The sequence below is a fragment of the Sinorhizobium sp. KGO-5 genome (assembly GCF_036245905.1).
GTDB lineage: Bacteria > Pseudomonadota > Alphaproteobacteria > Rhizobiales > Rhizobiaceae > Sinorhizobium > Sinorhizobium meliloti_A.
Window position 1 is genome coordinate 55,436 of sequence record NZ_BDIZ01000009.1, and the last position, 54,461, is coordinate 109,896.

63 protein-coding genes (1 of these 63 cut by a window edge) are annotated in these 54,461 nt (G+C 60.9%); 32 read left to right on the forward strand and 31 right to left on the reverse strand.

Translation table 11 applies throughout. The annotated features are described in order from the left end of the window. Positions 1-194 precede the first annotated feature (194 nt). Together BHD07_RS26535 and BHD07_RS26540 are read right to left on the reverse strand one after the other, a co-directional pair. A complete protein-coding gene (locus BHD07_RS26535; protein WP_338283818.1) occupies positions 195-878 on the reverse strand; it encodes a B3/B4 domain-containing protein in 684 nt (227 codons plus the stop codon). A gap of 44 nt (positions 879-922) precedes the next feature. Continuing rightward, a complete protein-coding gene (locus tag BHD07_RS26540; RefSeq protein WP_128204205.1) occupies positions 923-1,546 on the reverse strand; it encodes an FMN-binding negative transcriptional regulator in 624 nt (207 codons plus the stop codon). Positions 1,547-1,621: 75 nt separating this feature from the next. Between BHD07_RS26540 and pdxR the strand changes: the two genes are divergently transcribed. After that, positions 1,622-3,079, forward strand: a complete 1,458-nt coding sequence (pdxR, locus tag BHD07_RS26545; protein WP_153313701.1) for a MocR-like pyridoxine biosynthesis transcription factor PdxR — start codon at positions 1,622-1,624, stop codon at positions 3,077-3,079. Between the two features lie 82 nt (positions 3,080-3,161). Here pdxR and BHD07_RS26550 read toward each other — a convergent pair whose 3' ends face one another. From BHD07_RS26550 to BHD07_RS26560, 3 genes are all read right to left on the reverse strand, one after another. Then, complete coding sequence (locus BHD07_RS26550; protein WP_088200936.1) at positions 3,162-3,458, reverse strand: hypothetical protein; 297 nt, start codon at positions 3,456-3,458, stop codon at positions 3,162-3,164. Positions 3,459-3,507: 49 nt separating this feature from the next. Beyond that, positions 3,508-3,732, reverse strand: coding sequence for a hypothetical protein (locus tag BHD07_RS26555; protein ID WP_088201232.1), 225 nt, complete (start codon positions 3,730-3,732; stop codon positions 3,508-3,510). 128 nt (positions 3,733-3,860) lie between these two features. Then, positions 3,861-4,070: a cold-shock protein gene (locus tag BHD07_RS26560; RefSeq protein WP_127632508.1), complete on the reverse strand. Its 210-nt coding sequence runs from the start codon at positions 4,068-4,070 to the stop codon at positions 3,861-3,863. A gap of 793 nt (positions 4,071-4,863) precedes the next feature. On the opposite strand from BHD07_RS26560, the gene BHD07_RS26565 reads away from it, so the two are divergent. Both BHD07_RS26565 and BHD07_RS26570 read left to right on the forward strand, forming a co-directional pair. After that, a complete protein-coding gene (locus BHD07_RS26565; protein ID WP_127670324.1) occupies positions 4,864-5,622 on the forward strand; it encodes an abortive infection family protein in 759 nt (252 codons plus the stop codon). Continuing rightward, complete coding sequence (locus BHD07_RS26570) at positions 5,619-6,092, forward strand: hypothetical protein (protein WP_153313236.1); 474 nt, start codon at positions 5,619-5,621, stop codon at positions 6,090-6,092. Before BHD07_RS26565 ends, BHD07_RS26570 begins: the two co-directional genes overlap by 4 nt. A 208-nt stretch (positions 6,093-6,300) precedes the next feature. On the opposite strand, the gene BHD07_RS26575 is transcribed toward BHD07_RS26570, so the two are convergent. Next, positions 6,301-6,663 carry an SOS response-associated peptidase family protein gene (locus BHD07_RS26575; RefSeq protein ID WP_318851708.1) on the reverse strand — a complete coding sequence of 121 codons (363 nt, stop codon included), beginning with the start codon at positions 6,661-6,663 and terminating at the stop codon, positions 6,301-6,303. A 33-nt stretch (positions 6,664-6,696) separates the two neighbouring features. Here BHD07_RS26575 and BHD07_RS26580 point away from each other — a divergent pair, with 33 nt between their 5' ends. Next, on the forward strand, positions 6,697-7,107 hold the full coding sequence (locus BHD07_RS26580) for a hypothetical protein (protein ID WP_338283824.1): 411 nt from the start codon (positions 6,697-6,699) through the stop codon (positions 7,105-7,107). A gap of 38 nt (positions 7,108-7,145) precedes the next feature. Here the strand turns inward: BHD07_RS26580 and BHD07_RS26585 are convergent, their stop codons facing one another. The 4 genes from BHD07_RS26585 to BHD07_RS26600 all read right to left on the reverse strand — a co-directional run bounded on the left by BHD07_RS26585 (position 7,146) and on the right by BHD07_RS26600 (position 9,514). After that, positions 7,146-7,871 (reverse strand): hypothetical protein, encoded by a 726-nt coding sequence (locus BHD07_RS26585; RefSeq protein WP_153313234.1) that lies wholly within the window; start codon positions 7,869-7,871, stop codon positions 7,146-7,148. A gap of 97 nt (positions 7,872-7,968) precedes the next feature. After that, positions 7,969-8,403: a hypothetical protein gene (locus tag BHD07_RS26590; RefSeq protein WP_153313233.1), complete on the reverse strand. Its 435-nt coding sequence runs from the start codon at positions 8,401-8,403 to the stop codon at positions 7,969-7,971. Positions 8,404-8,680: 277 nt separating this feature from the next. Then, positions 8,681-8,971, reverse strand: coding sequence for a hypothetical protein (locus BHD07_RS26595; protein WP_127670336.1), 291 nt, complete (start codon positions 8,969-8,971; stop codon positions 8,681-8,683). Positions 8,972-8,986: 15 nt separating this feature from the next. Next, complete coding sequence (locus tag BHD07_RS26600) at positions 8,987-9,514, reverse strand: helix-turn-helix domain-containing protein (protein ID WP_318851707.1); 528 nt, start codon at positions 9,512-9,514, stop codon at positions 8,987-8,989. A gap of 702 nt (positions 9,515-10,216) precedes the next feature. Here BHD07_RS26600 and BHD07_RS26605 point away from each other — a divergent pair. The 7 genes from BHD07_RS26605 to BHD07_RS26635 all read left to right on the forward strand — a co-directional run bounded on the left by BHD07_RS26605 (position 10,217) and on the right by BHD07_RS26635 (position 14,127). Then, positions 10,217-10,672 carry a DUF3846 domain-containing protein gene (locus tag BHD07_RS26605; RefSeq protein ID WP_153313040.1) on the forward strand — a complete coding sequence of 152 codons (456 nt, stop codon included), beginning with the start codon at positions 10,217-10,219 and terminating at the stop codon, positions 10,670-10,672. Next, positions 10,672-11,670 carry a hypothetical protein gene (locus BHD07_RS26610; RefSeq protein ID WP_234889440.1) on the forward strand — a complete coding sequence of 333 codons (999 nt, stop codon included), beginning with the start codon at positions 10,672-10,674 and terminating at the stop codon, positions 11,668-11,670. Before BHD07_RS26605 ends, BHD07_RS26610 begins: the two co-directional genes overlap by 1 nt. Positions 11,671-11,707: 37 nt before the next feature. Continuing rightward, a complete protein-coding gene (locus BHD07_RS26615) occupies positions 11,708-12,079 on the forward strand; it encodes a hypothetical protein (RefSeq protein WP_234889439.1) in 372 nt (123 codons plus the stop codon). 197 nt (positions 12,080-12,276) lie between these two features. Further along, positions 12,277-12,549 carry a hypothetical protein gene (locus tag BHD07_RS26620; RefSeq protein ID WP_153313045.1) on the forward strand — a complete coding sequence of 91 codons (273 nt, stop codon included), beginning with the start codon at positions 12,277-12,279 and terminating at the stop codon, positions 12,547-12,549. Between the two features lie 672 nt (positions 12,550-13,221). Next, positions 13,222-13,476, forward strand: coding sequence for a hypothetical protein (locus tag BHD07_RS26625; protein WP_127670346.1), 255 nt, complete (start codon positions 13,222-13,224; stop codon positions 13,474-13,476). A 171-nt stretch (positions 13,477-13,647) separates the two neighbouring features. Continuing rightward, complete coding sequence (locus tag BHD07_RS26630; RefSeq protein ID WP_127670348.1) at positions 13,648-13,890, forward strand: hypothetical protein; 243 nt, start codon at positions 13,648-13,650, stop codon at positions 13,888-13,890. A gap of 21 nt (positions 13,891-13,911) precedes the next feature. Beyond that, complete coding sequence (locus BHD07_RS26635) at positions 13,912-14,127, forward strand: hypothetical protein (RefSeq protein WP_088195306.1); 216 nt, start codon at positions 13,912-13,914, stop codon at positions 14,125-14,127. 247 nt (positions 14,128-14,374) lie between these two features. On the opposite strand, the gene BHD07_RS26640 is transcribed toward BHD07_RS26635, so the two are convergent. Continuing rightward, positions 14,375-14,848, reverse strand: coding sequence for a c-type cytochrome (locus tag BHD07_RS26640; protein ID WP_015241498.1), 474 nt, complete (start codon positions 14,846-14,848; stop codon positions 14,375-14,377). 303 nt (positions 14,849-15,151) lie between these two features. Between BHD07_RS26640 and BHD07_RS26645 the strand changes: the two genes are divergently transcribed. Then, positions 15,152-15,646, forward strand: a complete 495-nt coding sequence (locus tag BHD07_RS26645; RefSeq protein WP_153313038.1) for a DUF305 domain-containing protein — start codon at positions 15,152-15,154, stop codon at positions 15,644-15,646. A gap of 134 nt (positions 15,647-15,780) precedes the next feature. On the opposite strand, the gene BHD07_RS31995 is transcribed toward BHD07_RS26645, so the two are convergent. The 11 genes from BHD07_RS31995 to BHD07_RS26695 form a co-directional block, all read right to left on the reverse strand. Next, on the reverse strand, positions 15,781-16,083 hold the full coding sequence (locus BHD07_RS31995) for a hypothetical protein (protein ID WP_192923657.1): 303 nt from the start codon (positions 16,081-16,083) through the stop codon (positions 15,781-15,783). 318 nt (positions 16,084-16,401) lie between these two features. After that, complete coding sequence (locus BHD07_RS26650; RefSeq protein WP_127510357.1) at positions 16,402-16,983, reverse strand: hypothetical protein; 582 nt, start codon at positions 16,981-16,983, stop codon at positions 16,402-16,404. Between the two features lie 14 nt (positions 16,984-16,997). Further along, complete coding sequence (locus BHD07_RS26655; RefSeq protein ID WP_127510359.1) at positions 16,998-17,732, reverse strand: cytochrome c biogenesis CcdA family protein; 735 nt, start codon at positions 17,730-17,732, stop codon at positions 16,998-17,000. A 7-nt stretch (positions 17,733-17,739) separates the two neighbouring features. Further along, a complete protein-coding gene (locus BHD07_RS26660) occupies positions 17,740-18,570 on the reverse strand; it encodes a DsbA family protein (RefSeq protein WP_153313037.1) in 831 nt (276 codons plus the stop codon). After that, complete coding sequence (locus BHD07_RS26665) at positions 18,567-19,343, reverse strand: SCO family protein (protein ID WP_338283825.1); 777 nt, start codon at positions 19,341-19,343, stop codon at positions 18,567-18,569. The genes BHD07_RS26660 and BHD07_RS26665 overlap by 4 nt, the downstream gene beginning before the upstream one ends. Positions 19,344-19,367: 24 nt before the next feature. After that, positions 19,368-19,808, reverse strand: a complete 441-nt coding sequence (locus BHD07_RS26670; RefSeq protein ID WP_127670353.1) for a DUF411 domain-containing protein — start codon at positions 19,806-19,808, stop codon at positions 19,368-19,370. Positions 19,809-19,838: 30 nt separating this feature from the next. Beyond that, positions 19,839-21,284 carry a multicopper oxidase family protein gene (locus BHD07_RS26675; RefSeq protein ID WP_338283826.1) on the reverse strand — a complete coding sequence of 482 codons (1,446 nt, stop codon included), beginning with the start codon at positions 21,282-21,284 and terminating at the stop codon, positions 19,839-19,841. A 93-nt stretch (positions 21,285-21,377) separates the two neighbouring features. Further along, positions 21,378-21,776, reverse strand: a complete 399-nt coding sequence (locus BHD07_RS26680; RefSeq protein WP_234834190.1) for a hypothetical protein — start codon at positions 21,774-21,776, stop codon at positions 21,378-21,380. Positions 21,777-21,973: 197 nt separating this feature from the next. After that, a complete protein-coding gene (locus BHD07_RS26685; protein WP_338283827.1) occupies positions 21,974-25,150 on the reverse strand; it encodes an efflux RND transporter permease subunit in 3,177 nt (1,058 codons plus the stop codon). After that, complete coding sequence (locus BHD07_RS26690) at positions 25,147-26,577, reverse strand: efflux RND transporter periplasmic adaptor subunit (protein ID WP_318851704.1); 1,431 nt, start codon at positions 26,575-26,577, stop codon at positions 25,147-25,149. Before BHD07_RS26690 ends, BHD07_RS26685 begins: the two co-directional genes overlap by 4 nt. Further along, entirely contained in the window at positions 26,574-26,978 is a 405-nt protein-coding gene (locus BHD07_RS26695; RefSeq protein WP_015241511.1) for a FixH family protein, read from the reverse strand. The genes BHD07_RS26690 and BHD07_RS26695 overlap by 4 nt, the downstream gene beginning before the upstream one ends. Positions 26,979-27,305: 327 nt before the next feature. Here BHD07_RS26695 and BHD07_RS26700 point away from each other — a divergent pair, with 327 nt between their 5' ends. Together BHD07_RS26700 and BHD07_RS26705 are read left to right on the forward strand one after the other, a co-directional pair. Next, positions 27,306-27,482: a hypothetical protein gene (locus BHD07_RS26700; RefSeq protein WP_164780962.1), complete on the forward strand. Its 177-nt coding sequence runs from the start codon at positions 27,306-27,308 to the stop codon at positions 27,480-27,482. Between the two features lie 159 nt (positions 27,483-27,641). Next, positions 27,642-27,863: a heavy-metal-associated domain-containing protein gene (locus BHD07_RS26705; protein WP_015241513.1), complete on the forward strand. Its 222-nt coding sequence runs from the start codon at positions 27,642-27,644 to the stop codon at positions 27,861-27,863. 139 nt (positions 27,864-28,002) lie between these two features. Here BHD07_RS26705 and BHD07_RS26710 read toward each other — a convergent pair whose 3' ends face one another. Continuing rightward, positions 28,003-28,521 carry a hypothetical protein gene (locus tag BHD07_RS26710; RefSeq protein WP_127670368.1) on the reverse strand — a complete coding sequence of 173 codons (519 nt, stop codon included), beginning with the start codon at positions 28,519-28,521 and terminating at the stop codon, positions 28,003-28,005. 70 nt (positions 28,522-28,591) lie between these two features. On the opposite strand from BHD07_RS26710, the gene BHD07_RS26715 reads away from it, so the two are divergent. From BHD07_RS26715 to cueR, 4 genes are all read left to right on the forward strand, one after another. Continuing rightward, positions 28,592-29,137 carry a Crp/Fnr family transcriptional regulator gene (locus tag BHD07_RS26715; protein ID WP_234889437.1) on the forward strand — a complete coding sequence of 182 codons (546 nt, stop codon included), beginning with the start codon at positions 28,592-28,594 and terminating at the stop codon, positions 29,135-29,137. Positions 29,138-29,191: 54 nt separating this feature from the next. Further along, positions 29,192-30,358 (forward strand): FAD-dependent monooxygenase, encoded by a 1,167-nt coding sequence (locus tag BHD07_RS26720; RefSeq protein ID WP_153313033.1) that lies wholly within the window; start codon positions 29,192-29,194, stop codon positions 30,356-30,358. Positions 30,359-30,482: 124 nt separating this feature from the next. Then, positions 30,483-32,966: a heavy metal translocating P-type ATPase gene (locus BHD07_RS26725; protein ID WP_127670370.1), complete on the forward strand. Its 2,484-nt coding sequence runs from the start codon at positions 30,483-30,485 to the stop codon at positions 32,964-32,966. Between the two features lie 56 nt (positions 32,967-33,022). Beyond that, a complete protein-coding gene (cueR, locus tag BHD07_RS26730; RefSeq protein ID WP_088195288.1) occupies positions 33,023-33,466 on the forward strand; it encodes a Cu(I)-responsive transcriptional regulator in 444 nt (147 codons plus the stop codon). Between the two features lie 20 nt (positions 33,467-33,486). Here the strand turns inward: cueR and BHD07_RS26735 are convergent, their stop codons facing one another. Next, the gene (locus BHD07_RS26735; protein ID WP_338283828.1) at positions 33,487-33,810 is read right to left on the reverse strand and encodes a TetR-like C-terminal domain-containing protein; all 324 of its coding nucleotides are present in this window, start codon (positions 33,808-33,810) and stop codon (positions 33,487-33,489) included. Positions 33,811-34,235: 425 nt separating this feature from the next. Here BHD07_RS26735 and BHD07_RS26740 point away from each other — a divergent pair, with 425 nt between their 5' ends. After that, positions 34,236-34,424, forward strand: coding sequence for a hypothetical protein (locus BHD07_RS26740; RefSeq protein ID WP_088217901.1), 189 nt, complete (start codon positions 34,236-34,238; stop codon positions 34,422-34,424). 62 nt (positions 34,425-34,486) lie between these two features. On the opposite strand, the gene BHD07_RS26745 is transcribed toward BHD07_RS26740, so the two are convergent. Further along, a complete protein-coding gene (locus BHD07_RS26745) occupies positions 34,487-35,566 on the reverse strand; it encodes an IS630 family transposase (RefSeq protein WP_338283829.1) in 1,080 nt (359 codons plus the stop codon). Between BHD07_RS26745 and BHD07_RS26750 the strand changes: the two genes are divergently transcribed. Then, complete coding sequence (locus tag BHD07_RS26750; protein ID WP_338283830.1) at positions 35,565-36,077, forward strand: hypothetical protein; 513 nt, start codon at positions 35,565-35,567, stop codon at positions 36,075-36,077. The genes BHD07_RS26745 and BHD07_RS26750 overlap by 2 nt on opposite strands. Before the next feature lie 4 nt (positions 36,078-36,081). Here the strand turns inward: BHD07_RS26750 and BHD07_RS26755 are convergent, their stop codons facing one another. Then, positions 36,082-37,302, reverse strand: a complete 1,221-nt coding sequence (locus tag BHD07_RS26755) for an acyltransferase family protein (protein WP_088202823.1) — start codon at positions 37,300-37,302, stop codon at positions 36,082-36,084. Between the two features lie 279 nt (positions 37,303-37,581). Beyond that, a complete protein-coding gene (locus tag BHD07_RS26760; RefSeq protein WP_015241522.1) occupies positions 37,582-38,154 on the reverse strand; it encodes a cytochrome c in 573 nt (190 codons plus the stop codon). Between the two features lie 673 nt (positions 38,155-38,827). Here BHD07_RS26760 and BHD07_RS26765 point away from each other — a divergent pair. After that, a complete protein-coding gene (locus BHD07_RS26765; protein WP_153313029.1) occupies positions 38,828-41,050 on the forward strand; it encodes a copper-transporting P-type ATPase in 2,223 nt (740 codons plus the stop codon). A gap of 512 nt (positions 41,051-41,562) precedes the next feature. On the opposite strand, the gene BHD07_RS26770 is transcribed toward BHD07_RS26765, so the two are convergent. Further along, positions 41,563-41,985 carry a DUF305 domain-containing protein gene (locus tag BHD07_RS26770; RefSeq protein WP_015241525.1) on the reverse strand — a complete coding sequence of 141 codons (423 nt, stop codon included), beginning with the start codon at positions 41,983-41,985 and terminating at the stop codon, positions 41,563-41,565. 208 nt (positions 41,986-42,193) lie between these two features. Here BHD07_RS26770 and BHD07_RS26775 point away from each other — a divergent pair, with 208 nt between their 5' ends. Continuing rightward, positions 42,194-42,370 carry a hypothetical protein gene (locus BHD07_RS26775; protein ID WP_153313028.1) on the forward strand — a complete coding sequence of 59 codons (177 nt, stop codon included), beginning with the start codon at positions 42,194-42,196 and terminating at the stop codon, positions 42,368-42,370. 63 nt (positions 42,371-42,433) lie between these two features. On the opposite strand, the gene BHD07_RS26780 is transcribed toward BHD07_RS26775, so the two are convergent. Beyond that, the gene (locus BHD07_RS26780) at positions 42,434-42,886 is read right to left on the reverse strand and encodes a YqaA family protein (RefSeq protein WP_153313027.1); all 453 of its coding nucleotides are present in this window, start codon (positions 42,884-42,886) and stop codon (positions 42,434-42,436) included. A 269-nt stretch (positions 42,887-43,155) separates the two neighbouring features. Between BHD07_RS26780 and BHD07_RS26785 the strand changes: the two genes are divergently transcribed. The 7 genes from BHD07_RS26785 to BHD07_RS26815 all read left to right on the forward strand — a co-directional run bounded on the left by BHD07_RS26785 (position 43,156) and on the right by BHD07_RS26815 (position 48,952). Next, a complete protein-coding gene (locus tag BHD07_RS26785) occupies positions 43,156-43,536 on the forward strand; it encodes a hypothetical protein (RefSeq protein ID WP_127670383.1) in 381 nt (126 codons plus the stop codon). Positions 43,537-43,630: 94 nt separating this feature from the next. Continuing rightward, positions 43,631-43,858: a hypothetical protein gene (locus tag BHD07_RS26790; protein WP_086024517.1), complete on the forward strand. Its 228-nt coding sequence runs from the start codon at positions 43,631-43,633 to the stop codon at positions 43,856-43,858. Further along, entirely contained in the window at positions 43,855-45,318 is a 1,464-nt protein-coding gene (locus BHD07_RS26795; protein ID WP_015241530.1) for a TolC family protein, read from the forward strand. The genes BHD07_RS26790 and BHD07_RS26795 overlap by 4 nt, the downstream gene beginning before the upstream one ends. A gap of 14 nt (positions 45,319-45,332) precedes the next feature. After that, positions 45,333-46,682 carry a multicopper oxidase family protein gene (locus tag BHD07_RS26800; RefSeq protein ID WP_015241531.1) on the forward strand — a complete coding sequence of 450 codons (1,350 nt, stop codon included), beginning with the start codon at positions 45,333-45,335 and terminating at the stop codon, positions 46,680-46,682. 39 nt (positions 46,683-46,721) lie between these two features. Continuing rightward, entirely contained in the window at positions 46,722-47,201 is a 480-nt protein-coding gene (locus BHD07_RS26805) for a cupredoxin domain-containing protein (RefSeq protein WP_127510402.1), read from the forward strand. Between the two features lie 19 nt (positions 47,202-47,220). Further along, positions 47,221-47,505 (forward strand): copper-binding protein, encoded by a 285-nt coding sequence (locus BHD07_RS26810; RefSeq protein WP_015241533.1) that lies wholly within the window; start codon positions 47,221-47,223, stop codon positions 47,503-47,505. 94 nt (positions 47,506-47,599) lie between these two features. Continuing rightward, positions 47,600-48,952, forward strand: coding sequence for an adenylate/guanylate cyclase domain-containing protein (locus BHD07_RS26815; RefSeq protein WP_127670391.1), 1,353 nt, complete (start codon positions 47,600-47,602; stop codon positions 48,950-48,952). Here BHD07_RS26815 and BHD07_RS26820 read toward each other — a convergent pair. Next, positions 48,871-49,233, reverse strand: a complete 363-nt coding sequence (locus tag BHD07_RS26820; RefSeq protein WP_153314794.1) for a hypothetical protein — start codon at positions 49,231-49,233, stop codon at positions 48,871-48,873. The two genes, BHD07_RS26815 and BHD07_RS26820, sit on opposite strands and share 82 nt — an antisense overlap. A 187-nt stretch (positions 49,234-49,420) precedes the next feature. On the opposite strand from BHD07_RS26820, the gene BHD07_RS26825 reads away from it, so the two are divergent. Then, entirely contained in the window at positions 49,421-50,134 is a 714-nt protein-coding gene (locus BHD07_RS26825) for a L,D-transpeptidase (protein WP_015241536.1), read from the forward strand. Between the two features lie 12 nt (positions 50,135-50,146). On the opposite strand, the gene petA is transcribed toward BHD07_RS26825, so the two are convergent. Next, positions 50,147-50,710 (reverse strand): ubiquinol-cytochrome c reductase iron-sulfur subunit, encoded by a 564-nt coding sequence (gene petA, locus BHD07_RS26830; protein WP_015241537.1) that lies wholly within the window; start codon positions 50,708-50,710, stop codon positions 50,147-50,149. 940 nt (positions 50,711-51,650) lie between these two features. On the opposite strand from petA, the gene BHD07_RS26835 reads away from it, so the two are divergent. Both BHD07_RS26835 and repC read left to right on the forward strand, forming a co-directional pair. Further along, positions 51,651-53,579 carry a ParB/RepB/Spo0J family partition protein gene (locus tag BHD07_RS26835; RefSeq protein WP_153313792.1) on the forward strand — a complete coding sequence of 643 codons (1,929 nt, stop codon included), beginning with the start codon at positions 51,651-51,653 and terminating at the stop codon, positions 53,577-53,579. Positions 53,580-54,152: 573 nt separating this feature from the next. Then, a protein-coding gene (gene repC, locus BHD07_RS26840) for a plasmid replication protein RepC (protein WP_153313800.1) crosses the window boundary here: on the forward strand, positions 54,153-54,461 show its 5' end (the start). It continues 969 nt past the right edge of the window; 309 of the gene's 1,278 nt are visible here — the first part of the coding sequence; it begins with the start codon at positions 54,153-54,155; its stop codon lies off the right edge, out of view.

The window sequence follows — 54,461 nt, forward strand, 5'->3', positions numbered from 1 at the left end:
TCGACCATTGCGTCGAACACGAGTCGTCACGCATTGCGGTGTGACTTCTAATGTAAATGCAACAAGGGCTTAAAGGCTGCCACAGGGCAGGAGATCAGTCCCTGGTCAGGCGTGCTGGTCGGGGTTGCTAAGCCTGTCCGGGCGGATGGCGACGCTGTAAAGAAGGTCTGCTCCGCGCCATCAGCGGGCCATCCTCAGACGGCGATTCTCTGCGCGAACACCAAACAATCGGGCATCAGCGTATTTAGCCCTTCAACCAGCATGTCCGACGCTTCTGCTAGCGCGCCTACCGGCATTGTCTCAAGGCTTTCTAACACAAACCACATGCGACGATCGGTTGCGTCCAGTCGGGTGCGCGTGCCCTGCCGCCAGTTCCAACGCCGGCATGTGACGCCCGCATCGTCTCGCCAGATGACCTCTCCAGGAAGGGGATTCTCGATCACTACTTCGCCGTTCATGACTGTTTCGAATCGTTCGCATCCGTCGGCCACGGTAAGAAGCGGACGCCCGGCATAGGCATCGTAGTTCTCGCCGCCAACGGGAATGGCATATTTGAGACTGACGGCGTTATAGAGATCGACGATAGGATTGATCGAAGGAATCATTCCGTCCTTCAACACCCGCTTTCTCAGTGCTTGCGCCGAACAGGGTGTCCGATTGGGCTTGGCTCCAAACCGGGTATAGGCGTCGGCCCAACTGGTCAAATGGGCGTCCGCCCATGCTGGGCCGCCGCGCAAGACGTAATCGCAGGCATCCGTCAGAAGCCCCGTGTGAAGGCTTCGTTCTCCGGCATTTGTTGCGTCGACATGAATGCTTATCGCTCTGAAACCGGGTGCGATTTCCTCGATCCGTTCGTCGATCACGGGCGATTCAAACATCTATTGCTAACTCCAGAATTCCATTCAAGGGCCAATTGCTCGTCTCAGACCGGGATCATGTCAGAAACGATCTGATCGGTAGGGCTGCGGCTATCGGCAAGTCCGTGTTTCACCCCTTTGCGATCGGCCCCAGGGCGATTTTGGCTCATCTTGCGCTTCCCCTGCAGCGAAACGACGGGCATGCGAATACCGACAATGCCGCGAAGCTGAGCCTTGATGTAGGCTTCGGGAGCGTCAGTGACTGCCCAAGGTAGCGAGCGTGACGCCTCGTGAATGCCCGTGAGGCGCGACACCACCTCGAATAGTCGTTCGGCTTCTTCGAAAAACTCAACCGGCCCGGTCGCATGAACGGCTGTGTAGTTCCATGTTGGGACTACCTTCCCATGCTCGGCTTTTGAGGCGTACCAGGACGGCGTCACATAAGCGTCCGGTCCCATAAAGACCGCAAGTCCATGTCCGACGACAGGAGCCTGCCACTGCGGGTTCGGTCGCGCCAGATGCGCATAGAGGACGCCCCTTTCTCCCTCCGCCTCATCGAGGAACATAGGTAAGGGGGTGGCCATCGGACCACCGGGTGTAGCCGTCACGAAATTGGCAAGACGACATTGCCGCATCATTCCGTAGAGCTCGGTCGTGTCTTCCACGGCGAAGGCTGGCGGGGTGTACATAAGCATCTCCTTGACGTGAGCTCATTATTCACATCAAGGTGGCACAAGATACACCGCCACTTTTGGAATATCTCATTGGTCCAGTTAGTGAAGGGTTCACGAAAGAGCGGCGCGACCCGCCGCATTTACCTGTCTTTGCGCGACCAGATTACGTCTGGCGTCTACGATGCGGGTGAGAGATTGCCCTCGAGCCGCGCGCTTGCGGGCGAACTCGGCGTTTCCAGGACCACGGTGACGGCCGCCTACGACCAGCTGATCTCTGAGGGGTATATTACGGTGCGGCAGGGCGCCAAGCCCAGGGTCACGTCCGAGGGACGACATCCGTACACCAGACCCGCATCGCAAGCACAGGAACCCACGGCCCGGGTGTCCGCCTATGCCTCACGTGCAATGGCATTGCCGAAGAACATCAGCGCGGAACAGGCAGTGCTTCAATACGACTTCCGGTACGGCGACATTGCTTCGTCGGACTTTCCCAAGCTGGCTTGGCGGCGCGCCCTGAACGCGGCAGTTCTGGCGTACCGAGAACGGCTTGGCTATGAGCATCCAGCCGGTAACCTGGCACTTCGTCGTGCGCTGCAAGGCTATCTCTGGCGAGCCCGTGGCATTGAATGCGATATCACCCAGATCATCGTTGTCAGCGGTTCCCAGCAGGCGTTGGACCTGTGTGCGCGGGTGTTTGTCGATCCGGGAGGCCAGGTTGTCCTCGAGGAGCCCTGCTACGCGATGGCCCGCAACGTGATGCTTGCAACAGGAGCAATGCCTGTCGCCATCCCCTGCGACAAGGATGGAATGGACACCTCTCGGCTTCCCGTTCCTAAGGACGTAGCCCTGGCATTTGTAACGCCCAGCCATCAGTTTCCGCTGGGCGGCGTTCTACCGTCCGGACGTCGCAAGGCCCTGATCGAATGGGCGATCTCCGGTAACACCTACATCATCGAGGACGACTACGACGGGGAGTATCGATATGACGTACGTCCGATTCCGCCGCTGTGGATGATCGGTCAAGGTCGGGTCATCTATGTCGGCACCGTATCCAAGACGCTGTCGCCAACGCTCCGCCTTGGTTACATGGTGCTGCCTGGCACGCTTGCGGAGCCCTTTGTCCGATGCAAGCAGATCACCGATCGACACAGCTCGAGCTTCGAGCAAGAGGCTCTCGCTTCGATGATCGAAACGGGCGCATATGAAAGCCACGTTCGAAAGATGAGGCGACTGAACGCCGAAAGGCGTACGGCATTCCTGAATGCAATGGCCGAAGCGTTTGGCGACGAGATCGACATCGTTGGGACGTCGGCGGGCCTCCATGTCGTCGTGTGGTTCAACCACCTCACTGGCAGCGATGAAGAGCGTTTCGCCGCCTCCGCGAGGCAAGAAGGTGTTGGCATCTACCCAATCTCGCGTCTGTATGCGGCCCCAACAGATCAACGTGCGGGGTTCATATTCGGATACGCCGGCTTGCCCGTTGAGCAGATTGGAAAGGGTGTGAATGACCTAGTACAGGTCTACCGATCCAAATTCCGATCGGCATGACCGATTTGGGCCGTCACCCGTCATGTCGCGCGTGAGGGTGATTCCATCCTGTTGAAGGTGGTCGTGGCACATCGACAGATATTTATGTCGTCCGGGGCCGAGGGTCAGATTGCTCGAAGGTGAAGGAGGTCAGGAGGTTTGTGACAATATTGGTCGCCTTCTCCTTCACCAGCGTTTCGGTCCATTCATTCGTTCCTCTCAGCCTGAGGTCGCTGTAGATGCTGTCTACCGCACCCTCTTCGAGACGCTTTATATGTGCCGTGAAGGCGACTTCACCATGAGATTGATAGAGGTCACGGACGACCATGCGGAGGATTTCCTGCATTGCGATCTGCCATGCCGTCGTGCTTGCCTGAAGTTCGAGCGTATCGTCAGCCACGGGATTTCCTGCATTGGGGGATTACCTGGGTGCGTGGTGAAGCCGGCGATCACGCCGGTTTTGCCCGCCTCGTGATGAGAGCCGAGGTTGCTCTCGCACGGTCATCCGACTCTTTTGCCAGCCGGGCCTCCCGCAACCGAGCCGTTTTCGCATCGCGAGCCTGGGTTACGAAATCTTGCTCTTCCACTGCCTGGTCTCTGGCAAAGAATTGGCTTTGTACCTTGTTGAAAGCGCTTTCCGCCCGTTGACGAGTCTTACTGAACGTCTGTGCCATAGGTTTCCCTTTCTCGGGGTCGGCCGTTCCATCGGCCAAAAAAAAGCCGGGCATCACGCCCGGCCTTGGTTGGTTCATGCCCTCGACAGTGCCAGTACATCCGTGGTCAAGGAGAGCAGGTACCGATATTAGGCAGCCTGGAGATTGCAGGCCGACATCTTGCCCGACTTATTGTCGCGCTCCAGCTCGTAGCTGAGCTTCTGGCCTTCGACGATTTCGCGCATGCCTGCACGCTCGACAGCCGAGATGTGGACAAACGCGTCAGCGCCGCCGTTATCAGGCTCGATGAAGCCGAAGCCCTTGGTAGCATTAAACCATTTAACTGTGCCAGTGGTCATGATGAACCCTTTCGTAGCATTAGTGATCGACCGCGATGTTGGTGACATCGTGGATGGTGATAGCGATATTTTTAAAGGAAAGGTTCGTTCAGGCGCGGTGCCAGTCGCGCGGTAACCAAAGCTCAGCAAGAAAAAGATCGATAAACGTTAGATAGTGGCTCGAAGTCAGAATGTCAACCAGTAGTTTTGATGACGTAGCACTAAAGGCGGTCACAGGTGCGGCGAAGCTAAGCGCAAACCTTCGTTCGCTCACATGCAGGAGCGACACGTTCGCCATCACTCCTGCGCCGGCTCCCAGGCGGTCCGAGTTAGAACGCGCTATGTTATGTTATAACATATCGCATAACATACCTTATGGAACTCAGCCCGACTCGAGTGGACTGCAAGAAGGCGCATAGACGATCGCCTGTTGCCCCAAGCCACTAGGTCGCGACGGTGTTTCTTCCTATTTGGAATAAGCGCCGTGCACTTCGACGCATTCTACAAAAGCGGCCATCTGTCCGCATGAGTTCAGAAACCAACCACCTCCGAAGAAATTTGCACTGTTCGACTGGACGGATTCGAGTCGAAACGGGATATGCTTTTCTGTAACAACCGCGAGGTCCCGCATGGAAATTCGAGTTGACTATAAGAGCTTTAAGGTGCGCATGACGATCTCCGCCGCAACTGCGGTAGCGATCATTTCATTGTCGGTTAAGTTGCTTAGCTGATTAATTGGGGCGGGATCCGGAGATCCCGCCCACTCCCATGTTAAGCGTCGGTTCTTCAGCCGGTTTATTTTGAGCCAGGTCCCATGATTTACGAAGACGAACTGCCCAAATCGCTGCTTGAGCGCGTCACTATGCTGGCGAGCATCATGACGGCTGCGGCGACCGATGGCGCACCAGACAACCGAACATACGAGCATCTTCGTCGCGAGTTTATGTTCAATGATGAGCTGCAGGACCTCTTACCGCCCTTCGTCCGCGCGCACCGGGATCTCGGTTCGTTTCGCACCTGGACACAAGGGCAGTCGCCGCACTGGAGACACCGGCGAGCACTGATTTCAGAAGGCTTCACGCCACTGTTGGATTATCTCGAGGGAAAGGTGCGCGCTCCTGGAGATATGGTTGTTTCGGATACGCTGGAAACCTTCGATGCGGAGGCGGTCCACTCGGTGTGGAATAAGGCTCTCGCTCGACGGACTGTCGATCCAGAGGGGGCTATCACTGTTGCCAGGACCCTGCTTGAGACAGTGTGCAAGCGTATTCTGGACGAACGCCAAATACCTTACACGGACACCGAGGATCTTCCGAAGCTATACGGCATGGCCGCCAAGGCTCTAAATCTGGCACCCAGTCAACACACGGAAGAACCGATCAAGGCTATCCTGGGCGGCGCGATGAGCCTTGTGAACGGTCTCGGTACGCTCCGAAATCGCTTGTCCGACTCGCATGGCCGAGGGGGGATGCCTGTGCGACCGTCGCCGCGCCATGCCAGTTTGGCGGTGAACACTGCCGGTGCAGTCGCAACATTCCTCGTCGAAACCCATCTCGAAAGAAAGCCGGCATGACAGTAGTGGATCTATCTGCTGCGAACAATTTGCCGCCGCGGAACGATGAGCTGTTTCGTATTTATGCCCGCTTTGAGTTCGCGCTGAAGATGGCGGGATATTGCGCTCTGAACGGAAAGGCAGTTGAGACAAACTGGGATGCCTTCGCAAACAGCTCCGATATCGGAAAGCTATTTTTCAAGCATGTCCGCGACGCGGGAATGTGCCCGAAGTTGATGAATGATCCTCCCAAGGCCGAAGCTATCACTAACGGGCAATGGGGATTCGCGACCACGGCAACACCGCCGGAGTCGGCGCAAGCGCTGTTCGGGATGGTACGCCGTGTTCGCAACAATCTTTTCCACGGTGGCAAATATTTTGACGACGATAAACAGCGAAATCAGGCTCTGGTGGATGAGTCGATAGCAATTCTGCTGCTCGCAGTGGCATGGCACAAGGATGTCAATTTTTACTTCGAGGGCCGAGCATGAGGAGCGGCATTATCCTGCTTCTCTTGTGTGCGCTGGCCTGGTTCGGATGGCGGCTGGCCGACGTTGAGCGACAGAGATACGCCCTTGCGACTGGCCTTTGTCAGATCAACGCATCGAACCCACGCTCAATAGAGTGCCTTAGAGGTGCCGAGCCGCGGGAAAGCTGGTTGTGGAATCTCTATCATGGTTTGGTCGAATAATGGAGTGCTCAGATAAACGTCGGTTCCTCGGCGCGCTCGAGCGGCGGTAACATCATCGCGTCGGAGGAGTATGGCCGCTGCAATTGCTTGGCGTCCTTCCACTCCGCTGTGAGCCATAATTCGATCTTAGCCGGCTCCGTCAGGATGACCGGCATGGCCTTCGGATGGATCGGCTTGACAATCTCATTGGCGTCGCAGGTCAGGAAGCCGAATAGCCCATGATCGCCGGCGCGCGGGTTCTTCATGGATTCGCGCTCTCCCTTCCAGGGTGTCCAGATCCCGGCGAAGAAGGCGAGCGGTTCGCTCTTATCGAGCGCACACCACGGTTGATTGCGAAGGCGGCTACTGAAAATATGCGTCCGACAACCCACAGTAACAGCGATGGCGTAATTTAGATGTCAAAGATGGAATACCACTATCAGACCATGGGCCGGATACTCTCCTTCCTCGTCCAGAAAGGATTTAGCCGTGTCGATTTCGATGAATCCGACGCCATGGAAATCTTGACGGAACGCTGGGGTTCTGAAGAAGAAGTGCTCCAAACCTTTGCCGACGTCCTGCGCTGGATGAACAATGAAGGCTTGATCCGCGTCAGCAATATCCAGGAATACGAGGGTGGATACGCTTTCTCCGGCGTGCAGCTTACATCCAAAGGGGTCGCCATTATTCAAGTCAAGCCGAACGATCCTGAGCTCGGCGAGAGCATTGAGAAGAAAATAAGCGAATCCGGCTCCCTCGAAGCATCGGTCTACACCAAAATTGGCTCATTCGTCGGCGGAGTGATCGGTGGTGTGACGCAGGCGCTGTCGGGCTAATGCGCGCGCAAGCCTCGGAGGTCCAAGGGCGACCGTGACTAGCTGCTGCGCAATAACACATCGAGCCCGAGCATCGGTGCGGGACAATACCCCTGGCAACGGATTTGATTGCTTAGATCCTTCATTTCGAGGAAGGTCTGCTCGTCGCCGACATGGATGACGAACCGGCCGCGCTGATACTCGGGATCAATCGTCGGTGTGATGTCGAATAGGTTTCCGTCTGACCCACGCACCACAGAGTGCGCCGTATAACCGAAATCATCGGATCCATAGGAGGCGTAAGCTAGCCAGCCACGCACCGCCGTACATCCAGGATGGTGTTTTACCCAATGATCGACGTTTTCGTGGCACTCGGCGACCTTGGGCTTCCAAGCACCAATTGACGCCTCGATAAACGACACGCGGACGCCTGCTTCAGCTCTAGTGCATACGTCGCGCTCGTATTCGCCCCGCATCATGCCCGCTCCTGTTCCAAGGCCGTATCCATGTAGAAATCCCAACCGGCGCTGGAGACAGCCTCGTGAAAACAGGCGCGGAGCTTGGCCCGCGCCTGCACGGGGTGACCTCAAGCCAAGGCCGGAGGATTGCTCGTTTTCCGGCTCTATCCGGTCAATGATCTTCTCGAAGACCGTGTTGGCGGCCTCGATAAGCACGGCGCGCGCCGCGCCTCCAACCGGCACGGACGTAATGGCGGCATGGGAATCCATGACAAGCATTCCTCTTAGGGATTGGCGCAATTTCTCATCAGCATTATCGGTCGCCATCCGACGCTGGTTCTTAGTTTGGTGGCCTATCAAGACGCCAGGCGCCACCTTATATTAGCTCGGTGCAGTCATCGCAGCGACCGCCGGATTGGAGTGATCAGTGCGCTGGAAAAATGCGCGTCATGCGCTCGCGCAAGGCCTCCAAGATCCGCTCGGCCATGGCTTCAAAGGCCCGCGTGTCATCCTTGGACAGCCGTCGGTGCGGCCACCTCTCGATAATCGTGGCAAAGTCTTCCGACTGCCATGGCTGAAAGGAATAGGATGTACCGTCAGAATGGGCGTAGACCTCGTTCCGCAGGGTCATGATCTTGTCGTGCAGTGCCTTTTCCTCCTCAGTCCATTTGATGAGTCGTGAAGGGAGGCCGGGCAGGCTACGCGCCGGCGTGAACGGCCGGGCGTAGGAAACGATCAGCGATGTCGTGAAGGCTGATTGCTGCAGGTAGATGCTGCCGCGGCGTTCCCACTCAAACGAGTGCCAGCCCTTCTTGATCAGGAACCGCGCGCATTGCAGCGCATGCGCGAGTCCATGCACGAGATTCGCAGCTTGTCATACTGGCGCTTCTGGTGCGGCTCGTGGTCAATGAGCATTCGACAGCCTAGCGCTGGCAGGCGCTGCGGCTTGGCGCAGTGGCAAGGGGTGAACCTCATGCGTCACCAGTCGTGCTACGCCAATTGCTGAGCCGAGGGCAACCTGAGTCATGTCCAGCCAGACTCGCCGCATACGAATTCGAGGTCCGACATGAGCGTCCGCATCGTTGGATTGCCCCTTCTGCTTCTTTTCGGGGTTAAGACTTAGCACTGGCAACTCCTCAGTGCGCTTTTCCATTCTCCGTCCAATGCCCTGGTGATGGGCCTGGCTCAATGGATCGGCCGAGGGAGCGAAGATATGCGACAATTTCCAGCAGGAGGAAATCCCGGTCCCCGAACACTTCACCGATGCGATCCAGCTCGTCAGCCGCGGCGTCCATTTCCTCGAGGTCGCCGAGAACGTAGCAGTCGTGGCCGATCGCGCATATGTCGCAGCCGGCCTCGATCACCGCGTCGACAAAGGCGGGGATCTCGCTTTCCAACATAAGCCGCCCAGATTCACGTTTCGCCATGTCCGTTCATCCTCTTCAAACGTTCGGCGGCCTGGAGAGAAATGGCGCGGCTGACGCCGCGCCATTGCCGCCGTAGCCGCTCGTTCCGGTCTTCCCTAGCCTGTTGAGCAAGCTGAAAACGTCCTGCAAGGTTTCTTCGTCGAAGCCGCGCAGCTTGTCGATGCAGGCCAGGAGCAGATCCACTTTGCTTTGGTTTTCGCCCCACAAATGATGAGCTGCCGGCGCTAAAAGCTCTTCCGGACTTGCCCCGAGCACCTCGCAGAGATGGATCAGACGGCCGACCGTCAGGCGGGAAACGCTTGTTTCGTAGCGTGCGTAAACCGCTTCGCTGAGACCAAGCAGGGGCGCCAGTTTCGACCCTGAGAGGTTTCGCCTCTCGCGGGCTTCCCGGATGCTGGTGCAGATGTTTTCTTCCAGCGCGGCGCTGAGCGTAATTCGACCGTCGGGAGGTGGTAACCGATACACTGCTTTGTCAACGTCCGGATCATTGACTGGTTGCAAGTCGAGATCCGAAATCCATTGCTCCAGCGACGGTCCTGCCATTCATCCTACCGGTGGTTGTTCATGGTGCAGGCCACTTTAATGGAAGTGGTTGTGTTCTTGGAACCCTCAAAACGTCTTGGGCGGTATCAATTTGGCGCATCGCTGACGCGACCCCGCTCTATGCCTTCGGCACGAAGACCGCAAAAAAGCGTCCTTCGCCCAATAGGGGTAACGATCGGTTGCGCAAGAGCCGCCTCGCGGCATTCACGTCATGACTGCATCAAATTGCCTATGAAAGCCGTTTACAGCTTGCGGTGAAATCAGCATATTGCCAACCGGCAACGACAATCGAGAGTTGGTCGTGGCAAGTCGCTAGCCCTTCTTGTCATGCACCACGGGGCCGTCCTGATCTACGAGCTAGGGCGGCCCTTCTCGTATCTGAAATGGCGGCCGCCAGGCGGCCGGCTTTGCCTTCCTCAAGGAGGGAAAGAAGACGCTGCCCTCTCTCCCTCACAAGGGAAAAAACGGTCTCCCCGTCCTTCCTCCCCTCGCCTCCGGCTCGCTCCGTGCAGGATCGACGAATCCGCATGCGCGGATGTTGCGTCGCCCCTTCGGCTTTGGCCTCGGGCGGGCGAACCCCCTCCGTTTTGTTCCCTTGCCTCCCTCTCTCCCGCTGCTCCGCGCGAGCTCGGGGAGCAGGAGCGGGGCTCCTGCCCCTCGGGCAAGAGCTAGACCGCTTCGCGGAAAGGAAAGGGCTAGAAAATGGTAAGAGCAAACACCGCTTATGTGCTGGACCCGGAAACCACGATTTTCAAGCCGGTAGAGCTTCAGGTCGATCTGGGCATCCGGCCGCTTTACGCGATTATCGGCTGCTGCCTGCTGGAGGTCGTGCGGTTCGATGAGCGGCACACGCTTTTCGTCGATGAAGAAGGTCTGCAGGACGGGTTGACAGCCTTCACGATCTTCGAAGGCTTCCCGCAGCCGATCGCAGGCAAGATCGTGCTTGTCGGAGGCGATGGCAGCACGCCCTACACGTCCCCCCTCATCAGCCTTGAGGATGCGGCCAAGCATTTCAAATGCTGCCGCCCGGTCCTGGACCCGGTTTTTGCAAAGGCAGACGAGATTTCATCGGGCGGTATCATCATCGCCGGTGCGCTCGCAGGGTTGCAATGCCGCATCGAGCGCCGCGCTCCTTCCCTTGTCGAGGGAGAGGCATGATGAAAATCGCGGCCCTCGAAAACAACATCCTCGCCATCGTCGCAGGAACCTTCGCCGCATCCATTGCGGCGGAGGACATCGAGCCGCAGTTTCACGCGCTCACCCACTTTCCGGACCGGCGCGCGAAAGCGGAGCTTGCAGACTTGGCCGAGCGGCTGAATCAGTTCGGCGCCAATGTCGTGGAGCTTTGGAACAAGGCATGCGAGCCGATTCCAGAGGCTGAAATCGAAGCCTTCGCGCGGCGGCATGTCGATTTGACGCGCCGCTATTGGGCGGCGGAAGGCCGTTGCATGAATTGGTTTATTACCGGCCCTGCCCGTTTCCCCGTGGCGCGCAATGAAAAGCGCATGAGGATTTCGGACGCCCGCCGCGCCGATCTGAAGGCGCACGAGGCAATGGCCCGCAAGTCCGCCAAGCGGAAGGCCGTCCCGCACGGCACGGACGATGAGCCGATCCGATCTGGCGATCCGGTGGCGATGCAGCGCATCGTTACCCGCATCGAGGAGACGGCGCTTTCCATCGACCGGATGAAGGCCGCCAACGCGATCATTCGGCGCATGGAGAAGGACCTTGCCACGGAAGAGGACATGATTGCCGCCGTCGCGGCGAACACCGGCCTTTCCCCCGAAGCCGCAGCTAGAGGCATCAAGCTAGCGCCGTGGCAGTCCCGACGCGGGTTCAGCACGACCAATAGCCGCGCCGAACTCCGCCGCCTGCAGCAGCGCCTTGCGGCGCTGGCAAGGATGAAGGAGCGGGGCAACCAAAGCCAGGAGGTTGAGACGAGCGCCGGAGCCGTCGAGATCAAGGAGAACGCCGACATCGCGCGAATCCAATTGCTCTTTCCGGGCAAGCCCGACGGCCCGACCCGGCGCGTGTTGAAGGCCAACGGCTTCCGCTGGTCGCCGTCGCAAGGGGCATGGCAACGGCACCTGAACGAGGCGGGACGCTACGCCGCGCAGCGCGTGTTGAAGACGATCAGCGGCGCCAGCGCCGCCTGATTACTCGCCCAAAAATCCCGAGAAAAGGACACTTCCAATGGTCGACACGATCTATTCCGCAATCGAGTTTTATGGAAAGGGCGACCCCTATTTCGGCGGCACTGCCGCTGATTGGGCGCTGTATAAGACCGAGGACGGCAGGCACGCTTTCATCAGCGCCGCCGAGGCGCAGCGATGCAAGCTGGTTATGGCCTATTTCCCAACCGCCGCCGAGGCGGAGAAGGCCGGAGCCGCAGCGAGAACCCGGAAGGGCTCGATTTCTGCCGTTCCCATCAAACCCCGACTCGAAGTCCCGACCGCACAGATTTCATGGATTGTCGGCAACAAGCATGTCGGCGAGGAGGACGGCGAGCTCGCCGAGGACTTCGCCGACAGGCCGAAAAGGCGGGCGCGGCCGATCCGGACTTGATCGCGCAAATCGTCGCCTTCGCGCTTGCTTGCCACCGCGCCAATCAGGCGTTGGTCGCGCATTTCCGGCTTTAGAAAACGTGCAAGCGCCATTAAAACCTGCAACCAAAGGTGGGCCGCGCCAAGGACGGCGCGGTTCGGGAGAAGACCATCAGGAGCGGAGACGTGAGCCGATACACCGTGCTAATCACGAACGGGATGACGACGGACGAGGAAGGAACGATCGGTTATGATCCGCCGTTGCGGACCTTCTTTCTACAGGCGTTTCCAGACCCGGAAACCGACGAATGCGCTCTTTGGTTAGGCGCATTTCTTGAGGAATACCCGACATTGGAATCCATCATCGAGGCCGCCCGGGCGCAAGGTTACGAGGTACGCGGCCTTACGAAGGAAATGATAATGGCGATGCTCAAGGAAGCCGGACCGCTGCACCCGCCGAGCCTTGGTGAACGACTCGGCATAGTGCGGTAACGTAGATTCGTTTCGAGGGCGGAAGCAGCAGCGCCGGGCCAGCGGCGCACTCGGGGAGGATGGGCCACCCCGACCGAGGCGACGGCCTCGCCCTCGAACCGGAGGTGAATGCATGTGGTTCATACCACTTAGCATCACCCTAGACGTGAAAAGGACCCGGACCACCTGGCTAGTGCGAATCCGAGTCCAATTCTGGCTCTAGGAAAAGGGGGCGGGCCGCAAGGCTCGTCCCCACTCCGGAGGCAAGTATAGCGCTATTCCCCGGGATTTCAAAGCGCCCGGCCGCCGTTCCAGACCCGCATCGAGCGGGCCAGGAACGGGACGAGGGGCGCCCTTGACACCCCGCCCCTCCCTCCCCATCCACGGCGGCCGCCCCGCGAAAGCGGGCCGGCTCACCTCGGCTTGTTGTCGGCGGTTGAAGACCTGGTGCGCGCCTGACCCGCTTCAGCGAAACCGCGACCGAGATCCGGCCCGGCGGCCGGTTGGCGACTTGCCGATTGACGGCGAAGGCGGCGGCAGGGGCTACGAAGGCGGCGCTTTGCCGGCATCTCCTTAGTGGCAGTTCGCAATCTAATGCTGCGCACGATACGTCATGCACCGCCTTGGCGTGCAACCCTAAAGGGTTCTCTCTCCGCTTGGCTCCGTTGCGACCGCTCCGCGGTGCACTCGGCCATGCCTGCCGTGTTCGAGCTTCGCGATTACGCACAACCACTAAGGGCGATCATCCTCATGAAAGCGCTCGTAACCTTCTGCCAGAAGACCGGCCGCCGCCTTCGCCTCTACATCAATCGGCAAGTCGCCAAACTGTCCCACAAGGGACGGTTGAAGATCTCGGTCGCGGTCTCGCTTCCGCTCATCGCCAAAGTCGAGGTCAGCTATCAGTGCAATATCAGCGCCAAAGCCGATAACGGCAACAAGCCGAAGTGAGGACTGCCGCGCCCTGCCTGGCAGGGCGCGATTTTCCGCCGTGACCGCGTGCCGCCGCATATCTCCTCCGGAGATATTGCGTTCTCACCCTTGAAATCTCAGATTGAATGGGTGAGCATGAGACATCAACCACCAAGGGAAAACTTCGTGACAACGCAGGAGGCGCAGAGGATGACAACATTTTCCGAGTTGCCCGCGATGGCGCGCAACGCGGTTCAGCAGGCTCAGGAGGACATGGCGCTGATCGCCCGGGGCGAGGAAATCGACCTCCCGTGGCGCCGGCTTCGCGTTCTCCTCGATCACGGCCTGGTCGAGATCACCACGCCTGTCCTCCTGGGTGGACCGCTGGCAGGAAGTCGAACATCCATCTCGTGGACTGATGAGGGCACGCGCTTCATGGGACAGGCCAGCTAAGGCAAGGAGCATCGACGAAAAATGAGTAATGACCGCGTGAAAAGCATCTTTGCAGGCAATTTCGATCGGCAGAGCGCCATAGAAGCCGCTGTAGAGCTCTACGGTGTTAACGCCACAACGGCCGTGGCTCATTGCGCGCTTGAGGCCTACGTCGACCGCCGAAAGGCGGACCACGAATTCTGGTTTCGCATTTTCGCCCATCTAAAGGGCATTCCGCTGTCCGACAGCAAGCATTGAAGCCGTTTTCGCAACTCCAAAAGCGCCCGAGTTTTCCAGTCGCGCCGGCACAGGCCGGCAAGCGGCCGCAGCGACCCTCAGGGAGCGGAGCAGCCGAAGGCAACCCGCGCCCGCCAGGTAGCGCCGTAGGGTTGCCGGAGGTTTGTGGTAAACCGGCGGCTGCTGCCATGCGACCACGTGCGACGCACGCGGAGCCGGGCTTGAGGCTCGCAACAGTGTTCCAACTATGTAATGGGAAGGTGCCCGCTCACTGGGCCATTTCCCGCTCCCGGCGACTCATTTCTGCCTGATATTGCCGCTCCCGGTCCGGCCAGGTGCTCTTGATGAAGGTGAGCACCGCCCGGATCTCTTCGTCGCTCATCACATTGCCGAAGCCCTGCATATCGCTCTGATAACCCCCGCCAACAACTGCTGCCGGTCCTTCCTTGGTAATACGGAAGAGCACGCCATCCGGATGATGCCAGGTGTGGCCGGATGCATCATGCGGCGGGGCCGGCATCCGTCCGGAGGGCAGCGGACTTTTCCAGTCCCGCTGCCCTTGCAGCCCGACGCCGTGGCAGGCGGCGCAGTGCTTGGCATAGAGAGTCTTCCCGAGCGCGATCGTGGCGGCCGAGTCATCGCCAGTCCCTTTCGATGCTGGGAGCCAACGCCACGCTACCGCCAGCCCCAACACCGCCGCGGCAATTCCGAGCACTGAAAAGAGAATTGTGGTCCTGCTCATTTATTACCCCGGAAGAGCGCCCTCCCGCAGAGCATCACAGCCCCGGGGCGAGATCGACTACGAGCAGTCAAACCAAGTCCACGCCATACATAATGAAACGCTCCTGCTTTCAATTATCGGACTTCCTGCGATTTGGCGCCGGCAACTCACAGTGGCATTCAACTGTCAGAACCTTACGAAAAAGATTAGGTCGTACTTCGTCTGGCGGTTGTGATGGAACGAACGCCAGAACCGTCAGTTCCTACGTCGTCTAGGAATGAACGCGCAAAGCATGGTCGCCGGGAGTATCGTTGGGAGGTCGGCATGAGAGAGAACGATAAACCAATGCAGCACGAAGATAGGATCATGCATCACTACCTCCTGTTCGCGGTCAACATGGCGCTCAGCCTCATCGTCATGTACTTCGTCATGTTCTCGATGATTGACGGCTTCCCTGATTTCCAGAACAACATCAACACGCTCTATATGGCGCTGACGATGGTCGCTCCCATGGGGATCATCATGCTCGCGACCATGGGCGGGATGTACAACCACAAAGGTCTGAACGCTGCGCTTTACATCGGCTTGGTCCTGCTCTTCGTTCTCGCATTCGCCGGAACGCGCACCCAAGCTCTTGTCGGCGATCGGCAGTTCATCGCTTCGATGATCCCGCACCACTCCGGCGCGATCCTGATGTGCCGCGAGGCCAGTCTGACGGATCAGGAACTGATGGATCTTTGTAACAGCATCTCTCAAGGGCAGCGCAAGGAAATCGAGCAGATGAATGCGATCCAAGCACGATTGGACAACGGCCGCTAGATTCAACAGCCGCATGACCACGCGGGTTCGAACCGGTCGCGATGAACTGAACCTTGCATCCGCTCGCCTAGGTCGCCGCATCGGTTGCCTGTCTTGGACAGTGTTGGCGAGCCACGGCTAGCTGATGCTCCAGCCTAGAACGAGCGGGGCGGCACAAACAGACATATTGCTCGAGAACGGATGCTACCCGGAGGCATACACAGATGAAAGTCGCCGTCTGGCGAGATTTTTAGCCTCGAATCGTGATAACCGATGACCTCGCCTGTTATTTCCACGACATAACCTTCGGGCCCTTCTTTTACCGCGGTACCGTGGACCGGCTGACAGTCGCGGCCGCTGCAGCACTGGTAGGGATAAAGCCATCCTGAAGGCGCGCTGTGAGCGTCTGCCGTCGCGGCGAAAGACACGCTGATGATGAGCCCAAGGGGAAAGCTCAGGAGCACCCTTGCGGCATTCCACACCTGGCCAGAGATCCAGGAATGTTCAGGAAGAGCGATACCGGGGCTGAAGCTGTGCATGGCCAATCCTCGCGGTTTCAGAATTTTGATAAACCCGGCGGCTCCGCGCTCCGTTCCTGAAGCTCCGAAAACTTTAATCGTTGAACCAGGTTCCTCAGTGCCAGGCGAGGTCTCGCGCGCCGCCGTCGTCAGCGCTCTACAGTACATCGTTTGAACAATCTTGCATCCGACCCACTCGCACTGGTGACCAGAGTGGGATGCCGTTCTGCAGGGCGTCGTAGAGATCGGCTGCCCTCCTCAGCCGTGATGGTGCTCCGCGCCTCCGCCGCAGCCGCTCGACAGGTTCCAGACGTCAACCAATTGCTCACCCTTAAAGCGGTGCTCGCGGATCAGGAACTTGCCCAGTCCGCCATAGACCCGCCAACGCCAGCACTGACAGCAGCACGGCCCTCTCTCGTCCGAATTGTCCATCGCATATTGGTAGGCCCGCTGCTCATCGGGCGAGAGCGCCAGATCGTAGTAGCGCATGGCCTTCTGCGCGGTGCCTGCGGCGATGTCGTAGGGATCCGGAGGGATCTCCGGGATCGCGGCATATTTTTTGAGCGCCTCAATCTGCTCACCGTAGCGATGCCGATCCATCGGTGCACAGCAGGAGCCCTGAAGCCGAGCCGTGACGGGCATCTTGGCAATCGACTCCGTGAATGCCGCCGAACAATTGCTGTTGCCGTGCTTGCTCAAGAAATCGAACCGCTCGTCGAGTCTCCATGATTGAGCCGCGCCCGCCGAAGTGGGAATAGTCCATTGGAATGCGACGACACCCACCATGAAGGATAAATCCCGTCGAGAGAGCCATAGTCCCGATTGCAGTCTTTTCCGCATGTCACGCCTCCTCCTCAGCCGATTCTCGCGAGCGTCGGCACATTCTCCAGAAGCCAGAGCGAGAAAGCAGTAATCGTGCCGGTGATCATGGCGATGCCCATCGCGACCATCACGCCGCCCGCGCCGACCTGCAGCGTTCGGCCCAGCCGGCGCATGGATTTCAGGCGCTGCATCAGGTGATCGGCAAAGACGGCGGACAGCAGGAACGGCACGCCCAGACCGAGCGAATAGACGGCCAGGAGGACGATCCCAGCGGCCGCCGTCGATGACAACGCGCTGACGGTGAGGATCGCGCCCAACACCGGTCCGATACAGGGTGTCCAGCCGAAACCGAAGGCCAGCCCCAAAACAAACGCCCCAAGTGGCCGACCGCCGGGGATGCTGCGGTGGAAGCGCACATCGCGTTCGAACCAGGGCATTCGGACGAGACCGGTCATGAACACGCCGAGGACGATGACGATCGCGCCGCCGACGAGCGTCGCCTCATATCGATAGAACAAGAGAAGCCGACTGAAGGCCGTGGCAGTCGCGCCGAGCGCGACGAAGATGGTCGAGAAGCCGAGCACGAAGCAGAGGCTGAGCGACAGCGTCACGAGTCGGTTGGTCCCTGCCTGATGCTGGCTGCCGAGCGTCTGGCCCGAAACATACGAGATGTAGCCTGGTACGAGCGGCAGCACGCATGGCGACAGAAACGAGACCAGTCCAGCCGTGAAGGCTGTGATCAGACCGATGTTCGAAATCGCCGACATCGGTATCCTAACTCCCCCGTGCCGATCCGATCAGCCGCTTTAGGGAATTGGCGTCAGTCAAGCCCCGCACGATTTCCTTCCCTACGACGAAGCTCGGAGTGCCCGAGATGCGCAACGCCTGTGCAAGCGCGACGTTCCGTTTGATCATCTCGTCGATGGCGGGGTCCGTCATGTCATGCTTCAACCGCTCCACATCGAGACCGACATTGGCCGCCACTTCCAGGCTGGAGGCTTCCGAAATTCGGCCCTCGTAGGCCATCATCGCCTTGTGAAAGGCCAGGTATTTGCCCTGCTTCTGGCTTGCGAGCGCGGCTCGGGCGGCGAAGACCGAGCCGGGGCCGAGGATGGGATACTCCTTGAAGACGAGGCGGAGTCCCTTGTCCTCCTGCTCGAGGCTGTCGAGCATCGGCGTCGCCTGGCGACAGTAGGGGCAATTGTAGTCGAAGAACTCGACCAGGACGGCATCTCCCTTTGGATTGGCCCCGACGGGCGAATCCGGATCATTGAAAATTTCGTCATGCCGCTGCGCAATGACGGTCGATAGCTCGCTGTTTTCTGCTGCCTGCCGACGCGCTTGCAGGCGATTCACGGATTCGATGAGGACTTCTGGATTAGCCAGGAGGTATCCCTGCAGCCGGCTTTCCATATCGGGGCTGTCGCGCTGGGATTCAAGAATGCCTGCGGCGTACAGCAGAGCCAAGGCAGAGAGCACGACCGACAGGCCGGCCAGGACAATGGAGGCAAACACCAAGGACTTCAGGAGTCCCTCCCGTCCCCCTGTGGCGCGGGGCGAGCCGGAGGAGCCGGGTGCCGAATTGCCGGATTGCTTTGCTATCATTGGAACGCTCCTTTGACTATGTCCCAGAAGCTTGGCTGCGCATGCGCGTGCCGATCCTGGACCCGGTTTGTCAGCGCGTTGACGAAAGCGACAAGATTGACTGGATCGAAATTCAGGCCATGAAAGCGGGCGCGTAGACGACCGTCCTGGTCGATCACGTGGGTGACGATCCCATGCATCTGCATGCCGCCCTTGCCTCCAGTGAATTTGAGACCATAGGCTTCGGCGATCTTCCGGGTCGTGTCCTCGGACTCCTGCGGTGCAGAGGTCAGAAAGGTCCAGTTTGCAGGGTCAAGACCATGCGCCTCGGCATAATCGCGAAGGACCGAGCCGGTGTCGCGCTTCGGGTCGGTGGTGATGGTGACGAACTCGACCATCTTCTTCATCGGCGTCAGGTTGATCATCGCCTGCAGTTCGGCGATCCGTTCGGCGTGAAGCGGACAGAAGTCCGGGCAGTTCGTGTAAACGAAATTCAAGACGACGACCTTGCCGAGGAAATCGCCGTGGCTGACGAGGCGGCCGTTGGCGTCCTGCAGCGTGAAGCCTGGCGCTTTGCTGTCGACAGGCTGGAAGTATTGTTCCTTGTCGCGAAGGTCCTTATCGACGTCCTCAAGCGAGTGCGCCAGCACCGCGGTGGCGGAAGCAACCGTCACCGCAGCCACGGAGGCCAGCCCCAGGAACACGGCGGCCGGCAGTATCCGGAGCAGCCGGTGGCAAGAGGCGAATGTCGGTGCATCGCTCGTCGATGTTTCGTTTCTTGCAACCTGGGTCATGGGAGCGACCTCGTTTCCAGGTGTTTATTCCTCCGCGTAGACGGAAGGGGCCGTGCCGTCCTTCGGGACGGTGTAGATCACAAATTTCTCCGTCTTGGGGCCGGACATGCCGGGCGATCCCATGGGCATTCCTGGCAGAGTGATGCCGGCGATCGCGGGCTTCTCGATGAGGAGCTTGCGGACGACGTTCACAGGGACGTGGCCGTCGATCACGTAGCCGTCGACGAAAGTGGTGTGACAGCCCTGCATCCCCTCCGGCACGCCTGCCTTGCGGCTGATTTCGGCGAGGTCGTTGGTGGGCTTCACCTCGACGTTGAAGCCGTTGTCACGGAGATAGGCGGCATAACCCTCGCAGCAGCCGCATTGCGGGTTCTTGTAGAGCGTCGCCTCAAGCGGCTCGGCAATAGCCGGCCCGGCGACGGCAATGAAGGCGGCGAGGCTGACGAAGCGGATTGTGCGGTTCATTTCGATTCTCCTTGTATAACTCGGCCTGGTTCAGGCGACGCGCAGCAGGGTCATCATGCCGGACATCTGGTGGTCCATGACGTGGCAGTGCAGCATCCAGTCCCCTGGATTGTCGGCGACGAAGGCGACCTCGACGACGTCCTTTGGGGCCATCAGCACGGTGTCCTGCCACTGGCGATGCGGGACGGGCTTGCCGTTGCGGCTCAGCACCCTGAGGCTGTGGCCGTGCAAATGCATCGGGTGCCACCAGGCCGTTTCGTTTCGTAGCTTGAGGACGACGCTGCGGCGACGCTGGAACGTCAGGGCGGGCTCCATGCCGGCGTGGCCGTCGCCGGTCATCGACTGCCCATTGATGGCCCAGGCGGGACCGCCGCCCATGCCCATCATGCCGTGCATCATTCCTGCGCCCCGCATTGCACCACCGCGCATCATACCGCTCATCATGCCGCCCTGGAGCGTCAGGCCGTGGCGATCGGCAGTGGCAAGGTCGGGCTCCGGCAAGGGGTTGCGCGGCAGATCAAGCGAAGCGTCGAGCGGATGGGCGCGGAGCGGCGGCCGCTCCTCATAGGCGAGCTCGGTAAGTCGGTAGGCGAGGCCGTCGTAGAAATCGTCGATGACGGCGTAACGCTTTCCAGGCTCGCCCCGCATGTCGAGCACGACGTCGATGCGCATGGCGGGACCGAGCAGGATGCGACCACCGGGCTCGTGCGGATCGCAGGGCTGCCCGTCGATCGCTACTATCACGGGACTGTGCCCCTCGATACGCAAGGCCATGATCCGTGCGAGCGACGCGTTGACGAGGCGCAGACGGACGCGCGCGGCAGCCCGGAAGGATTCCGCTTTGGAAGCGCGGCCGTTCAGCGTGACGGTGTTGCCGACACGGCCGGACATCGCCGCTTCCATGCGGTTGCCGAAGCGGGGCGCGATGCCGCCTTCCTCGGTCAGCCGCCAGTCGGCCAGAAACCAGAGAAGGTCGCGATCGACGGCGATCGGTTCTCGCTCCTCCACGATCAGCGCTCCCGCGAGGCCGCGGCCAAGCTGCTCCAGGCTGTTGGCATGCGGGTGGTACCAGAACGTCCCCGCATCGGGAGGGGTGAATTCATAGACGAAGCTCTCCCCCGGCCGGATTGGCGGCTGCGTCAGGCCGGGTACGCCGTCCATCGTATTGGGAAGTCTGATGCCGTGCCAGTGGACCGTCGTCTCCTGGTCGAGCCGGTTCTCGACGACGAGACGGGTGGGCTCGCCCTGGCGGAGGCGTACAAGCGAGCCGGGCACGGTGCCATTATAGGTCCATACATAGGTCTCCGGCCGATCCGGACCGGCAAGCCGTGCGCGGGCGGGGGTGGCGGCGATCCGGTGAGCGTCCGGCGACGCGGACCGCGCGGGCAACGGCGGCAGCGCGGCCGCCAGCAGAACCCCCGCGCCGGCTCGGAGCACGCTACGGCGCGATACACGATGTTGCGATTCTCTCCTCACATTCGATCCTTCCGGTCATCGTCGATGATGGAACGCGCGGCTCGCACGCGTTCGCTTGCCCGGCCCGGTCGCGGATGGCGACCGCCGGGGACATCAGCCGATGTCGGAGGTTCGTGGCGGATAGGGATCGGGCGGCAACGCCCTGCCGCGCAGGAGTGTGTCGCGCGGCAGAAGGGAACCGGCTTTTTCGCAAGAAGGCAGGGGCAGAGCCGTCGGCAGCGCGGCAAGAACGGGTGCCGCGCAGACCGTCCCGCAGGCCATCGTCTTCATCCCGCTATCAGGGGACTGGTTGGGACAATCCTCGCAGCCGCCTTCAGCGGACATGTCCATTTCGGACATCGTCGCCATGCTGGCAGCCATGTCGCTCGCCTGGGCGGCCGACACACCCATTCCCGCGGCAACGAAGACCGCGAGAAACAAGAGAGAAAGCTGTCGGAAAGTCCAGTGCTTCATGGCAGAAGAGAGAATCGCGCCGAACACTTGGGAATACAAGCCATGATCCGCCCGCGCGGCGCGTCGGCGGGTCAACATTGCGTTACGCAACGCGGGCGGACGCCTCAGCGGAAGAACACATATTTTATCAGGCCCGCAATCACGAGCACTATCATGAGCAGAGCGAGAATGCCGACGCCCCCCATGCCCCACATCATGCCGCCGCCCATCATATCGTTCATCATGCCATCCTCCCTTCATTCTGCGGCCTGCTTCAGGATCGCCTGATCGGTCTCGGTATCGGCCGACCGGGTGGCGGCGTCTGCCGGCAGCCGCCACCCCTTGATGAGGCCATAGATTGCGGGGATCACCGCCAGGGTCAGCACGGTGGACGAGATCATTCCGCCGATCATCGGCACGGCGATACGCTGCATGATTTCCGAGCCGGCCCCGGTGCTCCAGAGGATCGGCACCAGCCCCGCCATGATCGCCACGACGGTCATCATCTTCGGCCGGACGCGCTCGACCGCTCCGACCATGATCGCCTTATGAAGGTCGACGCGCGTCAGGTCTCGACCTTCGGCCTCGCAGGCCGAGCGCCGCTCCTTCCAGGCCTGGTCGAGGTAGATCAGCATGATCACGCCGGTCTCGGCCGCGACCCCGGCAAGGGCGATGAAGCCGACGACCACCGCGACCGAGGCGTTGAAGCCCAGCCACCACATCAGCCAGATACCGCCGACCAGCGCGAATGGCAGCGAGAGCATGACGATCAGCGTTTCGGTCAACGCCCTGAAGTTCAGGTAGAGCAGCAGGAATATGACGGCGAGCGTCAGCGGCACGACAATCGCCAGACGCGCCTTCGCCCGCTCGAGATATTCGTATTGGCCGCTCCACGCCACCGAATAGCCGGGCGGCATTTGCACGCTGCTGGAAACGGCTTCCTTGGCTTCCGCGACATAGCCGCCGAGGTCACGATTGGCGATGTCGACGAAGACATAGACGGCGAGCTGGCCGTTCTCGGTCCGGATCGTCGTCGCACCACGTGTCAGCTTTACATCGGCCACCTCGCCCAGCGGTACCGTGCCGCCACTGGGAATGGCGACCTGGACGTCACGGGCTATGGACTGCGGATCGCTTCGCAACGCACGCGGATAGCGCACTGCGACACCGTAGCGTTCGCGGCCCTCGACCGTTGAGGTGACCACCTCGGATCCCAAGGCCGCGCCAATGACGTCCTGAACGTCATCGATGCTCAATCCATATCGGCCGAGCGCGGTGCGGTCCGGAACGATGTCGAGATAGTAGCCGCCGATCACACGCTCGGCATAGGCGCTGGAGGTGCCGGGGATCGTCTTCAAGACGCGTTCGACGTCGCGGGCGATCCGCTCCATCTCCTTGAGGTCCGTCCCGTAGACCTTGACGCCGACCGGCGTCCTGATGCCTGTCGACAGCATGTCGATGCGGGCGCGGATCGGCATCGTCCAGGCATTGGAAACGCCCGGAAACTGCAGCGCCGCGTCCATCTCCTGCTTCAGGCTGTCGATCGTGACGCCGGGCCGCCATTCCGGCTTCGGCTTCAGCGTGATGATCGTCTCGAACATCTCCGTTGGCGCGGGATCGGTCGCGGTGAGCGCCCTCCCCGCCTTGCCGAACACCGTCTCGACCTCCGGGAAGGATTTGATGATCCGATCCTGCGTCTGCATCAGTTCGGCCGCCTTGGTCACCGACAAACCCGGCAAGGTCGTTGGCATGTACATCAGCGTGCCTTCGTTGAGGCTCGGCATGAACTCGGTGCCGATCTGGCGCGCGGGCCAGACCGTCACCGCCAAGGCGACGACCGCCAGAACGATCGTGACGGCCTTTGCCCTGAGCACTCCGGATATGACCGGTCGATAAATCCAGATCAGAAAGCGATTGAGCGGGTTGCTGTGCTCCGGAACGATCCGGCCACGGACGAACACCACCATCAGCGCAGGCACCAGCGTGATCGACAGCAGGGCGGCAGCCGCCATCGCGAAGGTCTTCGTGAAGGCGAGCGGCCCGAACAAGCGGCCTTCCTGGGACTCGAGCGTGAAAATCGGCAGGAACGACACGGTGATGATCAGCAGGCTGAAGAATAGCGCCGGCCCCACCTCGCTCGCCGCCTTGATCAGTATCTCCGTCCGGGACTTGTCCGGCGGAGCACGCTCCAGATGCTTGTGGGCGTTCTCGATCATGACAATCGCCGCATCGATCATCGCGCCGATGGCGATGGCGATGCCGCCTAGGCTCATGATGTTGGCTCCGATGCCGAGCGCACGCATGGCGACGAACGAGATTAGAATGCCGATCGGCAGCATGATGACCGCGACGAGGGCGCTGCGGACATGGAGAAGAAACGCGATTGTCACCAGCGCGACAACGATCGACTCCTCGACCAGCGTTCCCTTCAGCGTCTCGATGGCGGCGTTGATCAGTTCGGAACGGTCGTAGACCGGGAGGATTTCCGTGCCGGCGGGCAAGCTGTCCTTGATCGCGGCCAGGCTGTTCTTCGCGTTGTCGATGACCGAGAGAGCATTCGCGCCGAAGCGCTGGAGCACTATGCCGCTCGCGACCTCGCCCTCCCCGTTGAGTTCGGTGATGCCGCGCCGTTCGTCCGGGACGATCTCCACGCGGGCGACGTCGCCAAGGCGGAGCGGCGTGCCGTTCTCGGTCGTCAGGACGATGTTCTCGATGTCCTTGACGCCCTGCAGATAGCCCCTGCCCCGCACCATGAATTCGAATTCGGAGATCTCGACCGTCCGTCCGCCCACGTCGCGGTTGCTCGCACGAACGGCGTCGGCGATCTGTTTCAGCGTCACGTTCTGCGCCTTCAGGCGGGGCGGATCGACCACGACGGAATACTGTTTGACGAAGCCGCCGACGCTCGCGACCTCGGCGACGCCTTCCGACTTGGAGGCGGCGAAGCGCACCACCCAGTCCTGAAGCGAGCGGAGTTCCGCGAGCGACAGTTCCTTCGCAACCAGGGCGTACTGGTAGACCCAGCCAACGCCCGTTGCGTCGGGACCTAGGCTCGGCGACACCCCTTCGGGCAGCCGACTAGAGGCGGCGTTCAAGTATTCGAGCACCCGGCTGCGCGCCCAGTAGGGATCGGTTCCGTCTTCGAAGATCACGTAGACGAAGGAAACCCCGAAGAACGAGAAGCCGCGCACCACCCTCGAGCGTGGGACTGTCAGCATTGAGGTCGTCAGCGGATAGGTGACCTGGTCCTCGACCACCTGCGGTGCCTGTCCTGGATAATCGGTGAAGACGATGACCTGGACATCCGAGAGGTCGGGGATGGCATCAAGCGGGAGCGTGCGCAGCGAGTAGATACCTGCCGCGATCGACAGCGCCGCCGCCACGACGATCAGGACGAGGTTGCGCGCGGACCAGGCGATGACGTTGGATATCATGGCCGCGCCTCGCTGGTGCCGAGCGCGTTCAGCGCCGCGTTGAGGTTGCTTTCGGCGTCGAGCAGGAAGTTCGCGGAGACGACGATCCTGTCTCCGGCGTCGATTCCTTTGGTGATTTCCGTCTTGTCTTCGCCGCGGACGCCCAGAGATACATCCCTCGGCTCGAACCGCCCCTCGCCCTTGTCGATGAAGACGAGCTGGCGGTCGCCGGTATCGATGATCGCGCTGTTCGGGACGGCGACGACCGGATCGGCTCCGCCTGACTCGATCTCGACCTCCGCATACATGTTGGCGAGCAGCAGCCCGTCCGGGTTCGGAAGTTCTATCCGAACCTTTGCCGTCCGGGTCTGCATCTGGACTTCCGGGTAGATCAGATCGATGACTCCCTCGAAGGTCCTGCCGGGGAGATTTCGCACCGCGACGCTCGCCCGAGCACCCTTTCGGATGGACGCGGCATGGTATTCCGGAACGTCAGCGATCACCCAAATCCGCGAGGCGTCGGCGATGCGGAACAGGACATCGCCCGCCTCCGCCATCATTCCGGTTGTCGCCCTCCGTTGGAGAACGACGCCGTCCGTGGGCGAGAGGTAGGGAATGCTCCTGGGAACCGTGCGGGTTCGGGTGATCGCACTGATCGTCTCCTCCGGCACCCCGAGATTGCGCAGTTGCAGCGCGCCTCCGACATCGGGATCCGGCTTCCCGCCACTCCGCAGTTCGGTGGCGTATTCGGCTCCGGCTCTTGCGATCTCTTTCGAGTAGAACTGGAAGAGGCGGTCACCTTTCTTCACACGGTCGCCGGTGGTGACATTGGCGACTTCCTCGATGAAGGATTCGGCTCGCATCGAGACGATCCGGACCAGCCGCTCGTCGAAGGCGATCGACCCCGGCACGCGCACCGCGCGGGCGACAACGGCCCGCTCGGCCGTGGCGGTCTTCACTCCGGTCCGCTGCAGCCTGCCCAAGGATACCTTGACGACGGAACTGTCCGCCTCGTCGCCCTCGTAGACAGGGATGTAGTCCATCCCCATCGAATCCTTTTTCGGCACGTTGGATGTGTCGGGAAGGCCCATCGGGTTGCGATAGTAGAGAATCTTGCGGCCGTCGCTGGACGCGGCTGCATGAGAGCTATCGGCGGCCACCTTCACCGGCTCGAAGCTGACGTCTTCGCTTTGCCGCACCGCCCGGAAGGGCCGGCCGTCGGCCGTTGATTTCGGCGCGGCGGAATACTCCGGCAATCCGTCCGGGTGCTGGTAATAGATGACCTTGCCCATGGGGACTGGCCGAGGAGTGACTGTCTCCCCGAGCGCGGGACGCCCGGAAAGAAACGCGCTGAGTTCCGGGGCAAGGCCGCGCGTGCCCGCGGCGTACCCTCCAACGCCGGCGATGGCGAGGGAGCTGGTGAGGAGCAGGAATTTGGACGTCTTCACGGCTTTGCCTGCAGAACCAGTTCGCCCTGGACGGTATCGATCTCGCCCTGGACCTTCGCGGCGAGCTTGAAACGCCAGCCACCTTCCATGCTGAGGTTCGTCTTGAACTTATAGACACCCGGCTCCGACGAGGGCGTCGCCTCCACCGAGGTCGTCATCGCCTCCATTCCTTCCGGTGCCATGTCCAAGCGGGTGGTGAAGATCACCGCATCTGGCACGGGTGCATTCGTCCGCTTGTCGACCAGGCGCACTGCGACGGTCGCGTCCGGTCCCTGAGCGATCTCGCGCCCCACGAGCTGGAACTCATAGTCTGCAGCGACGGCGAAGGATGTCCCGGTCGCGGCCAGAACGATGGCCAGCGACCCGAGAATTGCTCTCGGAGAAAAATAGCTTGCAGTCATGGAAATCTCACCTCGGACGGGCAGATCGGGCCGCGTCCTGAAAAACATAGCGATTGTCGGATGGACGCTTCCCGTTTGGAACGCACCTGTCCGGTTGATGCGAGGTGAGATCAGGCCCTTGGAGGTCTGGGGAGCGGCTCGACGATGGCCGAGGGAAGATGAGCTTCCTGAAGGAACCCGAGCGACAGGCTGCGTGATACAAGGCGAACGCGCCAGCCAGCGGGCTTGTGCTCATCCGCTAGACTGGTCGATGAGCAAATCAGCGCCAGAGGACATGCTTTGCCGCAAAAGTCCTTTTGCGACTGTTGCTCCTCCGGGCATCCGGGCATGTCGTTGACATCGTCGGCGCTCGGCAGGGCAGCCATCTGCATGTCCGAGGAAAGTGCCATGGCGCTTGCGGCCGTGCTGACGCTCACCGGACCGAGCACGATCCCGAGCAACGCGAGCGCGAAAGTCAGCCGCCTGAGCACAACCATGGCAATCATGGCGCATAAGCTGGCATAGACTGGCGTGGATTGGAAGCCGGTCACGGAAAGTTGCGACGGACCGCCGCAGCTCACCACTGCCGCCGGTCATGATGCAGAAATTCCCACGGGCCTCTTGACCTTACCACTGTTGGAAGCCCCACCTTGGTGCGGTCAAATCAGAAACCGGAGACTTTCAATGTATCATCTCAATGTATCCGACATGACCTGCGGCCACTGCGTGAGCACGGTCGAGAAGGCCGTGAAGTCAGTCGATCCGGATGCCAAGGTCGCCGTCAATCTTGAGGCACAAACCGCATCGATCGACTCTCAGATCGGCTCGGACGCCTTCATCGCCGCGATCGAAGCTGCCGGCTACAAGGCTTCGTTCAAGAAGTCCTGCTGCAGCCACGTCGCCTGACTCTGCGGCGCCATCAACAGCACGCGCCGTTGCGACGGCGCGTGCTGTTCGCGAAATTTGATGGAAAGAAAACGGCGGGATCGTAACAAACGAAACCGTCTTAGAGAAGCGCCCTTTAGGTGGTGCGCCTAGCCTAAGCCTAGCGGACGTAGCCCCGCAGCTCGTTGTACCGCTTGATCTGCGCTTCCTCCAAAACCCGGAACATCTCCAGGTGCGCGGCAAGGTGGATGTAACGCAGCTTGGAGCGGCTCAGTTCTATCTGGCGAAGCCGATCTTCAAGGCTGTCGGGGTCGAGAGATCGTTCGCGAAATCCGATTTCCAGGAACGTCTCCGCCTCCATCAGCCGCTTCCCCTCGGCAACGGCTTCGTGCCGCATCGTTTCTAAGATACTGCGGGTCAGAGCCTCCTGATCAGGCGTCAATCCAAGCTCGCGCTTCATCTTCAGAACATGCGAGGGCCCTGGCATTCCATTTAGCTCAGCCGCCTTCGCGAGCCCCCATCCTCCTCCTCCCTCCAATTCGGCGATGTCATCCGGGGACAGGCTTTTGATCTCGCGCATCTGCTGTCCGGCATAGGGCGAGGAGTGGACGTGTTCTTCGTTCGCCGCGGCAGGCAGGGACAGGAGGGAGGCGACGAGTAGAGGGATCGGAGATTTCATGGTTCACTGGCTGGCTGTTTCGAGAACATCAGCTTGCCAGGCTATGCTTCCGCGCGACATGATAGCTGTCATGTCGGAGCAAATAATCGCCCATCTTCGGCCGAAGGCCGTCGCCGAAAGAACCTTCGCAAAAGGCGAGCACCTGTTTCACCGTGACGACCCGGTCCGGACATTGTTCCTTGTGACGAGCGGGTGTGTGAACCTGGTGCGCCATCAGGCCGACGGAAGCCCCGCGGTTCTGCAGCGCGCGACCGCCGGCACGGTGCTGGCGCAAGCGTCCGTGTTCTCGGACCGGTATCATTGCGACGCTGTCGCAACGATGGAGACCCAGGCGTTGCTCGTACCCGCCGTCGAGGTCAGGCATCTGCTGGAACGCGACCTCAGTTTTGCGACGAAATGGATCGCGCATCTCTCGCAAGAGCTTCAGAGCGCAAGGAAGCGATCCGAAATCGCTTCCTTGAAAACGGTCGGCTCTCGCCTGGAGGCCTGGATCGCATGGAACGACGGCACACTTCCGACCAGAGGTGAGTGGAAAAGACTGGCGGACGAAATTGGCGTCTCTCCAGAGGCCCTGTACCGCGAGCTTTCAACCCGCAGGCGCTCCGGCCCTCGATAGGAACATTCGGTTGCACAAGGCGTTGGCCTCACTTGGGAAAAGGAAGGGCTACCCATGCGCGCGGTTATCGTTGGCGCGGGCATTGCCGGATTAGCGGCGGCGCAGGGCCTGCGTCTCATCGACTGGGATGTTGCGGTTTATGAACAGGCGGAAAAGGTCGAGCCGCTCGGAGCCGGACTCAGCCTCAGCGCGAACGCGCTTCGTGCCCTCCGTGCGCTTGGTCTCTACGAGGCGGTCGTTGCCGGGGCGCAGCCGATACGCCGGCTCGATCTCCTGGACCAGAGGGGAAAGGTGCTCCAAACCACGGACCTCGAGGAATTCAGCCGCCGTTACGATCATCTCGCGATGGCTGTGCTCCATCGAGCCGATCTCCACAAGGGGCTTCTTTCGAAGCTTGAGGACGGGATCATTCGCACGGGAATGGAGTGTGTCGGCGCTCGCGAAGCTGGTGATCGGATCGTGCTCCACTTTGCGAATGGCGATGCTGTCGAGGCTGATTTCGTGCTTGCCTGCGACGGCATTCACTCTGCGGTGCGCAAGGCGCTGTTTCCGGCGACACGCGAGCATTTTGCCCGCTACACGTGCTGGCGGGCCATTTCGCCGGGCGTGCCACGCGGGATGGACCCTGCCCGGCTTAGTGAGAGCTGGGGAGCGGGGAGGCGGTTCGGCCTCGCCGCCATCCCAGGCGACAGAGTCTACTGGTTTGCCTGCTGCGGCACTGGAAGAACTGATGATCCCGGATTGGCCAAGCTGGATCTGGAGGGCGTCGGAGCCCTCTTTGCAGACTTTCATGAGCCGGTCCCGGAGGTGCTCGGTCGCACCCCTCCAGACTCGTTGATTTGGACCGACATTCTCGATCTCGAGCCGATGCCTTCGTTCACGCGAGGCAAGGTCGTGCTGCTCGGAGATGCGGCCCACGCGGTAACCCCCGACCTCGGCCAGGGAGCCGGTCTCGCCATCGAGGACGCTGCCGTCCTTTCCGCCTTGCTCGCACGCCTCCCAATGGAGCGGGCGCTGCAGGAATACGACGCCCGCCGCGTCGGCCGTGCCCGCCGGATAGCACTCGAATCCCGCCTCTATGCGCGGGTCGCTCAATGGCGCAATCCGCTGGTCGTCCCGCTGCGCAATTTCCTCGTGAGCAGCATCCCGGAGCGCTTGCTGGACCGGCAGCTCGATGCCGTCCTCGACGTCTCTTTCGATCCGATCCGGACCGCGGCTTAGCGGCCTACCTACCCTTCTCCAGCCGACGCGGCGGGGCCAGCGAAAAAACTCTTCAGAAATACCCTTGACCTTACCATTGTTGGAAGGGTTATCTAAGACTGCAGTTGTAATTGGGATCGCTCCGATGACTGCACTAACTCAGATTGAGAAATCCACATCTCTTCCTATTGCTACCGACTTCGGCATCGACGGCATGACGTGTGCTTCCTGCGTGCGGCGCGTCGAAAAGGCAATTTCAGCAGTGCCCGGCGTCGCCTCGGCAAACGTCAACCTGGCTACCGAACGGGCGACCGTTCAGTTCACCGGAACGCCGGACACGAAGGCCGTCCTCCGCGCGATCGAGGGTGCCGGCTACGAGCCCAAGGTCGAAACCCAGGAACTCGTCATCGAAGGCATGACGTGCGCCTCGTGCGTTTCGCGAGTGGAAAAGGCCTTGAAGGCCGTTCCGGGCGTAACGGATGCATCGGTGAACCTTGCAACGGAGAAGGCGACCATTCGGCTGGTTGCCGGTGCGGCCGACGCCGCCGCGCTCGAGGCTGCGGTTGGAGATGCCGGATATGCGGTCCGAAAGGCGTCCGTCACCGAGGCAGCGGAGGACACCGAAGACCGCCGCACCGCGGAAATCCGCACACTCAAGACCCTGGTGATAATCTCGGCCCTGCTGACCCTGCCTCTTTTCCTGGTCGAGATGGGTTCTCACTTCCTGCCGGGCGTCCACGAACTGATCATGGACACGATCGGCATGCGCCACAACCTCTATATCCAGTTCGCGCTGGCGACATTGGTCCTGTTCGGACCGGGGCTGCGCTTCTTCAAGAAGGGCGTGCCGAACCTGCTCCGCTGGACACCGGACATGAACTCGCTGGTGGTGCTCGGGACGAGTGCAGCCTGGGGCTACTCGGTCGTCGCCACCTTCGCTCCCGGCCTTCTGCCCTCCGGAACGGCGAACGTGTACTACGAGGCAGCAGCGGTCATCGTCACGCTGATCCTGCTTGGCCGTTACCTCGAGGCGCGGGCGAAGGGCCGCACCAGCCAGGCGATCAAACGGCTGATTGGACTGCAGCCAAAAACCGCTTTCGTCTCTCATGGCGGCGAGTTCGTCGAGATCCAGATCAGCGACGTCGTCGTCGGCGACATCATCCGTATCAGGCCAGGCGAGAAGATTCCGGTCGATGGCACGGTTCTCGAAGGCAGTTCTTATGTCGACGAATCCATGATCACTGGAGAACCCATCCCCGTTCAAAAGATCGCGGAGAGCGAAGTCGTCGGCGGTACCATCAACAAGACCGGATCGTTCACCTTCAGGGCGACCAAGGTTGGCAGTGACACGCTGCTTGCTCAGATCATCAAGATGGTGGAGGCCGCGCAGGGTTCGAAGCTGCCGATCCAGGCGCTGGTCGACAAGGTCACCGGATGGTTCGTTCCCGCGGTGATCCTCGCGGCGGTGGTCACCTTCGCTGCCTGGTACGCGTTCGGCCCCTCGCCCGCGCTTTCATTCGCGCTGGTGAATGCGGTTGCCGTCTTGATCATCGCCTGCCCCTGCGCCATGGGCCTGGCAACGCCGACATCGATCATGGTCGGCACGGGGCGCGCCGCCGAGCTCGGCATCCTGTTTCGCAAGGGGGAAGCTTTGCAGAGCCTGCGCGAAGCCGATGTCGTCGCGCTCGACAAGACCGGCACCCTGACGAACGGCCGCCCGGAGCTGACAGATCTGATCGTCAGCGACGGGTTCGAGGTCGACGAGGTTCTCTCCTTTATCGCGAGCCTTGAATCCCTTTCGGAACATCCGATCGCGGAAGCGATCGTGTCGGCGGCAAAGTCCAGAGGCGTTGCGGTCATCCCCGTCACCGACTTCGAAGCCAGGCCGGGATTCGGCGTTCGGGGGATGGTCTCTGGCTTGGAAGTTCTCGTCGGCGCGGATCGTGCATTGGCCAAGAGCGGGATTGATATCAGCGCTTTCGCCCAGGAGGCGGAAGAACTTGGAAACAGCGGCAAGTCGCCGCTCTATGCGGCCATCGACGGGCGGCTGGCGGCGATCATCGCCGTATCCGATCCGATCAAGGACACGACACCGCAGGCGGTCAAGGCCCTGCACGAACTCGGCCTGAAGGTGGCGATGATCACCGGAGACAACCGCCGCACCGCCGAGGCGATAGCCAGGCATCTCGGCATCGACGAAGTGATTGCCGAGGTTCTGCCGGACGGCAAGGTCGAGGCGATCAAGAGGCTGCGGCACGATGACCGCAGGGTTGCCTTCATCGGCGACGGCATCAACGATGCCCCGGCGCTCACTGAGGCCGACGTCGGCATTGCAGTCGGCACGGGCACCGACATCGCGATTGAAAGCGCCGACGTCGTCTTGATGTCGGGAGACCTGAACGGCGTGCCGAAGGCCATTGCGCTCAGCAAGGCGACGATCCGCAACATCAAGCAGAACCTGTTCTGGGCCTTTGCCTACAACGTCAGCCTCATTCCCGTCGCGGCGGGAGTTCTTTACCCCGCGAACGGCACCCTGCTCTCGCCCATCTTCGCAGCGGCGGCCATGGCTATGTCGAGCGTGTTCGTTCTCGGCAACGCGCTGCGGCTGAAGTCCGTGAACCCAGTCTGAGCGCATCGGGCGTCCGGCCCTGGTCGGACGCCCGGACGGCAAACAAGGAGAAATACATGAACATCGGCCAAGCTTCCAACGCCAGCGGAGTCTCATCGAAAATGATCCGCTATTACGAGCAGATCGGCCTCATCAAACCCGCTCTTCGGACCGCGTCCAGCTATCGCACCTACGGCGACAACGACGTTCATACGCTGAGGTTTGTGCGCCGGGCACGCGATCTCGGCTTCTCGGTGGAACAGATCAAGGAACTGCTTGCCCTGTGGCGGGACCGCTCCAGAGCCAGCTCGGACGTCAAGGCCGTGGCCTTGGAACACGTCGCCGAACTGGAGCGCAAGATCGCCGCCATCCAGGAGATGGCGAAAACGCTCAAGCATCTTGCTAGCCACTGCCACGGCGACGACCGCCCGGAGTGCCCGATCATCGAAGAGATCGCGAACGGGTCCGCAAAGGACCGAACGGACCTCAATGCCCGGTTCGGGGTAGCCTCGCTGAAGTGAAGCTTTGTCGGTCCGGGAGTTCAGTGGTCCTCTGTGATCGCACCATCGAATGTCAGGCGGCGGAACATGCCGTCGACCAGCTCGGGTGGTAGTTTCGTGCCTCCATCCAACCACCAGGTCAGCACGGCCATGTAGGCACCCACGAGGTACTGAACCACGAATTCTCTGGGAACGTGGTCTCCAGAAGTCTTATCTGCGTTCGCGGCCAGTTCATCGCGCAGCAGGTCGGATAGTATCTGGCGGATGGTGCTAAGGGCGACCGTTCCGCCGCGGCTGCCCGCCAACGCCCGATAGAGATCGAGATGGTCGCGGGCATGTTCGAACATGGCGAGGCTGAACCCCAATCGCCGGTTTCGCTGATCGCTTTGAGCCGCGCGGGTGGCCGCCTCGGCGAGCTCCCTTCGCAGGTGGTCGAGGCCGCTCTGTTTCAGATCGTCCTTGCTCGTGAAGTGCAGATAGAAGGTTGACCGACCGACGTTTGCGGTGTCTGACAGATTTCGTCGACGGTGATCGAGTCGTAGCCCTTTTCCAGAATCAACGAGATCAGGGCCTGATGAAGCGATTTCCTGGTGCGGGCGACGCGGCGATCAATCTTATACTCCGAAATCTCCATCACAATTCCAGGACAGTGCTGCCAATGCGTCCAGGATCGCAAATTCCTGCGATACCTGTTCGTTGACAATGTTGAACAACACATCTGTTATCAGACGCGATGTCCAGTCTAGCGCTCCTGGAACTTAAGGCAAAGGGAGCCCGCAGGGTGATCAAGATGGCCGATCAGTCTCCCTATCCCGGCACGCCGCGCTGGGTGAAAATATCCTTCATCATTGTCGGGCTGCTCCTGCTGCTGGCCCTTGCTCTGATGGCGTCAGGCGTCGGCGGACCGCACGGACCGGGCCGCCATCTGTCGAGCCCTGATACGGAAGGCCAGCCACCACTCGCAGGCGACCGCCCATGATCATGCCGCCACGCCTGCGTAAAAGCACACTCATCGCCCACATTGTCTCTTCCGTCGGGTCGCTAGTGCATTGATTCCAACACTTGGTGCCCCCGTTTGACGGCGGCAATGATTTCGTCGGGGTCTGCCTTCCAGACGAAGGGTCGCGGTTCTTGGTTGTGCTCTTTGATGAAGCGGTTGATGGCCGCTTGCAGGTCGACGACGGAGTGAAAGACGCCGTGCTTCAACCGTCGGCGTGTCAGTTTAGCGAAGAAGCCCTCAACGGCGTTCAGCCATGAACATGATGTCGGAACGAAGTGGAAGGTCCATCGCGGATGCCTTGCCAGCCAGGCGCGGACCTTCGGCTGCTTGTGGGTCGCGTAGTTGTCGAGAATGACGTGGACTGCCTTATCCTTCGGCAGTTCCGCCTCAATGGCGTTGAGGAAACGGATGAACTCCTGATGCCGGTGACGCTGCATGTTGCGGCCGATGATGGAGCCATCGAGAACATTGAGGGCAGCAAACAAGGTGGTGGTGCCATGGCGCTTGTAATCATGGGTCATCGTGCCGCCCCGGCCTTTCTTTAAGGGAAGCCCCGGCTGTGTCCGGTCGAGCGCCTGGATCTGGCTCTTTTCGTCGACGGAAAGGACGATGGCATGGGCTGGAGGGGAGACGTAGAGCCCGACGACATCGTGGAGCTTTTCGGCAAAGGCCCTGTCATTCGACAGTTTGAAGCGGCGCCAGCGGTGCGGCGCCAGACCATGCTCGTGCCAGATCTTGACGACCGAAGAGGCGGCGATCCCAACGGCCTTTGCCATCGCGCGAACGGTCCAGTGCGTGGCCTCCTGTTTCGGCGTTTCCAGCGTCAGGGCGACGACCTGATCAACCAGCGCGGGATCGAGCGGCGCGATGCCGGGCGGGCGGCTCTTGTCGCGCAGAAGGCCGTCCACGCCTTCGGCCATGAAACGTTCCTGCCAGCGCCAGACGCAGGTCTTCGACTTGAGGGTGGCCGCCATAATGGCAACCGTTCCCAGGCCGTCGTCGCTCATAAGGATGATCTTCGCCCGCCATACGTGCTTCTGTGGCGAACCGCGGTTCGCAACGATGGCTTCGAGCCGAGCCCTGTCGGCGGCGGTGACGTCGAATGTAATCCCTGAGCGCATGAGGCAACCTCGCACATTCAACGAGCGATGGGAATCCAGGCCGGACCCTTTTGTCTCGATCAATCCACTAGGTGCCGTCGCCGGCTTTCTTGCGCTCGCCATCGCCGGACTCTTTACCGAGAGCGATCAGGTGATGCGGAGCGTCTATATCGTCACGGAGCTCGTCGCGCGTTCGGTTATAGTCCCGCTGGTTTTCGCCTCCCTGGTCACGGGGCTCGTCCAGTCGCTGGGCACGACATGGGGCCTGTTCAGGCACGATTGGGTCCTGGCGAAGCTTCTGCTGACCATTTTCACCGCGGTCGTCCTGATGCTGCAGATGAGCGGGATAGCCCACGTCGCCGCCGTGGCGGCCGATCCAGGGTTCGCCAGCACCGATGTTCTCGGCCTGAGACGATCGCTGGTCGTGCATGCCGCTGGCGGCCTCGTCGTGCTTCTCGTCACGACGACGCTGTCGGTGCTGAAGCCCCGCGGGTTGACGCGATACGGGTGGCGCAGGTTGCATCGCCAGTAGCGGATCATCCTCGTCCGCTCCGAGCGAGAACGCGATTCCGAAGGAGGAGGAAGGTCCTCTCTACGCAAAACCAGAGCACCGTGGCCACGGCAAAGCTAGTCGCCAGATAGATCAGGAAGCCAGAACCGCCCCGAAGGCTCTCTTCTCCGAAGATGAGCTTGTCGAGATGGAAGACCGACTTGTGGGTCAGGTACAGGCTGTACGACAAGGTGGCGACCATCACCGCACCCGGAATCGGCCACCGTCTTAAGATCTGCTCGAGGTCGAGCATAGCACCAAGAATGAGAGCGATACCGATCGAGATCAGCGGGAATCCGGCGACCGCACCAAGCTGCGCCTGAAAGACGAGAAAGAGATTTGATCCTGCTAGTGGACCGCGAATAGAGAATAACAAGAGTGCGGCCACGACGAGGGCTGCGCCAACAGGCAAGGCAACATGCGGAGGCGCGTAACGCTTGCAGAGTTCCGGTCTGAAAAATCTCGCTGCAGCAAGGATCACGCCGAACGTCAGCCCGTCCAATCGGCTGTATGTCGGATAGTACACGTCCCTGAGATATACGGCGAAGGCGTCTCTTAGTTTTCCGGCGTCAACGAGCACGCCGACTTTGCTCTCCCAAATCGCGTACCGAAGGGTCATTCCCGCGATCATCATCAGACCTGCGATGAGAAGAGTCGAACCCAAGCCGATTCGACGATGCAGGAGCAGGACGAGCAGAGGTAGAACCAGATAGAAATGCTCCTCGACGCACAGCGACCATGCCTGTGAAAAGGCTCTGCCAACGCGCGGATCGAAGTCGAAATTCACGGTGAAGGTCGCGAAGCTCCAGACCGACTGCATCGTCGGGGCATCTCGAAGCACCGGGAAGATTGCATAGAGGCCGAGAACAACGAAAAACGCCGGGAAAATACGAAAGGCACGGCGCAGATAGAAGGATCTCAGGTCCACTCCTCCCGTCCGCGAGACCTCTTTGAAGAGTTGGGTTCCGATTAGAAACCCGCTCAGAACAAAGAAAATGTCGACTCCGAGCCACGCGTAGGTACGGACGCCAAGCAGCAGGGACGGCGTCGCCTCGACCGGAAGATGCACGAGCATGACGAGAAGGATCGCCAATGACCGCAGAACATCAGGACCAACCGTTCTGGATTGCACCTCCTCTGTGATTTGCGATGAGAGACATTCCGCCGATCGAAAATGGGCAGAATCTGAGCTGGCAATGGTATTCATTGCTACGATCCATGGCTGTGTCAGGAGGGACTGGGACACGCCTGGGGACGTGTTGCCGAAAACTCTAGTCTTCTTTTTTTGGATCGGAATAGGCAGATTCAGATCGACAAAGTTAACCTAAATTTTTCGTAAATTCTGACGCCTCGCGAAAGCTCCCGATTAAGGCGACGGTTCCATCTGTTTGGAAACCCGTGCAAGGAACGTCGGCCGGGGTCTGTTGTGCCATTCCAGTCGTGAGGACAGCTCCTCGTTTCAGTTTTGGGCTGGATCGAAGGACCGCTATTTGCTTTCGACGCGAAACTTGGCGTGGCACGATGTGCAGGTTTGCAGCATCAGGTGAAAGGCATGTTCGGCAGACATCGATGTTGCATTTCTTGCTGCATCAATCTTTTTCGCGAGGGGGCCGCCCCCGGCGACTGCATCCCCCGCCTGCATCCGCATCGCGGGGCCGAGCGTGTCCGGGTTTCGGTCTGCTGCAACGGACAAGGCGGCCGCGTAGGCGCCGAGGTCGAGGGCGAGTTTGTCGAACTGCTGGCGTTCGGATTCGATGCTCGCACTGGCTTTCGAACCGGTCGTCGTGACCGACCCCTGGAACAGCGCCGACAGGGCAGTTCCCGACTGGGACCGGATAGTCTCGGCGGCCGCCTTGAACAGCTTTGAATCGTAGGGTGATGTGCCCTTGAACATGGCGTTGATGCTCTTGGCCGCATCTGCAATCGCCTTCATGCCGTGCTGTCTCTGGGCAACGTTGGGCGGAACCGATTGCGCTGCCGCAAAAGAGATCGCCGCAATGAAAGCGGCGATCGAGAGCGTCAGAGGAGCCCGTGTCTTCACCCTTGCATGCACGTGCATGATTTTCTCCGACTCGAACCGCCCGCCGGACGCTGATCTTCTTCAGCGCGAGGATCGTCGTGTTTGATCAGGGTCAACGCAACGCTTGCAACGGTACGGCACTGTGATTGAATACGAGATGAAGGTTCGAGCGAGAACATGATCGCAGTAAGCCAGAGCGTTGGAGGATACGCGAGAGAATTGCTGGCCGTTTTGGTCGCAATTATGTTCCTCGCCGCCCCGATGGCCGCGGCCGCTGCTACAACGTGCGAGGGCCACGTCGCGCAAATTGAGCAGCCCGAAACGCTGCAAGATTCAGACCCTGCGAGCGACACGGGTCTCCATTCCCCGAAGGTCTGCTGTGTCCCTGGGTGCGGTTTGTGCAGCGCCGCAGTTCCGGCTCCTGGCCTCGTCATTCTTCGCCTGGCGCACAGCGGTCACCCATACCCCGAACCGGATCAATCCACAGGGGGGCTCGATTCTCCGCCCGCGGTCGGCCCTCCCCGTTCCGTCACCTGAACGTGTCTTCCGCTCTTCCGGCGGAGGGTTGCGTCGGTTGCCAGTGATCCCGCATGACGACTGTGTCGTCGTCACGACCGTTGGCGTATCGCTGCACTCTGTCGCTCTCTCCCAATTGGCACGGCGAGCGCTAGGTCTCCCGGATAAGAGACGGACCCTCACGGAGGCACATCCGATGGCAGATAAGAAAGCACCCGCTGGTCACCATCATCACCATGATCATCATGGCTCGCACGGCGAGGCTCCCGCCGCTGAAGAAAAGCGAGCTGTCCTCGATCAGACCGAAGGCGTGATCTACACCTGCCCCATGCATCCGCAGGTAAGGCAGATTGGCCCAGGAAACTGCCCGATCTGCGGGATGGCGCTCGAGCCGGAAGTCGAGACCGCCGAAACCGGGCCAAGCCCCGAACTCGTCGATATGCGACGGAGGTTCTGGATCGGGCTCGTTCTGACGGTACCGGTCCTGGCGCTGGAAATGGGCGGCCACCTCGTCGACCTGCACATGCTGGTCGCGCCCCAGACCTCGAATTGGCTGCAGCTTGTCTTCGCGACCCCCGTTGTCCTGTGGGCGGGCGCGCCGTTCTTTGAACGGGCTTGGCGGTCGATCATCACCAGACATCTCAACATGTTCACGCTGATTGCCATGGGCACGGGCGTGGCCTGGGTCTATAGCGTGGTGGCGACCGTTGCGCCCGGACTGTTCCCCGCCACCTTCCGATCCGCCGGCGGAGCGGTACCGATCTATTTCGAGGCGGCCGCGGTCATCACCGTACTCGTCCTGCTCGGGCAGGTTCTGGAACTGCGTGCTCGCGAGCAGACGGGCGGAGCGATCCGCGCGCTTTTGGACCTCGCCCCGAAGACGGCCCGTCGCATCCGGGATGACGGAACTGACGAAGACGTGCCGCTCGAGGCCGTTGCTGTCGGCGATCGGCTGCGCGTGCGGCCGGGCGAAAAGGTCCCGGTCGACGGCACGCTCGTCGAAGGCCGCAGTTCGGTCGACGAATCGATGATCACCGGAGAATCCATGCCCGTCACCAAGGAGGTCGGTGAGAACCTCATCGGCGGGACGATGAACAAGACCGGCGGTTTCGTTATGGAAGCCGGCAAGGTGGGACGCGACACCATGCTGTCGCGGATCGTGCAGATGGTGGCGGAAGCCCAGCGCTCGCGCGCTCCGATCCAGCGCCTGGCCGACGAGGTGTCGGGCTGGTTCGTTCCCGCCGTCATTGCCGTCGCCATCATCGCCTTCGCCGTCTGGATGTGGCTGGGACCGGAACCGCGCTTCACGCACGGCCTGGTGTCCGCTGTCGCAGTGCTCATCATCGCCTGCCCCTGCGCGCTCGGTCTCGCGACCCCGATGTCGATCATGGTCGGTGTCGGCCGCGGCGCACGTCTGGGCGTGCTGATCAAGAACGCGGAGGCCCTGGAGCGCTTCGAGAAGGTCGACACGCTCGTGGTCGACAAGACGGGAACGCTTACCGAAGGCAAGCCCAAGGTGACGTCGATCGCCACGAAGGAGGGGTTGGCCGAGGACGAACTGCTGCGATTGGCAGCCACCCTGGAACGCGCCAGCGAACATCCGCTCGCGGCCGCCATCGTCGAAGCCGCGACCGAACGCGGCTTGTCCCTCGGCAATGCTGAAGACTTCGACAGCCCGGTCGGCAAGGGAGTCACCGGTTCCGTCGACGGTCGCAAGCTGATCATCGGCAGTCACCGGATCATGGAGGAGTCCGGCGTCGACGTGTCGGCCCTCGCAAAGGGGGCCGAAACGCTGCGGAGCGAAGGAGCGACAGTCATCTTCGTCGCTATCGACGGTCGCGTCAGCGGCCTGTTCGCGATTTCCGATCCGATCAAGGCGACGACACCCGAGGCCGTGCAAACCCTTGTGAACGAAGGCGTCCGGGTCGTCATGCTGACCGGGGACAACAAGACCACCGCGAATGCCGTCGCCCGCAAGCTCGGTATCAATGAGGTCGAGGCGGAAGTCCTGCCAGATCACAAGAGCGAAATCGTCGCCCGGTTGCGGAGCGAAGGTCGGGTCGTGGCAATGGCGGGAGACGGCGTCAATGACGCCCCGGCGCTCGCCGCGGCCGATGTCGGCATCGCCATGGGCACAGGAACAGACGTGGCGATCGAGAGCGCCGGCGTAACCCTGCTCAAGGGCGACCTCCAGGGAATCGCGCGGGCAAGGCAACTAAGCCATGCGACGATGAAGAACATCCGGCAGAACCTGTTCTTCGCGTTCATCTACAACGCCGCCGGCGTTCCGGTCGCCGCGGGCGTTCTCTATCCGGCCTTCGGGCTGCTGCTCTCGCCCATCATCGCTGCGGCGGCGATGGCGCTCTCGTCGGTGAGCGTCATTGCCAATTCGCTCAGGCTAAGGGGCGTGCGCATATAGGAGACGTGGGCCCAGGCAAAAAGTTGGAGGGAGGGTGTCATCAAGCAAACTCTCCCGCCAAGCCCTCAGGCGGCCATATTCCGGCAGCTCTCTGCGCAGCGTCACTGCGGCGATCGCGTCAAGGTTTCACTGTAAGAAATGCCAAAGCAGGAATACTGCTACAAAGACGCTCGCCAACATTATCATTTCCAGAGCAAACCGAATTGACGCCCGGCGGGCCACCGACCCGCGCACTTTCCTCCGGCCCCTACCAGCCCGGGAGTTTAGAACCACGACGGTTCTTCTCGAAAGCTTCTTGCGGCTCAGATTCCTTCCTCCCGAGTACGCGTCGGTTTAGTTCAATTATCCATCATACGCGATCTCGGCAATCGGGCTGAAATTCGCAGAGGTCCGGCAAATGTCCGCACAGCCCATCAGTCAGGATGCCTGGACCCATCGCCGTCGAGTGGCATTCCTGATCGGCCCAGGCATTTATCGATACAGGCTTTGACCTGCCGTGATTGACTGGACGCTCAGTTGGAGTGCTCCTTGACCCAGTTGGTCATCTCCTCGATTTCCTTCTTCTGCGCTTCGATGATCTTCTCGGCCATCGACTTCGCCTGCTGATCGTCGCCATATTTCAGCTCGACCTCGGACATGTTGATTGCGGCCGTGTGGTGGGCGATCATGCCGCAGACGAAGGCGACATCCGGGTCCTTAGCCATCATGCCCTGCATCATGGCGGGTTCGGTCTCCCGCATACCCTCCATCATTGCCTTCTGGTGTTCGGCCATCTGGCCCATGTCGCCGCCCGGCATCTGCATGGTGCCGCTCGCGGCCGTTTCGGATTTGCAGGCTTCAGGCATTGTCATCTGTGCTGACGCCGGAGTCGCGGCAGCCAAACCGAAAGTTGAGACGGCCGCAGCGGCGACCACGAACTTGAGGATCGTTTTCATTTTATTCTCCCGTCATCCAGGATTGAAGTTGCTTGGTGATGTATCAGGAGAACTCAAGCTTGGGCGGCGGATAGAGTATGCGCACCAGCAGGAACGGCTCGGCCTGGGAGAGGAGCGGCGGCCAGGGCCGCGAAGCGCGGCTTATGTCCTCGGCCGGTATGACCTCCGTGATGGAGCAGCAATTGCTCGTTGTGCAGCAGAGTCCAGGATGGACCGCGACCGCGCGCTGCAACCCATCGTGATGTACCTGCATTGTCGGCGGGCAATGGTGCGCCGCCTGAAAATCTGCCGCGGCCGCAAAGCCATGGAGACTGACCATTGCGAAGCAAAGGACGGCAATCCGGACGAACCGGGGAATTGTTCGCAGAATGCGCATCGAGGCTGACCCTTTCGCGGTCAAACCCGCCTCTCCTGTGAAGGTTCCCGTGCTGGCTGTACTCGAGAAGGATCAAGCCCCGAAAGCGGCTTTCGTTCCGAGCGTCGCCGCCGCGAGGACGAGGTAGCGCCCCGTCTTTGCGATGGTCACCAGCAGCAAGAAAGACCACAGGGGCTCCCGCAACACTCCGGCAAGCACGGTCAAGGCGTCCCCGAACAGCGGCATCCAGGAAAGTAGCAGGGACCAGCGACCATATCGCCCATACCAGTCGCTCGCCCTTTCCAGGGACGAGGGCTTGACCGGGAACCAAGGCCTATCGTGGATGCGGTCGATAAAGAGCCCGACAATCCAGTTGCAAACAGCGCCGAGGACGTTTCCGAGGCTTGCAACGGCGACAAGCCCAAGGGTGGAAAACTCTCCGGACAGAAGAAGGCCTACGAGCAGCGGTTCGGACTGGAACGGCAGCAGTGTTGCCGCACCGAAGGCGACGGCGAACAATCCGAGGTAGGCGCTCAGTGTCAGCATCTGGCCACGTCCAAGTTTAAAGATGTCATCAGCTTTGCCGGGAGAACCACCAATCGACCACAGCACACTGCTGCTGCCACCACCAGCAGCAGCAGTTCACGATCTTGCCTGAATTTTCCCAATTGACCTTACCATCGTTGTAAGCCTTAGAACTCGATCCGGACTGCAGGTCGTGTATTCCGCTGTAGGCGTGCCACACTATCGACGCGAATCGCGTGTTGATACGGGCTGACAATTGACAACTTCGGGACCAATGGTAGTCCTCGGGTATGGGTATGGTTCGAATCACATTACAAAAGATGTTGGTTCTGCTCCGTTTGGCGATTGTCATGTCGCTGACGGTTTACTCCCTGCCGACCGCCTCCGCCGCCATGCACGGGGCCCGGTCCAATCCTGAAGTTGCGCAGACCGACGATCATCATTCCGAGATAGCGGGCGGCGCACATAGACACAGCGATGAGAAATCCTCCCCGGACGACTCTCAGAAGCTCGTGAAGACCGACTGCTGCAAGGGATTCTGCGTCAGCATGGCGCTTGTCGCCGAAACTAGTACCGTCGGTGGACTTCGCGTAACCTCCATCCGCGAGTTCGTCGACGACGCCCGGACCAAGGGCGAACTACCGCTGCTGCACCGACCCCCGAACATCTGATTAGGACCGCACCCGTTCTTCTCACGGGTCTAACGAGCGTTCGCGAGCCGGTTTGCTCTCGTGCGCCGCTGCAATCTCCTATTCGGATAACACCATGAAACCATTGTTCTTCGTGGCCGCCCTGCCGCTTTTCGCGAGCGGATGCGCCTCCACACTGCCTCCCGATGTCATTGCGTCGGGCGACCTTGCCGCCTCCCAGGCTCAGGTCCGCCCTCTCAGATATACGAGCCCGGTTTCGGGATACACCCACCGCGTTCCGGTCGATCCCCAGCCGTGGCGCAACCAGAACGACGCGCAAACTCCGGAAGGAGACGCGTCATGATGAGAGGCACGGTCAAACTGGCTGCGGCGCTTGCTCTTCCGCTCGTTCTCGGCGGTTGCGTGTCGGCGAGCGAATATGCAGCGAAGAACGCTGGCTTCTCCTCGGTCGAGGCCAAGACGGCCGAGGCAACCGGCAAACAGACTGTCTGGGTGCAGAATCAGCAACAGGCGCAAGTCGTGTCCGATCGGGTCAAGACGCTGATGGCGAAGAAAGCCATCGATGTAGAGACGGCGGTTCAGGTGGCACTGTTGAACAACAAGGGGCTACAGGCCGCCTATGCCGACCTGGGGGATTCTGCCGCCGATGCCTGGCAATCCACGATGCTCGTCAATCCGACAGTCTCGGTCGGCCTGACCGGGATCGGCACGCCGGGACTCGAAGCATTCAAGTCGGTCGAAGGCATGATCGCCAACAACATTCTCGCGCTTGCCACGCGAGACCGGAACATTGCCATCGCCGACACCGGATTCCGAAGGGCCCAATTGAATGCGGCGCTGCGCACGCTGCAGCTTGCCTCGGACACGCGGCGCGCCTGGATCAATGCGGTTGCCGCCTGGGAAACGGTGGCCCAGCTCAACCAGGCGCAGGCGGCAGCCGACGCAGCGTCCGAGCTTGCCCAGGAGCTTGGCAAGAGCGGCGCACTCACGAAAGAGGGTCAAGCCCGCGAGCATGTTTTCTCTGCCGAACTGGCGGGACAGACGGCAAAGGCGCGGCTGGAGGCGCGGCTCGCCAAGGAAGAGCTGACGCGGCTGATGGGCCTCTGGGGTTCGGGCATCGACTATCAGGTTCCGAACCGCCTGCCGCCGTTGCCGAAGGGAATGATGAAGCGGGACCTGATCGAGGCGGAGGCATTGCAGCGCCGCGTCGATCTGCAGATGGCGAAGCTCGACCTCGAGGCAACGGCGAAGTCATACAAGCTCACGGAAGCCACGCGCTACGTCACGGACCTCGAACTCCTTACGGGCTTCGAAACGGAGCGGGAACTCGAAGAAGGCGACATCAAGCGCGAAACGACCGGACAGGCCGAACTCGAATTCGTCATTCCGATCTTCGACAGCGGCAGAGCCCGCATGCGCAAGGCGGAACTTGCCTATATGCGGGCGGCGAACCTCCTCGCGGAAAAGGCCGTCAACGTCCGCTCGGAGGCGCGCTCGGCCTATCAGGCCTATCGCGCCAACTACGACATTGCCCGGCACTACCGCAACAGCGTCGTGCCGCTGCGCACCAAGATCGAGGAGGAATCCCTCCTCACATACAACGCGATGATCACCAACACCTTCGAGCTGCTCGCCGACAGCCGCGAGAAGGTCAATGCGAACCTGCTTGCCGTCAACGCCAAGCGCGACTTCTGGCTGGCCGAAGCCAATCTCGCCCCCGCCGTCTACGGCGGCGGCGCGGGTGCCGCCGCCGGCGAGACGGAAGTTGCGGCTGCCGCCGAGGGCGGTGGTGGCGGCCACTGAGAAAGGAACAGGCCATGTTCAACAGAAGACAGCTACTCGGCGCGAGCGCCGCACTGGTATCCACCGCCGCCTGGGCGAAAACGTCGAATATGGGGCTGCCGGAAGCCGCCGTGATGGAGACGGCGGAGACGCAGCCGCCGCTAAAGCCCACCTCCGGACCCGACTACAACCCCGTAGTCACGCTCAACGGCTGGACCCTGCCCCACCGGATGAACAACGGCGTCAAGGAGTTTCACCTCGTCGCCGAGCCGGTCGAGCGCGAGATGGCCGAGGGCATGACCGCCTATCTCTGGGGCTATAACGGCCAGTCGCCGGGACCGACGATCGAGGCGGTCGAAGGCGACCGGGTGCGCATCTTCGTCACCAACAAGCTGCCTGAGCACACCACTATCCATTGGCACGGCATGATCCTGCCTTCCGGCATGGACGGTGTCGGCGGCCTGTCGCAGCCGCACATCCCGGTCGGCAAGACCTTCGTCTACGAGTTCGACCTCGTGAAATCCGGCACCTTCATGTACCACCCGCATTCCGACGAGATGGTGCAGATGGCCATGGGGATGATGGGCTTCTTCGTCATCCATCCCAAGGATCCGAAGTTCATGCCGGTCGACCGCGACTTCGTCTTCCTGCTCAACGCCTACGACATCGATCCCGGCTCCTACGTGCCGCGCGTCATGGAAATGACCGACTTCAACATGTGGTGCTGGAACAGCCGGATATTCCCGGACATCAGCCCGCTCGTGGTCTCCAAGAACGACCGCGTGCGCGTACGGGTCGGCAACCTCACCATGACCAACCATCCGATCCACATGCACGGCTACGACTTCGAGGTAACATGCACCGACGGCGGCTGGGTCCGCCCGGAGGCGCGGTGGCCGGAGGTCAGCATCGACATTCCGGTCGGCGCCATGCGGGCCTACGAGTTCGACGCCAAATACGAGGGCGACTGGGCGATCCACTGCCACAAGTCGCACCACACGATGAACGCCATGGGGCACGACATCCCGACCTTCATCGGCGTCGACAAATCGAAGGTCGCCGAAAAGATCAAGAAACTTCGCCCGGAATACATGCCGATGGGCACCAAAGGCATGGCCGACATGGGCGAGATGGAAATGGAAATCCCCGAAAACACCATCCCGATGATGACGGGCTGGGGTCCGCACGGGCCGATCGAGATGGGCGGCATGTTCTCGGTCGTCAAGGTGCGCGAGGGCATCTCGGCGGGCGATTACGCCGATCCCGGCTGGTACGAGAATCCGCCGGGAACCCAGGCCTGGGAGTGGACGGGCGAGCTCCCCGACGCGACCAAAGTGAAGGACGCCAAGACCCAGATCACGCCGAAACATAAGAACCATGGCTGATCCAGCATGCCGATGTTCAACCAACCTAAGGACCATACAATGAAAGCTCAAATCTTCGGACTTCTCGTCGCCGCGCTTGCCACTCCGGCGCTCGCCGGCGGCAATCACGCAGGCGGGCACGGCGAGGCCATGGCTGTAGGCGAGCCGGGCAAGAAAGCAAACGCCACCCAGACCATTCAGGTGACGATGAAGGAGACCGACGACGGCAAGATGATCTTCACGCCATCGACCTTCAAGGTCCGCAAGGGCCAGACCATCCGCTTCGCGATCAAGAACGCGGGCGAGCTCGACCACGAGTTCGTGCTCGACCAGGAGGACAAGATCATGGAGCACAAGGCGGTGATGGAGAAATTCCCCGACATGGAGCACGACGATCCGAACGCCATCCGTCTCGCCGCCGGCGAGTCCGGCGAGATCGTCTGGAAGTTCACGAACGACGGAACGTTCAAGATCGCCTGCCTCGTTCCCGGCCACTACGACGCCGGCATGCACGGCGATGTCACCGTTGCCAAGAAGTGATCATCGAAAGGAGCCCAACATGAAAACTCTCATCAAGCTCACGCTCGCCTCTGCGCTGGCCCTCGGAGCAGCCTACGGCGCTCTCGCACAGGAGTTCACAAAGGCCACCGTCAAGAAGGTCGATGCCAAGGCGAAGAAGGTTACGCTGATTCACGAGGAATTGAAGAGCCTCGAAATGCCCGCCATGACGATGGTGTTCCGCGTCCAGGATGACGCGATCCTGGAGAAGCTGAAGGAAGGTGCGAACGTCGAGTTCGTCGCCGAGCGCGTCAACGGCAAGCTTACCGTGACGCAGGTCAAGTAGTGAAACGAAGGGACGCGGTCGGCGGTTGACCGGGTCCCTTCCCCTCGCTTCATCCGATGACCGGAGAAGCATCTCCACCTACACGCGGTAGGACATGACGTCTTCGCTTCACCCTCAGTGGGACTTCGCCAGGGAATTCCGCTCGATCATCTTGCGGTTCGTCGCGTTCGCGATCCTGGTCGCGAATTTTCTACTCGGCGGCAATGAAGGGGCGGAAGGCACCCACTCGATCGTCATCGTCAGCTATCTGGCCATCAGCATCGCTGCGGTGGCGACGGCCCGATATGTTCCTGGGCGCTCCTGGCTCAAGACGTTCTTCGTCGTACTGGACGCGCTGCTCGTCTCCTTGATCCTGTACGCGCATATCCTCGCCGGGCCGGTGACCGAGAACCACAATCTTACCACCACCAGCCTGGTCGTCGCCTTCATCCTGCTCAATCACGCCGGGCTCCAGCTTGAGCGCCGTCTCGTGCTCGTCTTTTCCGGCATCGTCCTCATCGCCTGGGTGGCCATGCTGGCGATCACCGCAGTCAGGCACCACACCGCGGACGCCATTTCGCTACTCGCTTCCTTCTTCAACCAGGACCTCGGCCTGACGGTCAGCTTTGGCTTTACGGCCTTTGCGATCTACCTGCTTGCGAGGGATCACGACCGGACGCGCAAGGAAGCCCTCAAGGCGGACCGACGGCGGCACAATCTCTCCCGGTTCTTCTCCCCGCTGATCGTCTCGGAACTGCAGGAGCGGGGTCAAACGCTCGGGCTCGAGCGCCGCAATGCAGCGATAATGTTCGTCGATCTTCGCGATTTTACCAGCTTTACGGAAACCGCCACTGCCCGCGAGTTGGCCTTCGTGCTTGCTGAATATCGTCAGCTCGTCTCGCAGACCATCTTTGACCATGGCGGGACGGTCGACAAGTTCATCGGCGACGGGGTAATGGCAGTGTTCGGACAGCCGCGGCCGACGGAGGACGATGCGGACCGGGCACTTGCATGCGCGCTCGATCTGGTCGACACGCTTAGCGACTGGAGAAACCACGGCTTTCGGAACGGCCATCCCGCCCTCGACGCTGCAATCGGGCTGCACTACGGCACTGTGGTCGGTGGCGTGCTAGACAGCGGCTGCCACAGCGAGTTCACGGTCATCGGAGACGCGGTAAACGTGGCCCAGCGCCTTGAAACGCTGGCGAAGTCGCTCGACGCCTCCCTCGTGATCTCATCCAACCTGGTGGCGCGGCTCCAGAGTCCGGTTCCGCCCGCAGCGTGGATGTCTGTGACGTCAGCCGCTCTGCCGGGGCGGAGGCTGCCGATAGACGTCTGGTATCTGTTGCGGACGACCGATTCCTCAGGCGGGCATAATACGCCGGGCTACGACACAGGCGTCTCGCAGACAGCCCTCCAGAGGTCCGCCTTCCAGTCTCCTCCTGCGCCGGATATGGGTACCATGTAGTCGACACCCCTGACCGACACCTTGGCCGGCTCGCCGCACTTGACCAATGCCCGATGCTTTCCCGGATCGTTGTAGACCCTGCCGCTAAGAGCATTGGTCTGCGAAAGCGAGATGATGACGTCGTAGTCGAATCCGGGTTGTCCGGTCGTCCTGTTGCTGACGAGCCTTAAGCTGACGGTGGCATCTTGGAATTGTGCTGTATGGAAGACAAGAGCTTCCTCGGCAGCCGCGGCCGGAGCGGCGAGCATCATAGCCACAAGTGCGAGTACATGTTCACGCATTCCCACCTCCCATGGTTTCATGCGCCAGCTATACCGTATCACGGCAAGGCGTCGGCGGCGATCATCATTTCCGCCATCCAGCGGAACCGCCGCCCGCCCCCCGCCGTTCAAACTGCGTGGATCAAAGCCAACGCGTCTCGTTGTGGTCCGCCCCGCGCATGCGGGATATGGAGGCAGGTGAGGAAAGATGTACCGCCATGAGGTCTGCCGCCGCTCATTCTTGAGATTCGCTGCCACCGCGGCGCTGTGCGTTGCGGGCCGAACTGCAGCCCTGAGTGAGCCGAACAAAACGGGTCGCACGGTGCCTGCCGCAGGCGCAAGCTCCATCCTCGCGGAGATGTACGGCGAACGGCCAACGGAGCCTTATCCTGTGCCGGCGATCCCCCTTGAAGAAATCGATGCCCGATACCGCCGGCAGGCTGTGGCCGATCCGACAGGCGAGCCGCCCGGAACCGTTGTGGTCGACGTAGGAAGGCACTTCCTCTATCTCGTCCAGGTCAAAGGCCAGGCGATGCGCTACGGCGTCGCGCTGGGCCGCGCCGGATTCGAGTGGTCGGGCCGTGGTGTGGTGCAATACAAGCGCAAGTGGCCGCGCTGGATCCCGTCCGAAGATATGGTGCAGCGGGAGCCGGAACTGGAAAAATATAGCTTGGAGCACGGTGGCATGGAGCCGGGCCCGGACAATCCGCTGGGCGCGCGCGCCCTGTACATCTTCAAAGACGGCGAGGACACGCTGTACCGGATCCACGGATCGCCCGAATGGTGGACCATCGGACAGCATGTTTCGTCCGGCTGCGTCCGAATGATCAACCAGGATGTTATCGACCTTTTTGAACGGGTGCCGGACGGAACCCCGATTCTCGTGACCGACCTGTCGAACGACAAACCAGACCGCTCGTAGACTGGTGCAGTATTATCCGATGCGAACGACTGTTTCGGAGATGAACTCGAAGCTGGGAATTGCAAGGTTCTCAGGTGCGGGTCCCTTGCGGACGCGACCCGCGGTGTCGTAGTGCGACCCGTGACAGGGGCAGAACCAGCCGCCGAAGTCACCCGCCTGTCCAAGCGGCACGCAGCCCAGGTGCGTGCAGACTCCGATCATGACAATCCAGTTCTCCCTCCCCTCCCCGGCAGAGCGGGCAAGATCGGTTGCGGGCTGGTCATCGACAAGGTTGGCGTTGCGCGCCAGCGGATCCTTAAGATCAGCAAGTGCAGCCGCCCTGGCCGTCTCGATCTCTTGCTGGGTGCGGTTGCGAATGAAGACTGGCCGACCTCTCCACTTGACCGTCAGTGACGTACCTTCGACGAGAGACGATACGTCAACCTCGATGGAGGCCATCGCAAGCGTCGAGGCGTCAGGACGCATCTGATCGATGAATGGCCAGGAGGCAGCCCCGACACCCACGACGCCGGCCATGGCTGTCACCAAGTAGAGAAAATCACGTTTGCTTGGCTCGACTGTTTCGTCTTTCGCCACAGGATAGTGCCTTCCTACGCCGGCTGGCTCAGCTTGCCCGCCAAAAAAACGTGGATGCCGTGCCCGTACCAAAGCGTGATGACCAGTACAATAGTTCCTGGAAGAGACGCTTTTGCTACCGAGGCATTATACGTCTAGGTGCAAGGCAATGGAAATGAGAAGGATTGTAATCGGAGTTTTGGCCTGAACCTGATCTGAGCATCCGGCCGCGATTTTGCCATGCGAACGTCGAACCCGGCTGAAGTGGTCAGTGCGACCTGAAATGGCAGGTTAGCCCTGCAGAGCCGCTGTCCGGTCCCTGTGGCACTGTAATTCGGCTCACCCCTATGTACCGGACCGAAGCTGTCGCCTCAAATTGATCTCGTTTTCCAGCCGCGCCGGCACGCCCGGCATAAGCGGCCGCAGCGCACCTCAGGAAAGGGGAGCAGCCGAAGGCTACCCGCGCCCGCCAGGTAGCGCCGCAGGGTTTGCCGGAGGCTTGTGGGAAACGCCGGCACCAGAGGGCGGAGTTTTACATGGAACCGCTTGCCGGGGGCAGTCGGTCCCGGTTTCCGCCTTCGGGCGGCGCTATGCTTAACCTCCTGCGGCTGCCCTTTTGACCGGTCAAGCGGCGCGCGAACTGGCTCCGACTGCGCCTGCGCCTGGTATGCTCATTTGTTTGCTTCAGTGGGGAAAGGGCGCGCTGCCCCCTCTCCCCTGCAAGGGGAAAATCGGTCTCCCCGTCCTTCCTCCGCTCGCCTTTAGCTCGCTCCGTGCAGGATCGACGCGGATCCGCATGAGCGGATCATACGTCGCCCCTTCGGGCGGGTGATCCCCCTCCGATTTATCCCCTTGCCCCCCCTCTTCCCCGCTGCTCCGCGCGAGCTCGGGGAGCAGGAGCGGGGCTCCTGCCCGTTCGGGCATGAGGCCGCTTCGCGGGAATAGGGAAAAGGGAACCATCATGACTGACATCATCACCGTTGCATTGAGCAAGCTGGACGCCGATCCGATGAACGTGCGCAGGACCTACAGCGCCGAGGGCATCGAGGCGCTGGCGGCAAACATTCGAGCCGACGGCTACCGGCTTCTGCAGAACCTCGTTGTTCGCAAGGGCGACAAGAAGGGCCGCTATTTCGTCGTCGCCGGCGGCCGCCGATTGGCTGCGCTCAGGCTGTTGGCGGAGGCGGGCGAGATCGCCCAGGATTACCCCGTCGAGTGCAAGGAACGCGAAGTGGAGATCGCCACTGAAATCAGCCTCGCAGAGAACGTCATGCGCGAGGAAATGCACCCGGTTGACCAGTACGAGGCATTTGACGCATTAGCCAAGCAGGGAAAGGAGATTGCCGACATTGCCGCGCGGTTCGGCACGACCGAAACCATTGTCCGCAAGCGGCTGGCTCTGGCCCGCGTTTCGCCGATCCTTTTGCAGCAGTTCCGCGACGAGGACATGAGCTTCGCGCAGCTATCGGCCTTCACGGTCAGCGATGATCACGAACGGCAGGTGACCATCTGGAACTCGCTTGCTTCTTGGAACCGCGACCCTCATTCGATCCAGCGAGCGCTGACCGAGGAAATGATTCCCGCAACGGATAAGCGTGTGCAGTTCATCGGCGGGCTGGAGGCTTACGAGGAAGCCGGTGGACAGGTTCAGCGTGAGCTTTTTGACGAGCGAAACGCCGGTTACGCGATGGACGTTGCCTTGGTCGAAAGACTCGTGGCTGAAAAGCTCGAGACGGCCGCCGCGACAGTTCGTGCCGAAGGCTGGAAATGGGTCGAGTGCTCCGCCACGGCCCCTGCGGGTTATCATGCGATGAAGCGCCACTATCCCGAGGCTCTACCTCTTTCCGAAGAAGATCAGGCGGCGCTTGATGCCGCACAGGCAGAATATGACGAGCTGGCCGAATTGATTGAAAGCGGCATGGCCGACGACGAGGCAGAGGCGAAGCTGTCTGACGTCGAAAAGCGGATCGACACTCTCAATGCCCGATTGGAGGCCTATAGCGCGGAGGCGTTGGAACAGGCGGGAACCTTCGTGTTCCTCGACTATTACGGTCGGCTTGCGATCGAGCGCGGCTTTGTGAAGCCGGGAGAAGTCGAGGCGGCGGGAGATGAGAACGAGGACGGCGAAGGCTCGCCGAGCGCCAGCGGCGCGGCAAAGCCCAAGGCACCGAGCATCAGCCATTCCGCGGCGCTAATCGAGGACCTGACGGCTCACAAGACCGCTGCTTTGCGTATCGAACTGGCGAATAATCCGGGCGTGGCGCTTGTTGCCGTCGTTCATGCGATGCTGCTGCGCGTGGCTTATCCGTACAATTCGGAGCAGAGCGCCCTACAGTTGTCGCTCACGCACGAACGCTTGGACCCGTCGATGAAGCACGCCGAAAGCTGCAAGGGGCTTTCAGCCTTCAATGACCTTGCGGAGAACTACGGCCATCACCTGCCGGGAAGCCCTGCCGATCTGTTCGATTGGCTGTTGGATCAGCCGCAAGACATGGTGCTGTCGCTTCTGGCTTTCGGCGCGGCGCACTCTGTCAACGCGGTGGAGAAGAAGTTCACAGACCGGAAGAAGGGCATCGAGCAGGCGAACCAGCTTGGCCGAGCGCTCAAGGTGAACATGCCAGATTGGTTTGAGACGACCGGCGACAGCTATTTCAAGCACGTCAACCGAACGACCATTGAACTTTCGGTGGCCGAGGCGCGAGGCAGCGAAGCGGAATTGTCAGTGAGAGCCGCAGCCAAGAAGTCCGAAGCCGTCGCGATCGCAGATCGCGTTGTTGCCGGAAGCGGCTGGATACCGGGCCCGGTGCGCATAGCCCCCGCCGAGGCAGAACAGGAGCCTGAACGCGAGAGCATCGCCGAAGACGAGCAGTTCCCCCAAGCGGCTGAGTGAGTTCAGCCGCGGGCCGGTTACGTTCCTCCCGCGTGATCGGCCCTTCCCGATTGCACAACCGACGATGACCGTGGGCCAGGATCGACCTGGCCCACAATCATGTTGAGGGGAGGCCCGATACCCCTCCCCTCAAACTCCCCATCCCACCCGCGTTTTCTTGCATTCAGGAATTGTAGTGCATCAAATTGCTTCAGTCTTGCGGCTCAAAGTCGGCGTTTCAAATCAGCATTAAAGCGGCAAGCCACTAAGAAATAAGGGCATTCTCGGCCTAACACACGCCCTACAGACTTTTGCGTGTAGCACGTTGTTGCACCTTTTTGGTTTATCAGGTTATTTTTCAAATGGCGGAATCACTCGTGATTCCGGCGCTCACGCATTCTTATCAAATTTCACGGAGATGACAGGCCAGACCAGAAAAGAAAAACCGCTCCCGAACAAGTCCGGAAGCGGGGGTCAAAGAGTAGATAAATAAGCCGAATCCTTTCTCGCAGACCCTCCCTTCCCTGTCAATTGCAAAAGCACCTGGTCGGTGAACGGCGAAGCTTTGCCTGGGTCCCTAAATGGAGACGAGGAATGGGGAATACCCAAATTCATCAGCGGCCAATCGGCCGCAGGATAACGCCGCAGCGCGCGCAATTCCGGCGTTTGGCAGAGTCGGCGGATATCGGAACCGTGACGCGTGCCCAATTGGCCGTGCTTGCGCAAAGCCTGACATGCACAGGGCTAATCAACGGGACCGAAAGCCACCTATTGGTAGCGCTGATCAACACGGTTCCCGCTGATTCGTTCGACAGGTCCGGCCGTCTGATCGTATTCAAGTCGAACCAGCAACTGGCCTTCGAAATTGGCCGGTCGGTCGGTCGCGTCAGCCGCATGCTATCC

Bases quoted from the DNA above. Each gene is read 5' to 3' on its own strand.
- BHD07_RS26535 (WP_338283818.1), bottom strand. From the start codon at position 878: ATGTTTGAATCGCCCGTGATCGACGAACGGATCGAGGAAATCGCACCC.
- BHD07_RS26540 (WP_128204205.1), bottom strand. From the start codon at position 1,546: ATGTACACCCCGCCAGCCTTCGCCGTGGAAGACACGACCGAGCTCTAC.
- BHD07_RS26555 (WP_088201232.1), bottom strand. From the start codon at position 3,732: ATGGCACAGACGTTCAGTAAGACTCGTCAACGGGCGGAAAGCGCTTTC.
- BHD07_RS26560 (WP_127632508.1), bottom strand. From the start codon at position 4,070: ATGACCACTGGCACAGTTAAATGGTTTAATGCTACCAAGGGCTTCGGC.
- BHD07_RS26565 (WP_127670324.1), top strand. From the start codon at position 4,864: ATGATTTACGAAGACGAACTGCCCAAATCGCTGCTTGAGCGCGTCACT.
- BHD07_RS26570 (WP_153313236.1), top strand. From the start codon at position 5,619: ATGACAGTAGTGGATCTATCTGCTGCGAACAATTTGCCGCCGCGGAAC.
- BHD07_RS26580 (WP_338283824.1), top strand. From the start codon at position 6,697: ATGGAATACCACTATCAGACCATGGGCCGGATACTCTCCTTCCTCGTC.
- BHD07_RS26585 (WP_153313234.1), bottom strand. From the start codon at position 7,871: ATGGCGACCGATAATGCTGATGAGAAATTGCGCCAATCCCTAAGAGGA.
- BHD07_RS26595 (WP_127670336.1), bottom strand. From the start codon at position 8,971: ATGGCGAAACGTGAATCTGGGCGGCTTATGTTGGAAAGCGAGATCCCC.
- BHD07_RS26600 (WP_318851707.1), bottom strand. From the start codon at position 9,514: ATGGCAGGACCGTCGCTGGAGCAATGGATTTCGGATCTCGACTTGCAA.
- BHD07_RS26605 (WP_153313040.1), top strand. From the start codon at position 10,217: ATGGTAAGAGCAAACACCGCTTATGTGCTGGACCCGGAAACCACGATT.
- BHD07_RS26610 (WP_234889440.1), top strand. From the start codon at position 10,672: ATGAAAATCGCGGCCCTCGAAAACAACATCCTCGCCATCGTCGCAGGA.
- BHD07_RS26615 (WP_234889439.1), top strand. From the start codon at position 11,708: ATGGTCGACACGATCTATTCCGCAATCGAGTTTTATGGAAAGGGCGAC.
- BHD07_RS26620 (WP_153313045.1), top strand. From the start codon at position 12,277: ATGACGACGGACGAGGAAGGAACGATCGGTTATGATCCGCCGTTGCGG.
- BHD07_RS26625 (WP_127670346.1), top strand. From the start codon at position 13,222: ATGCCTGCCGTGTTCGAGCTTCGCGATTACGCACAACCACTAAGGGCG.
- BHD07_RS26630 (WP_127670348.1), top strand. From the start codon at position 13,648: ATGACAACATTTTCCGAGTTGCCCGCGATGGCGCGCAACGCGGTTCAG.
- BHD07_RS26635 (WP_088195306.1), top strand. From the start codon at position 13,912: ATGAGTAATGACCGCGTGAAAAGCATCTTTGCAGGCAATTTCGATCGG.
- BHD07_RS26640 (WP_015241498.1), bottom strand. From the start codon at position 14,848: ATGAGCAGGACCACAATTCTCTTTTCAGTGCTCGGAATTGCCGCGGCG.
- BHD07_RS26645 (WP_153313038.1), top strand. From the start codon at position 15,152: ATGAGAGAGAACGATAAACCAATGCAGCACGAAGATAGGATCATGCAT.
- BHD07_RS26650 (WP_127510357.1), bottom strand. From the start codon at position 16,983: ATGCGGAAAAGACTGCAATCGGGACTATGGCTCTCTCGACGGGATTTA.
- BHD07_RS26655 (WP_127510359.1), bottom strand. From the start codon at position 17,732: ATGTCGGCGATTTCGAACATCGGTCTGATCACAGCCTTCACGGCTGGA.
- BHD07_RS26660 (WP_153313037.1), bottom strand. From the start codon at position 18,570: ATGATAGCAAAGCAATCCGGCAATTCGGCACCCGGCTCCTCCGGCTCG.
- BHD07_RS26665 (WP_338283825.1), bottom strand. From the start codon at position 19,343: ATGACCCAGGTTGCAAGAAACGAAACATCGACGAGCGATGCACCGACA.
- BHD07_RS26670 (WP_127670353.1), bottom strand. From the start codon at position 19,808: ATGAACCGCACAATCCGCTTCGTCAGCCTCGCCGCCTTCATTGCCGTC.
- BHD07_RS26685 (WP_338283827.1), bottom strand. From the start codon at position 25,150: ATGATATCCAACGTCATCGCCTGGTCCGCGCGCAACCTCGTCCTGATC.
- BHD07_RS26695 (WP_015241511.1), bottom strand. From the start codon at position 26,978: ATGACTGCAAGCTATTTTTCTCCGAGAGCAATTCTCGGGTCGCTGGCC.
- BHD07_RS26700 (WP_164780962.1), top strand. From the start codon at position 27,306: ATGTCGTTGACATCGTCGGCGCTCGGCAGGGCAGCCATCTGCATGTCC.
- BHD07_RS26705 (WP_015241513.1), top strand. From the start codon at position 27,642: ATGTATCATCTCAATGTATCCGACATGACCTGCGGCCACTGCGTGAGC.
- BHD07_RS26710 (WP_127670368.1), bottom strand. From the start codon at position 28,521: ATGAAATCTCCGATCCCTCTACTCGTCGCCTCCCTCCTGTCCCTGCCT.
- BHD07_RS26715 (WP_234889437.1), top strand. From the start codon at position 28,592: ATGTCGGAGCAAATAATCGCCCATCTTCGGCCGAAGGCCGTCGCCGAA.
- BHD07_RS26720 (WP_153313033.1), top strand. From the start codon at position 29,192: ATGCGCGCGGTTATCGTTGGCGCGGGCATTGCCGGATTAGCGGCGGCG.
- BHD07_RS26725 (WP_127670370.1), top strand. From the start codon at position 30,483: ATGACTGCACTAACTCAGATTGAGAAATCCACATCTCTTCCTATTGCT.
- cueR (WP_088195288.1), top strand. From the start codon at position 33,023: ATGAACATCGGCCAAGCTTCCAACGCCAGCGGAGTCTCATCGAAAATG.
- BHD07_RS26740 (WP_088217901.1), top strand. From the start codon at position 34,236: ATGGCCGATCAGTCTCCCTATCCCGGCACGCCGCGCTGGGTGAAAATA.
- BHD07_RS26750 (WP_338283830.1), top strand. From the start codon at position 35,565: ATGAGGCAACCTCGCACATTCAACGAGCGATGGGAATCCAGGCCGGAC.
- BHD07_RS26745 (WP_338283829.1), bottom strand. From the start codon at position 35,566: ATGCGCTCAGGGATTACATTCGACGTCACCGCCGCCGACAGGGCTCGG.
- BHD07_RS26755 (WP_088202823.1), bottom strand. From the start codon at position 37,302: ATGAATACCATTGCCAGCTCAGATTCTGCCCATTTTCGATCGGCGGAA.
- BHD07_RS26760 (WP_015241522.1), bottom strand. From the start codon at position 38,154: ATGCACGTGCATGCAAGGGTGAAGACACGGGCTCCTCTGACGCTCTCG.
- BHD07_RS26765 (WP_153313029.1), top strand. From the start codon at position 38,828: ATGGCAGATAAGAAAGCACCCGCTGGTCACCATCATCACCATGATCAT.
- BHD07_RS26770 (WP_015241525.1), bottom strand. From the start codon at position 41,985: ATGAAAACGATCCTCAAGTTCGTGGTCGCCGCTGCGGCCGTCTCAACT.
- BHD07_RS26775 (WP_153313028.1), top strand. From the start codon at position 42,194: ATGGACCGCGACCGCGCGCTGCAACCCATCGTGATGTACCTGCATTGT.
- BHD07_RS26780 (WP_153313027.1), bottom strand. From the start codon at position 42,886: ATGCTGACACTGAGCGCCTACCTCGGATTGTTCGCCGTCGCCTTCGGT.
- BHD07_RS26785 (WP_127670383.1), top strand. From the start codon at position 43,156: ATGGGTATGGTTCGAATCACATTACAAAAGATGTTGGTTCTGCTCCGT.
- BHD07_RS26790 (WP_086024517.1), top strand. From the start codon at position 43,631: ATGAAACCATTGTTCTTCGTGGCCGCCCTGCCGCTTTTCGCGAGCGGA.
- BHD07_RS26795 (WP_015241530.1), top strand. From the start codon at position 43,855: ATGATGAGAGGCACGGTCAAACTGGCTGCGGCGCTTGCTCTTCCGCTC.
- BHD07_RS26800 (WP_015241531.1), top strand. From the start codon at position 45,333: ATGTTCAACAGAAGACAGCTACTCGGCGCGAGCGCCGCACTGGTATCC.
- BHD07_RS26805 (WP_127510402.1), top strand. From the start codon at position 46,722: ATGAAAGCTCAAATCTTCGGACTTCTCGTCGCCGCGCTTGCCACTCCG.
- BHD07_RS26810 (WP_015241533.1), top strand. From the start codon at position 47,221: ATGAAAACTCTCATCAAGCTCACGCTCGCCTCTGCGCTGGCCCTCGGA.
- BHD07_RS26815 (WP_127670391.1), top strand. From the start codon at position 47,600: ATGACGTCTTCGCTTCACCCTCAGTGGGACTTCGCCAGGGAATTCCGC.
- BHD07_RS26820 (WP_153314794.1), bottom strand. From the start codon at position 49,233: ATGCGTGAACATGTACTCGCACTTGTGGCTATGATGCTCGCCGCTCCG.
- BHD07_RS26825 (WP_015241536.1), top strand. From the start codon at position 49,421: ATGTACCGCCATGAGGTCTGCCGCCGCTCATTCTTGAGATTCGCTGCC.
- BHD07_RS26835 (WP_153313792.1), top strand. From the start codon at position 51,651: ATGACTGACATCATCACCGTTGCATTGAGCAAGCTGGACGCCGATCCG.